Origin of the sequence: Kribbella sp. DT2 (genome assembly GCF_049844575.1) — a bacterium.
Classification (GTDB): Bacteria; Actinomycetota; Actinomycetes; order Propionibacteriales; family Kribbellaceae; genus Kribbella.
On record NZ_JBNCLH010000005.1, the window covers coordinates 162,189 to 217,948 of the forward strand.

At 69.3% G+C, this 55,760-nt stretch carries 54 protein-coding genes (1 of these 54 only partly in view); 12 read left to right on the forward strand and 42 right to left on the reverse strand.

Translation table 11 applies throughout. The features are described 5' to 3' along the window. A protein-coding gene (locus ACLQ2O_RS22235) for an NUDIX domain-containing protein (protein ID WP_425834365.1) crosses the window boundary here: on the reverse strand, positions 1-382 show its 5' portion. The gene continues 83 nt to the left of window position 1, outside the view; 382 of the gene's 465 nt are visible here — the first part of the coding sequence; its start codon is at positions 380-382; its stop codon lies off the left edge, out of view. 36 nt (positions 383-418) lie between these two features. Beyond that, the gene (locus tag ACLQ2O_RS22240; RefSeq protein WP_425834367.1) at positions 419-739 is read right to left on the reverse strand and encodes a hypothetical protein; all 321 of its coding nucleotides are present in this window, start codon (positions 737-739) and stop codon (positions 419-421) included. A 47-nt stretch (positions 740-786) separates the two neighbouring features. Between ACLQ2O_RS22240 and ACLQ2O_RS22245 the strand changes: the two genes are divergently transcribed. Further along, a complete protein-coding gene (locus ACLQ2O_RS22245) occupies positions 787-1,182 on the forward strand; it encodes a hypothetical protein (protein ID WP_425834369.1) in 396 nt (131 codons plus the stop codon). A 2-nt stretch (positions 1,183-1,184) separates the two neighbouring features. Here ACLQ2O_RS22245 and ACLQ2O_RS22250 read toward each other — a convergent pair whose 3' ends face one another. Together ACLQ2O_RS22250 and ACLQ2O_RS22255 are read right to left on the reverse strand one after the other, a co-directional pair. Beyond that, positions 1,185-1,793 (reverse strand): TetR/AcrR family transcriptional regulator, encoded by a 609-nt coding sequence (locus tag ACLQ2O_RS22250; protein WP_425834371.1) that lies wholly within the window; start codon positions 1,791-1,793, stop codon positions 1,185-1,187. 14 nt (positions 1,794-1,807) lie between these two features. Beyond that, on the reverse strand, positions 1,808-2,272 hold the full coding sequence (locus ACLQ2O_RS22255) for a nuclear transport factor 2 family protein (RefSeq protein WP_425834373.1): 465 nt from the start codon (positions 2,270-2,272) through the stop codon (positions 1,808-1,810). Positions 2,273-2,509: 237 nt separating this feature from the next. On the opposite strand from ACLQ2O_RS22255, the gene ACLQ2O_RS22260 reads away from it, so the two are divergent. Both ACLQ2O_RS22260 and ACLQ2O_RS22265 read left to right on the forward strand, forming a co-directional pair. Further along, positions 2,510-3,289 carry an ABC transporter ATP-binding protein gene (locus tag ACLQ2O_RS22260; protein ID WP_425834375.1) on the forward strand — a complete coding sequence of 260 codons (780 nt, stop codon included), beginning with the start codon at positions 2,510-2,512 and terminating at the stop codon, positions 3,287-3,289. 2 nt (positions 3,290-3,291) lie between these two features. Further along, positions 3,292-5,748, forward strand: coding sequence for an ABC transporter permease (locus tag ACLQ2O_RS22265; protein WP_425834377.1), 2,457 nt, complete (start codon positions 3,292-3,294; stop codon positions 5,746-5,748). Here ACLQ2O_RS22265 and ACLQ2O_RS22270 read toward each other — a convergent pair whose 3' ends face one another. Together ACLQ2O_RS22270 and ACLQ2O_RS22275 are read right to left on the reverse strand one after the other, a co-directional pair. Beyond that, the gene (locus ACLQ2O_RS22270) at positions 5,749-6,096 is read right to left on the reverse strand and encodes a VOC family protein (protein ID WP_425834379.1); all 348 of its coding nucleotides are present in this window, start codon (positions 6,094-6,096) and stop codon (positions 5,749-5,751) included. Further along, the gene (locus tag ACLQ2O_RS22275; RefSeq protein ID WP_425834381.1) at positions 6,096-6,980 is read right to left on the reverse strand and encodes a methyltransferase domain-containing protein; all 885 of its coding nucleotides are present in this window, start codon (positions 6,978-6,980) and stop codon (positions 6,096-6,098) included. The genes ACLQ2O_RS22270 and ACLQ2O_RS22275 overlap by 1 nt, the downstream gene beginning before the upstream one ends. A 122-nt stretch (positions 6,981-7,102) precedes the next feature. On the opposite strand from ACLQ2O_RS22275, the gene ACLQ2O_RS22280 reads away from it, so the two are divergent. After that, positions 7,103-7,600 carry a MarR family winged helix-turn-helix transcriptional regulator gene (locus tag ACLQ2O_RS22280; RefSeq protein ID WP_425834383.1) on the forward strand — a complete coding sequence of 166 codons (498 nt, stop codon included), beginning with the start codon at positions 7,103-7,105 and terminating at the stop codon, positions 7,598-7,600. A 440-nt stretch (positions 7,601-8,040) separates the two neighbouring features. Here ACLQ2O_RS22280 and ACLQ2O_RS22285 read toward each other — a convergent pair whose 3' ends face one another. Next, positions 8,041-9,849 carry an ABC-F family ATP-binding cassette domain-containing protein gene (locus tag ACLQ2O_RS22285; protein WP_425834385.1) on the reverse strand — a complete coding sequence of 603 codons (1,809 nt, stop codon included), beginning with the start codon at positions 9,847-9,849 and terminating at the stop codon, positions 8,041-8,043. A gap of 138 nt (positions 9,850-9,987) precedes the next feature. Further along, the gene (locus tag ACLQ2O_RS22290; protein WP_425835266.1) at positions 9,988-11,955 is read right to left on the reverse strand and encodes a GTP-binding protein; all 1,968 of its coding nucleotides are present in this window, start codon (positions 11,953-11,955) and stop codon (positions 9,988-9,990) included. A 276-nt stretch (positions 11,956-12,231) separates the two neighbouring features. Here ACLQ2O_RS22290 and ACLQ2O_RS22295 point away from each other — a divergent pair, with 276 nt between their 5' ends. The 3 genes from ACLQ2O_RS22295 to ACLQ2O_RS22305 all read left to right on the forward strand — a co-directional run bounded on the left by ACLQ2O_RS22295 (position 12,232) and on the right by ACLQ2O_RS22305 (position 15,463). Beyond that, positions 12,232-13,554, forward strand: a complete 1,323-nt coding sequence (locus tag ACLQ2O_RS22295) for a hypothetical protein (protein WP_425834386.1) — start codon at positions 12,232-12,234, stop codon at positions 13,552-13,554. 170 nt (positions 13,555-13,724) lie between these two features. Further along, positions 13,725-15,098, forward strand: a complete 1,374-nt coding sequence (locus tag ACLQ2O_RS22300; protein WP_425834388.1) for a class I tRNA ligase family protein — start codon at positions 13,725-13,727, stop codon at positions 15,096-15,098. Further along, a complete protein-coding gene (locus tag ACLQ2O_RS22305; protein WP_425834390.1) occupies positions 15,095-15,463 on the forward strand; it encodes a hypothetical protein in 369 nt (122 codons plus the stop codon). The genes ACLQ2O_RS22300 and ACLQ2O_RS22305 overlap by 4 nt, the downstream gene beginning before the upstream one ends. On the opposite strand, the gene ACLQ2O_RS22310 is transcribed toward ACLQ2O_RS22305, so the two are convergent. The 4 genes from ACLQ2O_RS22310 to ACLQ2O_RS22325 form a co-directional block, all read right to left on the reverse strand. Then, positions 15,451-16,881, reverse strand: coding sequence for an alkaline phosphatase PhoX (locus ACLQ2O_RS22310; protein ID WP_425834392.1), 1,431 nt, complete (start codon positions 16,879-16,881; stop codon positions 15,451-15,453). The genes ACLQ2O_RS22305 and ACLQ2O_RS22310 overlap by 13 nt on opposite strands. Positions 16,882-16,990: 109 nt before the next feature. Beyond that, positions 16,991-17,794 carry an EamA family transporter gene (locus ACLQ2O_RS22315; RefSeq protein WP_425834394.1) on the reverse strand — a complete coding sequence of 268 codons (804 nt, stop codon included), beginning with the start codon at positions 17,792-17,794 and terminating at the stop codon, positions 16,991-16,993. 226 nt (positions 17,795-18,020) lie between these two features. Continuing rightward, complete coding sequence (locus tag ACLQ2O_RS22320; protein ID WP_425834396.1) at positions 18,021-18,659, reverse strand: hypothetical protein; 639 nt, start codon at positions 18,657-18,659, stop codon at positions 18,021-18,023. 43 nt (positions 18,660-18,702) lie between these two features. Further along, a complete protein-coding gene (locus tag ACLQ2O_RS22325) occupies positions 18,703-19,296 on the reverse strand; it encodes a pentapeptide repeat-containing protein (protein WP_425834398.1) in 594 nt (197 codons plus the stop codon). 74 nt (positions 19,297-19,370) lie between these two features. Here ACLQ2O_RS22325 and ACLQ2O_RS22330 point away from each other — a divergent pair, with 74 nt between their 5' ends. Beyond that, positions 19,371-20,153, forward strand: a complete 783-nt coding sequence (locus ACLQ2O_RS22330; RefSeq protein WP_425834400.1) for an alpha/beta fold hydrolase — start codon at positions 19,371-19,373, stop codon at positions 20,151-20,153. 134 nt (positions 20,154-20,287) lie between these two features. Here ACLQ2O_RS22330 and ACLQ2O_RS22335 read toward each other — a convergent pair whose 3' ends face one another. From ACLQ2O_RS22335 to metG (ACLQ2O_RS22370), 8 genes are all read right to left on the reverse strand, one after another. Beyond that, positions 20,288-21,223 carry a 4-(cytidine 5'-diphospho)-2-C-methyl-D-erythritol kinase gene (locus tag ACLQ2O_RS22335; RefSeq protein ID WP_425834402.1) on the reverse strand — a complete coding sequence of 312 codons (936 nt, stop codon included), beginning with the start codon at positions 21,221-21,223 and terminating at the stop codon, positions 20,288-20,290. Between the two features lie 87 nt (positions 21,224-21,310). Beyond that, positions 21,311-22,198, reverse strand: coding sequence for a 16S rRNA (adenine(1518)-N(6)/adenine(1519)-N(6))-dimethyltransferase RsmA (gene rsmA / locus ACLQ2O_RS22340; protein ID WP_425834404.1), 888 nt, complete (start codon positions 22,196-22,198; stop codon positions 21,311-21,313). A gap of 34 nt (positions 22,199-22,232) precedes the next feature. Further along, positions 22,233-23,348, reverse strand: a complete 1,116-nt coding sequence (locus ACLQ2O_RS22345) for a transglycosylase family protein (protein ID WP_425834406.1) — start codon at positions 23,346-23,348, stop codon at positions 22,233-22,235. Positions 23,349-23,565: 217 nt separating this feature from the next. Next, positions 23,566-24,180: a nitroreductase family protein gene (locus ACLQ2O_RS22350; RefSeq protein WP_425834408.1), complete on the reverse strand. Its 615-nt coding sequence runs from the start codon at positions 24,178-24,180 to the stop codon at positions 23,566-23,568. Next, positions 24,180-25,091: a TatD family hydrolase gene (locus tag ACLQ2O_RS22355; RefSeq protein WP_425834410.1), complete on the reverse strand. Its 912-nt coding sequence runs from the start codon at positions 25,089-25,091 to the stop codon at positions 24,180-24,182. Before ACLQ2O_RS22355 ends, ACLQ2O_RS22350 begins: the two co-directional genes overlap by 1 nt. Before the next feature lie 14 nt (positions 25,092-25,105). Further along, positions 25,106-27,349, reverse strand: coding sequence for a hypothetical protein (locus ACLQ2O_RS22360; protein WP_425834412.1), 2,244 nt, complete (start codon positions 27,347-27,349; stop codon positions 25,106-25,108). A gap of 89 nt (positions 27,350-27,438) precedes the next feature. Continuing rightward, complete coding sequence (locus ACLQ2O_RS22365; protein WP_425834414.1) at positions 27,439-27,864, reverse strand: SRPBCC domain-containing protein; 426 nt, start codon at positions 27,862-27,864, stop codon at positions 27,439-27,441. A gap of 65 nt (positions 27,865-27,929) precedes the next feature. Further along, positions 27,930-29,675: a methionine--tRNA ligase gene (metG, locus tag ACLQ2O_RS22370; RefSeq protein WP_425834416.1), complete on the reverse strand. Its 1,746-nt coding sequence runs from the start codon at positions 29,673-29,675 to the stop codon at positions 27,930-27,932. 354 nt (positions 29,676-30,029) lie between these two features. On the opposite strand from metG (ACLQ2O_RS22370), the gene ACLQ2O_RS22375 reads away from it, so the two are divergent. After that, positions 30,030-31,253: a DUF222 domain-containing protein gene (locus ACLQ2O_RS22375; RefSeq protein ID WP_425834418.1), complete on the forward strand. Its 1,224-nt coding sequence runs from the start codon at positions 30,030-30,032 to the stop codon at positions 31,251-31,253. A 513-nt stretch (positions 31,254-31,766) separates the two neighbouring features. Here ACLQ2O_RS22375 and ACLQ2O_RS22380 read toward each other — a convergent pair. Beyond that, the gene (locus ACLQ2O_RS22380) at positions 31,767-32,678 is read right to left on the reverse strand and encodes an NADP-dependent oxidoreductase (RefSeq protein ID WP_425834420.1); all 912 of its coding nucleotides are present in this window, start codon (positions 32,676-32,678) and stop codon (positions 31,767-31,769) included. Positions 32,679-32,787: 109 nt separating this feature from the next. Beyond that, positions 32,788-33,735, reverse strand: a complete 948-nt coding sequence (locus ACLQ2O_RS22385) for an SDR family NAD(P)-dependent oxidoreductase (RefSeq protein ID WP_425834422.1) — start codon at positions 33,733-33,735, stop codon at positions 32,788-32,790. A gap of 101 nt (positions 33,736-33,836) precedes the next feature. On the opposite strand from ACLQ2O_RS22385, the gene ACLQ2O_RS22390 reads away from it, so the two are divergent. Next, positions 33,837-34,508, forward strand: coding sequence for a TetR/AcrR family transcriptional regulator (locus tag ACLQ2O_RS22390; protein ID WP_425834424.1), 672 nt, complete (start codon positions 33,837-33,839; stop codon positions 34,506-34,508). 33 nt (positions 34,509-34,541) lie between these two features. Here the strand turns inward: ACLQ2O_RS22390 and metG (ACLQ2O_RS22395) are convergent, their stop codons facing one another. From metG (ACLQ2O_RS22395) to ACLQ2O_RS22410, 4 genes are read right to left on the reverse strand one after another with little or no spacing between them, the layout of a single operon-like run. Beyond that, complete coding sequence (gene metG / locus ACLQ2O_RS22395; RefSeq protein WP_425834426.1) at positions 34,542-36,113, reverse strand: methionine--tRNA ligase; 1,572 nt, start codon at positions 36,111-36,113, stop codon at positions 34,542-34,544. 32 nt (positions 36,114-36,145) lie between these two features. Next, on the reverse strand, positions 36,146-36,988 hold the full coding sequence (gene rsmI, locus ACLQ2O_RS22400) for a 16S rRNA (cytidine(1402)-2'-O)-methyltransferase (protein WP_425834428.1): 843 nt from the start codon (positions 36,986-36,988) through the stop codon (positions 36,146-36,148). Further along, positions 36,985-37,404 (reverse strand): type II toxin-antitoxin system VapC family toxin, encoded by a 420-nt coding sequence (locus tag ACLQ2O_RS22405; protein WP_425834430.1) that lies wholly within the window; start codon positions 37,402-37,404, stop codon positions 36,985-36,987. The genes rsmI and ACLQ2O_RS22405 overlap by 4 nt, the downstream gene beginning before the upstream one ends. Then, positions 37,401-37,640: a hypothetical protein gene (locus tag ACLQ2O_RS22410; RefSeq protein ID WP_425834432.1), complete on the reverse strand. Its 240-nt coding sequence runs from the start codon at positions 37,638-37,640 to the stop codon at positions 37,401-37,403. Before ACLQ2O_RS22410 ends, ACLQ2O_RS22405 begins: the two co-directional genes overlap by 4 nt. A 96-nt stretch (positions 37,641-37,736) precedes the next feature. On the opposite strand from ACLQ2O_RS22410, the gene ACLQ2O_RS22415 reads away from it, so the two are divergent. After that, positions 37,737-39,425: a dolichyl-phosphate-mannose--protein mannosyltransferase gene (locus ACLQ2O_RS22415; RefSeq protein WP_425834434.1), complete on the forward strand. Its 1,689-nt coding sequence runs from the start codon at positions 37,737-37,739 to the stop codon at positions 39,423-39,425. Positions 39,426-39,427: 2 nt separating this feature from the next. On the opposite strand, the gene ACLQ2O_RS22420 is transcribed toward ACLQ2O_RS22415, so the two are convergent. The 10 genes from ACLQ2O_RS22420 to ACLQ2O_RS22465 form a co-directional block, all read right to left on the reverse strand. Then, positions 39,428-40,090: a DUF1707 SHOCT-like domain-containing protein gene (locus ACLQ2O_RS22420; protein WP_425834436.1), complete on the reverse strand. Its 663-nt coding sequence runs from the start codon at positions 40,088-40,090 to the stop codon at positions 39,428-39,430. 340 nt (positions 40,091-40,430) lie between these two features. Next, entirely contained in the window at positions 40,431-41,780 is a 1,350-nt protein-coding gene (locus ACLQ2O_RS22425) for an MFS transporter (protein WP_425834438.1), read from the reverse strand. Then, positions 41,777-42,598: a Rossmann-like domain-containing protein gene (locus ACLQ2O_RS22430; RefSeq protein ID WP_425834440.1), complete on the reverse strand. Its 822-nt coding sequence runs from the start codon at positions 42,596-42,598 to the stop codon at positions 41,777-41,779. Before ACLQ2O_RS22430 ends, ACLQ2O_RS22425 begins: the two co-directional genes overlap by 4 nt. A gap of 117 nt (positions 42,599-42,715) precedes the next feature. Then, entirely contained in the window at positions 42,716-43,471 is a 756-nt protein-coding gene (locus ACLQ2O_RS22435; protein WP_425834442.1) for a phytanoyl-CoA dioxygenase family protein, read from the reverse strand. Between the two features lie 10 nt (positions 43,472-43,481). Next, positions 43,482-44,543, reverse strand: a complete 1,062-nt coding sequence (locus ACLQ2O_RS22440) for a pyridoxal-phosphate dependent enzyme (protein WP_425834444.1) — start codon at positions 44,541-44,543, stop codon at positions 43,482-43,484. Then, positions 44,540-46,129 (reverse strand): ABC transporter ATP-binding protein, encoded by a 1,590-nt coding sequence (locus ACLQ2O_RS22445; RefSeq protein ID WP_425834446.1) that lies wholly within the window; start codon positions 46,127-46,129, stop codon positions 44,540-44,542. Before ACLQ2O_RS22445 ends, ACLQ2O_RS22440 begins: the two co-directional genes overlap by 4 nt. After that, positions 46,126-46,929, reverse strand: coding sequence for an ABC transporter permease (locus ACLQ2O_RS22450; RefSeq protein ID WP_425834448.1), 804 nt, complete (start codon positions 46,927-46,929; stop codon positions 46,126-46,128). The genes ACLQ2O_RS22445 and ACLQ2O_RS22450 overlap by 4 nt, the downstream gene beginning before the upstream one ends. Then, complete coding sequence (locus ACLQ2O_RS22455) at positions 46,926-47,864, reverse strand: ABC transporter permease (RefSeq protein WP_425834450.1); 939 nt, start codon at positions 47,862-47,864, stop codon at positions 46,926-46,928. Before ACLQ2O_RS22455 ends, ACLQ2O_RS22450 begins: the two co-directional genes overlap by 4 nt. Continuing rightward, positions 47,865-49,400 carry an ABC transporter substrate-binding protein gene (locus ACLQ2O_RS22460; protein ID WP_425834452.1) on the reverse strand — a complete coding sequence of 512 codons (1,536 nt, stop codon included), beginning with the start codon at positions 49,398-49,400 and terminating at the stop codon, positions 47,865-47,867. Between the two features lie 195 nt (positions 49,401-49,595). Further along, entirely contained in the window at positions 49,596-50,264 is a 669-nt protein-coding gene (locus ACLQ2O_RS22465) for a TetR/AcrR family transcriptional regulator (RefSeq protein ID WP_425834454.1), read from the reverse strand. Between the two features lie 37 nt (positions 50,265-50,301). Between ACLQ2O_RS22465 and ACLQ2O_RS22470 the strand changes: the two genes are divergently transcribed. Next, positions 50,302-51,756 (forward strand): serine hydrolase domain-containing protein, encoded by a 1,455-nt coding sequence (locus tag ACLQ2O_RS22470; protein WP_425834456.1) that lies wholly within the window; start codon positions 50,302-50,304, stop codon positions 51,754-51,756. On the opposite strand, the gene ACLQ2O_RS22475 is transcribed toward ACLQ2O_RS22470, so the two are convergent. The 6 genes from ACLQ2O_RS22475 to ACLQ2O_RS22500 all read right to left on the reverse strand — a co-directional run bounded on the left by ACLQ2O_RS22475 (position 51,683) and on the right by ACLQ2O_RS22500 (position 55,707). Beyond that, the gene (locus ACLQ2O_RS22475) at positions 51,683-52,252 is read right to left on the reverse strand and encodes an NADPH-dependent FMN reductase (protein WP_425834458.1); all 570 of its coding nucleotides are present in this window, start codon (positions 52,250-52,252) and stop codon (positions 51,683-51,685) included. The two genes, ACLQ2O_RS22470 and ACLQ2O_RS22475, sit on opposite strands and share 74 nt — an antisense overlap. Positions 52,253-52,362: 110 nt before the next feature. Then, positions 52,363-52,860, reverse strand: a complete 498-nt coding sequence (locus ACLQ2O_RS22480) for a MarR family winged helix-turn-helix transcriptional regulator (protein ID WP_425834460.1) — start codon at positions 52,858-52,860, stop codon at positions 52,363-52,365. A gap of 39 nt (positions 52,861-52,899) precedes the next feature. Continuing rightward, entirely contained in the window at positions 52,900-53,916 is a 1,017-nt protein-coding gene (locus ACLQ2O_RS22485) for a CopD family protein (RefSeq protein ID WP_425834462.1), read from the reverse strand. Next, positions 53,913-54,422: a copper resistance CopC family protein gene (locus ACLQ2O_RS22490; protein WP_425834464.1), complete on the reverse strand. Its 510-nt coding sequence runs from the start codon at positions 54,420-54,422 to the stop codon at positions 53,913-53,915. Before ACLQ2O_RS22490 ends, ACLQ2O_RS22485 begins: the two co-directional genes overlap by 4 nt. A 2-nt stretch (positions 54,423-54,424) precedes the next feature. Continuing rightward, on the reverse strand, positions 54,425-55,123 hold the full coding sequence (locus ACLQ2O_RS22495) for a YcnI family protein (protein ID WP_425834466.1): 699 nt from the start codon (positions 55,121-55,123) through the stop codon (positions 54,425-54,427). Between the two features lie 53 nt (positions 55,124-55,176). Continuing rightward, positions 55,177-55,707: a hypothetical protein gene (locus tag ACLQ2O_RS22500; protein WP_425834468.1), complete on the reverse strand. Its 531-nt coding sequence runs from the start codon at positions 55,705-55,707 to the stop codon at positions 55,177-55,179. Positions 55,708-55,760: the final 53 nt, after the last annotated feature.

The following is a 55,760-nucleotide window of genomic DNA, read 5'->3' on the forward strand; positions in this document are numbered from 1 at the left end:
CCCAGATCAGTTCGAAGTTGTTGTCCGGTCCCTGGGCCTCCGCCTCCGGGCCGGAGAGCAGCGGCGTGCCGGTGACGTCGGCCATCAGGAAGTACGACGCCGGCCGGCCGTTGTGCTTGCCGGTCCACAGCAGGCGGTCGATGCGGGCCGTCAGCGTGGTCTCCTCGGTCAGCTCACGGAGCGCGGTCACCTCGGCTGTCTCGCCTTCCTCGACGTGACCGCCAGGCAGTACGGCGTACTGATGGCCAGGACAATCGGGGCCGTCCCCGCCGGCGGCCTCGCACATGACGCAGGCGCTGCCGGGCTTGTGCCGCAGGTAGCGCTTGATCAGCAGTGCTCGACGACCGTTCACGACGACGGCCGCTGCCCGTGGAATCACCATGCGCAGAAGGCTGCCAGGCGCCACCGATAGAACTGGCTAGCGGCGATGCGTGAGGGCTGTCAGGAGGACGGCCAGCGCGACGCCTCCGGCGACGAAGGTCCGCGGCTTGTGGAGGACGGCTCGGTCGCCTTCGCTGCTCAGGACGGACCAGCGGGAGCGGGCCGAGAGGGCCGAGCCGACGGACAGGACCGACCCCGCGGAGAACGCGGACAGGGTGGAGCCGACGGAGCCGATCGACAGTGCGGAGCCGACCGAGCCGAGGCTGAGGACCGAGCCGGCTGATCCGATCGACAGGACCGAGTCGCGGCTCGCGATCGACAGGAACGAGTTTTCCGACCACAACGAGAGGGCCTTCACAGCGCGAGTGTGGCACAGGCCCGCGGGTGATACCTAGGCTCTGACGTATGACGGTCAAGGACTCAGCTGGGATGCCCACCGAGCGCGCCTGGTACAAGTTGAAGGACGTCCCCGAGGGCGCTGTCCTCTACGAGTCCGACCTGCGGATACAGGTCTGGGCCTACACCGTGACCCACAGCCAGCTGCTCCTCCGCGGCGACACCGGCAGCGGCCGGGTGGACCTGCTGTTCAAGAGCGTCGACGCGATGACCATCGGCACCTCGTACGACGGCCTGACGGTCCGCCGCTCCCCCACCGGCCTGCACCTCGAGACCCAGGGCCGCACCGACCACGTCGTCGCGCACGCGTTCGGGTGGCTCGTGGACGACGGGGACCTGCGAATGCCGAGCGCGTTGGCCGCGTACGCGTCGGCGACCGACCCGGACCGGGTGTTCGGCCTCTGACCTCACCCCCGCGGGGCGAGGGCACTGAGGATGAGCTCCCGTGCCGCCTGCACCGTGGCGTTGAACGTGGACGGGTCCCGCCCGATGCGTTCGGCGCCGGCTCGCATGGCGCCGGACAGGAGTTCCACCACGAGCCGCACGTCGCCGACGTCGCGGAACTCTCCGTTGGCGACGCCGTCGCGGACGACCTTCTCGACCCCGACCACGATCGCGTGGAACGGGCCGTCCGGGCCCTTCGGGACCTCGGCGACCGGTAGGCCGGAGCCTGGGCGGAACATCAGTTGCAGGGACTGGTCCGTGGACGACTCCAGGACCACGTCGATGATGTCGCGCAGCCGGTTCGTGGCTGGGTCCGCCGTCCGGGCGACGATCGCGGCGACCCGCTCGACGGTGGGACGGCTCGCTCGTTGGGTCAGCGCGAGGACGAGCGCGCCCTTGTCGGCGGCGTAGTTGTACAGCGTGTTGCGTGCGAGCCCGGCCCGGGCCGCGATGTGGCCCATGGTGATCGAGTCGTAGTCGCGTTCGAGCAGCAGCTGCCGCATCGCCTCGGCGAGGTCGGCCCACACCAGCTCGTGGTGCTGCTCGATGCTGGCTCCCCGGATCCGCGGCATGCAGGCATCCTTCCCTACCGGTTCCCGAGCGCAGCGCCCGACAGCTGCGGGTTCTCCTGGTACGCCGAGGTGAGCTTGACGCTGCTGAGGCGCCAGCCGTCCGCCGTACGGACTGCTTCGTTGTCGTAGAAGCCGACCACCAGCCAGTAGTTGGGTCCGCCGGCGGCGACGTCGGCGGGGAGCCAGTGCTCGGCCCGCACGTGCGCGTGGATCGTCGCGCGGTCGCCGTCGATCGTGACGACGGGACCGGTGATCGCGTGGTGGGTCGCCACGTACGGCGCGAAGGCCGCGCGCAGGGTCTCGACGTACTCGCCGAGCGGCACGGTCGTCGGCGGGATGTCGGCGACGGACCCGAAGTCGAGCGTCAGCGGGTCGGTGAAGACGAGACCGGGGAGGTCGGTGAACTCCTTCAGGTCCGCGATGTCGGCGTACCGGCCGAGCAGTTCGATCAGGTCGGCGCGATCGGTGAGCGTGTCCATGGTCGATCCCTTCATCCAGGTTTACGACTACCTGTCGTAAACAATACGACGAAACGTCGCAAAACCCAAGAGCATCGATCGATCCAGGAAAACTGTTGTGGAAGGCAAACACCACCGGCGTACGACCAGAGTCGTACGGCGACTCCATGCCGTGGTCCGACGAGATGCCGGCCGGGGATCACTAACTTCTGGAGGGTGGCGGGAACACCCCCGCCGACAAGCCCCCGGAGGACACCGATGACCATCCAGACCGGCGAGCTCCCGCTCGGCCGTTTGCCGCAGGACGCCGCCGCCAGGACCGCGATCCGGGCCCACGAGCTCCGGAAGATCTACGGGCAGGGCGACACCGCGGTGGCCGCGCTCGACGGGGTCTCGGTCGACTTCGGCGTCGGGCGGTTCACCGCGATCATGGGGCCGTCGGGTTCCGGCAAGTCGACGCTGATGCACTGCCTCGCGGGCCTCGACACCCCGACCAGCGGCCAGGTGCTGCTCGGCGAGACCGAGCTGACCACGCTCCCGGACGCCGAGCTGACCCGGATCCGCCGGGACCGGATCGGGTTCGTGTTCCAGTCGTTCAACCTGCTCCCGATGCTCTCGGCGAAGGACAACATCCTGCTGCCGCTCGAGCTCGGCAGCCGCAAGCCCGACCAGCAGTGGCTCAGCACGCTGGTCGACGTACTGGGTCTGCAGGACCGCCTCACGCACCGCCCGTCGGAGCTGTCCGGTGGTCAGCAGCAGCGCGTCGCCGTCGCCCGCGCTCTGGTCGGCCGCCCGGAGGTCGTCTTCGCCGACGAGCCGACAGGCAACCTGGACTCCCGCTCCGGCGCCGAGGTCCTCGGGTTCCTGCGCCGCAGCGTCCGCGAGTTCGGCCAGACCGTCGTGATGGTCACCCACGACCCGCTCGCTGCCTCGTACGCCGACCGCGTGGTCCTGCTCGCCGACGGCAAGCTGGCCGGCGAGCTGCTGGACCCGACGCCGGAGACCGTGCTCGGCGCCCTGCGGCAGCTGGGGGCCTGACCGTGCGACGCTCCATTCTCTCCTCGCTGCGCGCCCATCTGGGCCGCCTGGTCGCCGCCTGCCTGGCGATCGTGCTGGGGGTCGGTTTCGGCACCCTGGCCCTGACCGTGCACGCGTCGGCGTCGCACGGGATCGACGAGACGATCGGCAAGGCGAACGCCGGCGCGGACGCCGTCGTCGACAGCGGCGAGCGCTCGATCGAGGCCAAGGACGTTGCCGCGATCCAGAAGGTCCCGCAGGCGGCGTCGGTCGTGGTCGACACCGGCGCGTACCTGCAGATCCAGTGGGCCGGCCAGGTCCGTCCGGGCTACCTCAGCGTCAAGGCGCTCTACGACACCTCGAAGATCGCCGGCCCCACGGCCAGCCAGGGCCGCCTGCCGGACAGCGCACTCGAGATCGCACTGCCGGCCCGGACGGCCGAGAAGAACAAGGTGGCCGTCGGCAACAAGCTCCAGCTCAGCTCGTACGACGACAAGCGCTGGACCGTCACCGTGGTCGGCATCCTCGACGACTCCACCAGCTTCGGGACCGGTGACGCCGTCGCGACCGCGCAGTCGGTGAAGATCTTCGAGCCGCAGAGCTACGTCAACCGCGTCAAGGTCAGCGCCCAGCCCGGGACCGACCAGGCCGCGCTCGCCGCCGCGGTGTCCGCGGCCGTGCCCGGCCTGCAGGTCTACACCGGTACGGCGTGGATCGACCACGAGGTGAAGAGCTTCACCAACGGTATCGACGTCCTCGGCGGCGTGTTCGGCATGTTCGCCGTGATCGCCCTGTTCGTCGCCTGCCTGGTGATCGCGAACACCTTCACGATCGTGATCGCCCAGCGCACCCGCGAGATGGCGCTGCTGCGCTGCGTCGGCGCGTCCCGCCGGCAGGTGTTCTCCTCCGTTCTGGCCGAGGCGTCGGTGGTCGGCCTGGTCGCCTCCGCGATCGGTGTGGTGGTCGGGGTCGCGCTGTCCGCGCTCGGCCTGGCGCTGTCGCGGGAGTTCGACCTGGAACTGCCGCCGATCAGCCTGCACCTCGACCTGGTGTCGATCTTCGCGCCGCTGCTGCTCGGTACCGTCGCGACCGTCCTGGCCGCGATCGTCCCGGCCCGCCGGGCCACGAAGGTCTCCCCGCTGGCGGCGCTGCGTCCGGCCGATGCCCTGGGGGCGGCCTCGAAGCGTGGCGTCGTACGGATCGTGCTCGGTTTCCTGATGCTCGCCGGTGGCGGACTGTTGCTGGCGGCAAGCGCTTCGACCGCGCAGGTCGTCATCGGTGTGGCCGGCGGCGTGCTCTCCTTCATCGGTGTCCTGGCGCTCGGTTCGCTGCTGGTCCCGGCGCTGGTCCGGCTGCTCGGCGCGCTTCCGGCCCGCAAGGGCGGCGTACCGGCCCGGATCGCGGTCGCGAACGCGGTCCGCAACCCACGCCGTACGGCGGCCACGACGTCCGCGTTGCTGATCGGTGTCACGCTGATCAGCCTGACCTGCGTCGGGATCGCGTCGGTCCGCAAGACGTTCGACGTGACGATGGACGGCGAGTACCCGGTCGACCTGACCGTCCGGACGTACGAGGAGAAGCTGCCGGCCAGCGCCGAGCAGCAACTGCGAGACATCAAGGGCATCACCCAGGTCGTCCCGGTCCGGACCGTCGAGGTGAAGCAGGGTGAGCAGACGCTGACCATCACAGGCATCGACCAGGCACGGGCCGGCTCGGTCATCCACGACCCGCAGCTGGTCAGCCAGTTGCGGCCGGGTGTCGCGCTGCTCGACCGGCCGACGATGAACATGCTCGACCTCACCGACGGCGCGGACGTCACACTTGTTGCTGCCGGCCACAAGGTCACGCTGAAGGCCCACCAGGCAGGCGGTCTGGACCCGATCACGATCACGCAGACCGACCTGCAGAAGCTCGCACCGGCCGCCGCGGTGTCCGGGTTCTGGCTCGCCAGCGACCCCAAGGCGGACGGTCCCGAGGTGATCGACGCGGTGCAGCAGTCACTGCCGACGATCAAGGTGCTGAACGTCGACGGCGGTCTGGCCGAACGCAGCAGCTACACGCAGATCTTCGACGTACTGCTGATCGTTGCCGTCGGCCTGCTCGGGGTGTCGGTGCTGATCGCACTCGTTGGCGTCGGCAACACCCTCAGCCTGTCGGTGCTGGAACGCACCCGGGAGAACGCGTTGCTCAGGGCAATGGGTCTGACCCGGCGCCAGCTGCGCGGGATGCTCGCGGTCGAGTCGTTGCTGATGGCACTGGTCGCGGCCGGTCTCGGGATCTTCCTCGGCCTGGTCTACGGCTGGACCGGTACGGCGGCACTGATGAGCTCGCAGACCGACGGCAAGGTCCAGTACGCCGTACCGGTGACGCTGCTGGTCACGATCGCGCTGGTCGCGGCGATCGCCGGTCTGCTCGCCTCGGTCCTCCCTGCGCGCCGCGCGGCCAAGGTCGCTCCGGCAGGAGCCCTCGCCACCGAGTAGTCACACGATCTCCACCCGATTCCCGTGGCCGTCGGCGGTGTGGAACCGCCGGCGGCCCGGGATCGTTTCGTTGTCCCAGGTCACCGGAAACCCGAGCCCCTCGAGCTTCGCCGCGAGGGCGTCCAGGTCGTCGACCGCGAAGGCCGGGTGCGCCTTCCGGGCCGGGCGGAAGTCCTGCTCGACGCCGACGTGGAGCTCGGCCGGACCTTCCTTGAACCAGCACCCACCCCTTGCCGCGAGCAACGGTGGCTTGGCGATCTCGGTCAGGCCGAGCGCGTCGCGGTAGAACGCGCGGGCGACGTCCTCGCCGCCGGGCGGGCAGGAGACCTGGACGTGGTCGAGGCGCATCACGCCTCCTTCTGGGCGACGGCGAAGATCCGGCGGAACGGCAGCAGCGTGCCGAAGTCCCGTTGCGGGTAGGCCTCCGCCAGGCGCGCGCCGTACTCGGCCTCGAACTCCGTCCGCAGCTCGTCCGGCAGCGACTGCAGCACCGGCCGGGCGCCGGTCCCCTTCACCCATTCCAGGACGGCGTTGTCGCCGGCGAGGAGATGGTTGTACGTCGTCTCCCACGCGTCGACCCGGCAACCGAGGGCGCTCAGCGCCTCGATGTAGCCGGCCGGTCCGGGGACGTCGGGGCGCAGCGACCGGCCGGCGGCGTGCTCGGCGTACGGCGGGCGGTTGGCCAGTTCGCGCAGGATCGCGTGCGAAGGCGCGTCGCCGTTGCCCGGGATCTGGATCGCGAGCCAGCCGCCCGGCCGGAGCGCGCGGACGAACCCCGGCAGCAGGTCGAGCTGCTCGGGGATCCACTGCAGGGTCGCGTTCGTGACGATCACGTCGACGGAACCGGGCGGGATCGACCAGTCCAGGAGATCGGCGACCTCGAAGGTCAGCCGGTCGGCGACGGCCGGGTCGGACCGCAGCTTCTCGGCCGCGGCGATCATCTCGGGCGAGCTGTCGACCCCACGGACCGTTGCCGTGGGCCACCGATCGAGCAGGCTGATGGTGAGAGCGCCTGGACCACACCCGAGATCGAGTACGACGGGGCCGGGCTCGCTCGCACCCGCGCCGGCCGGATCGCCGGCACCCGCCCGATCGCCCGCCGTACCGGCCGGATCGCCGGCCTCTTCGCCGCGGACCGGGCCGATCCTGCGGACCAGGTCGGCGAAGGGACGGGCCCGCTCCTCCGGGTACTTGCCGTACTGCTGCGGGCTCCACACCGGCGAGTTGCGCATCCTGGCTCCTTCGTTCAGCGATCTTCCGACCGGATCTCTTGACGTCGAGATACTTTACGAGCAGACACATTACGCTTGGTACTTGTCTTGATGTCAAGAGTCTTGACGGATACTCTCGAACCATGAAGGACGAGGTCGACCGGCTGGTCGAGGCCTGGCGCCGCGAGCGACCCGATCTCGACGTGGCACCGATGGAGGTGCTGTCCCGGGTCACCCGCCTGGCGCGGCACCTGGATCGCGCCCGCAGTCACGCCTTCGCGACCCACGGGCTGGAGTCCTGGGAGTTCGACGTACTGGCAGCACTGCGGCGCGCGGGCGCGCCGTACCAGCTCTCCCCCGGCCGGCTGCTCAAGGAAACCCTTGTCACGTCAGGCACGATGACGAACCGGGTCGACCGCCTGACCGCGCGCGGTCTGGTCGAACGCCTCCCCGACCCCGCCGACCGCCGGGGCGTCCTGGTCCAGCTCACCACCGCCGGCCGCGACGCCGTCGACGCCGCGCTCGCCGACCTGCTCGCGCACGAGCGCACCCTGCTGTCCGCGGTCACCGACCGGGACCAGGCCAAACTCGCCCGGCTGCTGCGCGAACTGGTCGGCCCGTTCGACCAGGAAACACACTGACGCAGGCCCGCGGAAACCGCGCCGAATTGTGCCGGAATAATCCGAAAAGACGGCGCGTCACTTAATACCCGCACCGATCGTTGCTAGTTGCAACCGGATCGTGAAGGTGCTGTAGCAGACGACTGTCGACACTGAGTCACCATGCGCACTAAGGTCCTCACTGTCGGTACGTTCTCGGCTACGTATCGTTGCGAACAAGGTGTCTTTCGGCGGCAAGAGGTGGTTCGCCGAAGGAGGTCGATGGTGTCCGGGGCTCGGGGCCCGGACAACGTTGACCACAACGGGACCCGCTCACCCCAGTGATCGCGGCGTACCTCCCAATCACAGGGGATGGGAGATACGCCGCGATTCACGTGGCCGAAACATTTGATCATGTATACATTATTCGAATAGAACGTTAAACCGCTGGTTCTGACGAGTTGTCGGCAAACTCGGCGCTGTCAGCTCTCCGCGCGTTCGGCGGCTTCCAGCCAGGCCAGTTCGAGCTCTTCGCGTTCGTCCTTGAGCTTGCGGAGGTCGGTGTCGAGCTCGGCGAGGCGGCCGTAGTCGCAGGCGTGGGTGGCCAGCTGGTCGTGGAGCTTCTTCTCCGTGCCGGCGAGCTTCGACAGCTGGCGTTCGATGCGGTTGAGGTCCTTCTTGGCCGCACGGGCCACGGCCGCGTCGACGGGGGCGGCGGCCGGCGTACTGGCTTCCACCACCGGAGCGACAGCCGCGCCAGGAGTGGACCGGCGAGCAGGGCCGCCGGACTCGATCTCGTCCAGGTACTGCTCGACGCCACGCGGGAGGTGCCGGACCGTGCCGTCGCCCATGATCGTGTAGACCATGTCGCTGACGCGTTCGAGGAAGTACCGGTCGTGGGTGACGACCACGACGACGCCCGGCCAGCTGTCGAGGAAGTCCTCCAGCACGGTGAGGGTTTCGACGTCCAGGTCGTTGGTCGGTTCGTCGAGGATCAGCACGTTCGGCTCGTCCAGCAGGATGCGCAGGAGCTGCAGCCGGCGGCGCTCGCCACCCGACAGGTCGTTGATCCGCGTGGTCAGCTTGTCGCCGGTGAAGCCGAAGCGTTCCAGCAGCTGCGACGACGTCATCTCACCGCTGTGCCCGGCGAGTGCCGCCGTCCGGCGAATGTCCGTGATGTGCGCGAGCACGGTCGACTGACCGTCGACCTCGTGCAGCGTCTGCGAGAGGTTCGCGACCCGTACCGTCTTGCCCTGCTTGACCAGCCCCGAGTCCGGTACGAGCTGACCGGTCAGCACCTTCAGGAACGTCGTCTTGCCGGCACCGTTCGGCCCGAGCAGCCCGATCCGGTCGGCCGGGCCGAGCCGGAACGTGACGTGGTCGAGCATCACCCGGTCGCCGAACGCCAGGCTCACGTCCTCCGCGTCGAACACGTCCTTGCCCAGCCTCGACGTCGCCAGCAACGACAGCGCGAGCTTGTCCCGCGGGGCCGGCTCGTTCTCGATCAGCGCGTTCGCCGCGTCGATCCGGAACTTCGGCTTCGAGGTCCGCGCCGGCGCACCGCGCCGCAACCAGGCCAGCTCCTTCTTCAGCAGGTTCTGCCGCTTGCCTTCCATCACCTGCTCGGCGCGCGAACGCTCGGCCTTGGCCAGCACGTACGCCGCGTAACCACCCTCGTACGACGAGATGCGCCCGTTCTGCACCTCCCACGTCTCGGTGCAGACCGCGTCGAGGAACCACCGGTCGTGCGTCACCACGATCAGCGCGCCGGCCCGGTCCACCACGTGCGCGGCGAGCCAGTTGACCGCCTCGATGTCCAGGTGGTTGGTCGGCTCGTCCAAAACCAGCAGGTCGACGTCGGTCAGCAGCAGCCGCGCCAGCGAGGTCCGGCGGCGCTCACCACCGCTCAGCGTGCCGATCAGTGCTTCGTGGTCGATCTCGCCGAGCAGGTGCTCCATCACGGAACGCGCCCGCGGGTCGGCCGCCCAGGTGTAGGTCTCGACGTCACCGAGCACGGCCTTGCTGACCGTGAGCTCGGGGTCGAGGTCGTCGGTCTGGCCGAGGTACCCCAGCCGGAGGTCGCGGTTCTGGGTGACGCGGCCGTCGTCCGGCTCCAGCCGGCGGGCGAGGAGCTGCAGCAGCGTCGACTTGCCGTCCCCGTTCCGCCCGACCACTCCGACCCGGTCGCCGCGGCCGACGCCGAGGCTCACCTTGTCGAGCAGGATGCGGGTTCCGAAGCCTTTGGAGACGGCTTCGAGGTTGACCAAGTTCGGTGCAGGGGTGGCAGCCATAACCGGACCAGCCTACGGGATCGCCCCAGGGGTTCCGGTACCGAGCGACAGGACATCTCCCGGATTTGGCCGTCCACCGAGCGTGGACAACGCTCACCGGCCGACAGGACGCGGTACACCTCCTGTCGGCCGGTACCGCTACTGCTGGTTGAGGTGGAGCAGGTACTCCTTCAGGTTCAGCGGGTTGCCGTCTGTTCGGGCTCGGGTGGGCGGCGTGCCGGGGACCGGGCGGTAGGAGTCGAAGGTGGTGAGCAGGATGCCTTCGCCGTGGGTGAGGCCGGGGAGCTGCGACTCGAAGGTGTGTACCCGGCCGGCTGGGATCAGGCCGGTGAGTTGGGCGTGGTCGGCGTCGATCTGACTGGTCTCGAGGGTCGCGTGGGACTCGGCGAGGCGGCCGAGGACCGGTGCGACGGCGTCGGGCGGGAGGTCGAGCTCGAAGTGGTTCACCGGTTCGACGACCGTCGTACCGGCTCGGGCGAGCGCCTCCATCAGGACGACCGGGACGAGTCGCCGGAAGTCCGTGCCGGTCGACGTCGCCGCGTCGTACCCGCTCCGGACCAGGTCGACCCGTACGTCGTCAACCTCCCAGCCGTGCAGCCCCTGTCGCACCGTCTGCCGGACGGTCTCCTCGATCGCGGTGTGGTACGCCCGGATGAGTCCGCCCAGCTCGACCTCGAGCCGGTAGTCGAGGCCTGTCCCGGGCGGGGCGGGCGAGACGCGGAAGCCGACGGTCGCGACCCACGGGTTGCCGGGCGCACCCATCTCCCGTACGGCGGAACCGGCGCCGAGCGCGCGTTCCTGGTGGATCGGACGGGTCTGGTCGAACGTGACGTCCAGGCCGTACTCGTCGGCGAGCAGGCTGGCGATCACTTCCTTCTGCACCTCGCCGTACAGGCTGACCGAGATCTCCTCGTCCTTGCGGACCCGGATCAGCGGATCCTGCTCGGCGAGCTGCTGGAGCGCCTGGAACAGCTTGATCCGGTCGCCGGCGCGGACGACGGTCTCCAGTGTCGGCGGAGCGAACAGCTGCCCACCCCGATCGCTCGGCGCACCGAGCTGATCGCCGATCCGGACCTCCTTCAGTCCACGCAGGGCGACGATCCGCCCAGCCTCCACGGCCTCCACCCGCTCGGTCTCCCCCTGGGAGAAGAGAAGAAGAGAGGAGGGTTTGGTGGAGTACGTCGCCCCCGAAGGCGAGCCGCCTCCGGCGGCCGCCGAGGCGGGAGTCGTGGCGGGTGTCGCAGGCGGGCGCCCGCTGCGGTGGACCGTGATCTGCTCGCGCGAACGCAGCGTTCCCGCGAACACCCGGGCCGAGGCGATCTTCTCCCCCGCCGGCCCGCGTTCGACCTTGAACACCGAGGCTTGCAAAGGATCCCCGGGCGATCCAGTGGCTCGGGGCAACAGCGTGGCAATGCCTTCGATCACCTCCGGTACGCCGTCGCCGGTGATCGCCGAGCCGAAGAAGACCGGGTGCACCGCTGCCCGCCCGACCTGATCGGTCAGCTCGGCCAGCTGGTCCTCGGAAGTCAGCTCGTCGGCCAAGTACCGCGCGAGATACTTGTCATTGCGTTCGGCAAGTAGTTCGTCGACCTGCGGCGACCCCACCGGAAACCGCTCGAAGGCTGCACTTCGCGTGCCCAGGTCGGTGACCGCCCCGAGCGGGATCGCGGCCGGCGTCAGCAACCGCCGTACATCGCCCAGCAACGAGTCGTACCGGGCGCCCATCCGGTCGATCTTGTTCACGAACAGCAGCGTCGGGATCCGCAGCCGCTGCAGAGTCCGCATCAACAGTCGCGTCTGGACCTGAACGCCCTCGACGGCGGACAGCACCAGGACGGCGCCGTCCAGCACCGAAAGCGCGCGTTCGACCTCGGCGATGAAGTCGGAGTGGCCCGGGGTGTCGATCAGGTTGACCGTCACCCCGGCGAGCTCGAACGACACCACCGCGGAGCGGATGGTGATGCCGCGGCGGCGTTCGAGGTCCATCGTGTCGGTGCGGGTGCTGCCCGCGTCGACGCTGCCGACGCGGTCGATCACGCCGGCGGTGTGCAGCAGCCGTTCGGTCAGGCTGGTCTTGCCGGCGTCAACATGCGCCAAAATTCCCATCGTGAGTGTGCTCAAAGGTCCTCATGCTGGTCTCGATCCGTTGGGTGGAGACGGGGCGGATCGAAAGTCGGCGCATCAGGGAGCTCCTTCACGGGGGCAAGACAAACGTTTGACGAGCGTAACGCCGCGGCAACGTCGGCCGCAGGTGGTTTTCCGACCCCTTTCACAGTGCCTGTCGCGACAAGTACTCTGCGGCCCACACGGCCGCCCAGGTCTTGTTTGAAACACTTCGCGGAACAAGGGTTCTCGGGCGTCGTGGACACGAGGAGTTCCCCGATGTCTTTGACGGACGACTATCTCCGCGCGGCCGCCGATCGTGGCCCCAAAGCCAGCGCTGTACTCGCCGCCGCGGCCCCCGAGCTCGATGCCACCACCTACCTCGGCCGGTGCCTGAGCCGGCCGACCTTCCTGGAGGCCGCGCCGTACCGGCAGCTGGTCGCGGACCTCGACCTGCTGCACTCGGCCCTGACCCGGCTGCCCGAGCGCGTCTTCGGCGGCGATCTCGCCGAGTTCGCCCGGACCGTGGGGATGGCCGAGCCGCAGATCGAGGCGATCACGCGCGGCCGCGGTCCCGCGCCGAGCCGGATGGGCCGCGCGGACCTGTACCGCGACGCCGACGGCTTCCACCTGCTGGAGATCAACCTCGGCAGCACGGTCGGCGGCGTCGACAACCCGGTGCTGAACGCGGCGATGATCGAGCACCCGTTCATCGCCGAGTTCGTCGCCGAGAACGACCTGTCGTACGCCGAGACGATGACCGAGGTCGTCCGGACGATCGTCACCGAGGCGAAGGTGCCGACCGGCGTCCGCCCGGTGATGGCGATCGCGGACTTCCCCGACAGCTACCCCGACCTGGAACGCCAGCTGCACAAGAGCGCGGAGATGCTCGCACCGCTCGGTATCGACGCGATCCCCTGCCCGGTCGACGCTCTCGAGTACCGCGACGACCGGATCTGGCTGGGCGACCGCGCGATCGACGTGGTGTTCCGGCTGTTCATGATCGAGGACGTGCTCAAGCCGGGCGCGGTCGAGCTGCTCGAGCCCGTGCTGCAGGCGGCCGAGCGTGGGCACGTCTCGATCTTCACCCCGCTGGACGCCGAGCTGTACGGCAGCAAGGGCGCGCTCGCGCTGCTGTCCGACGAGGCCTACCGCGACCGCTATCCGGCCGACGAGCTCGCCGTGCTGGACCGGATCCTGCCGTGGACGCGGATGGTCCGCAGCGGCCCCGTCACCGTTGACGGCGTACAGACAGACCTCGAGGAGTACGCGCTCGCGAACCGCGAGGAGCTCGTCCTCAAGCCGACCGCGTTGCACGGCGGCGACGGCGTACTGCTCGGTTGGCTGACCGACGACGAGACCTGGACCACCAAGATTCGCGAGGCGATGGACAACCCGTGGGTCCTGCAGCGCCGGATCCGGCCGATCCCGGAGGTGTTCCCGACCGACGACGGCAGCGAGGAGTGGCTGCTGACCTGGGGAGCGTTCCTGGTCGCCGACGGTCTCGGCGGCTTCCTGATCCGCGGTTCGCAGGAGCTGGACGGCGGCGTTGTCAACATGGCGACCGGCGCGACGGCGACCTGCTGCTTCCACCAGCGCTGATCCGCAAACAAACGAACGTTTCAGAATTCGACCCCGGAAACCCTTGTTCTCAAGGGTTTTCCGTCTCGCCGTGGGTGCGAGCACGGGAGTAACGTCGCGGACTGCGACCGGCCCGGTGGCAACAGTCACCGGGCCGGCACAGCCCACCGGCCTCCCCTGGATGGAGTCGCATGAGCACCTCGACGAGAACCGGCGCCACCGTTGTCATCGTCCCGCCGGCGACCGCGAACGGACCGCTGCACGTCGGGCACCTGTCCGGCCCGTACCTGGCCGCCGACATCGCCGCCCGGGCCGCCCGCGCCCGCGGCGAACGCGTCGTCACGACCGCCGGCTTCGACGTGCACCAGAACTGGGTGCTGACCCGCGCCGAGAACGAAGGTGTCGACGTCGAGAAGCTCGCGGCGTCGTACCGGAACGAGATCGTCGCCGCACTCGACGCGGCCCGGATCCAGTACGACGTGTTCCTGAACCCGCAGAGCTCGTCGTACCAGCACGGCGTCACGACGCTCGCCGCCGACCTGACCGAGGCGGGGCGGTTTCCCCTGCGGGAGTTGACGTTGCTGGCCTGCGCGGACTGCGATCGCACGCTGCATCAGTCGTACGTCGTGGGTGAGTGCGCGTGGTGCGGCGCCGAGGCCGCGGGCGGTGGTTGCGAAGGCTGCGGCGGCTACACGTCGGCCGAGAACCTGGTCGACCCCAAGTGCAACCGGTGCGGTGGCGAACCCCGCCCGTTCCTCGCCACCGTACCGGTGCTGCCGATGGAGGACTACCGCGACGAGCTGGTCGAGATCTGGCTGCGCGCCGAACTGCCGGACCGCGCGCGCCGGATCGTCTCGCACTACCTGGAGTACCCGCTGCCCGACGTACCGATTGCCTACCCGACGAACTGGGGACTGCGCGGCACCGGGCCGCACGAGGGCCTGCGGCTCGAGGTGTACGCCGAGGTCGGGCTCAGCACCGTGTACGGCGTCGCGCAGTCGCTGCGACCCGGCGCGCTCGGGTTGGAGGCGACAGCGGAGGCGTGGTCCGAGGTCGCGTCGCTGTGGCACTTCAACGGGATCGACAACGGGTTCTACTTCGCGCTGTTCTGGCCGGCCGTGTACCTGGCCGCGGGAGTGCCTGCGGACGCGATCGGTGGGGCGCAGGTCAACGAGTTCTACACGTTGGACGGGGAGAAGTTCTCGACCAGCCGCAACCACGCGATCTGGGCGAACGACTTCCTCACCGACGAGGACGTCGACATCGTCCGGCTCTACCTGGCGTGGGACCGGCCGGACCGGTTCGCGAGCGACTTCACGCTGTCGGCGTACCGGGAGTTCGAGGCGTACGTGCGGCCGCTGCTGGACAAGGCGCGCGACTCGGGACCGGACGCCTCCGACGCGACGCTGCCGGCGACCTTGGCCGCCGCCGACGTCACGCGCGGGATGGCGGCACTGGGGCCGCGGCGGTTCGACCCGGCGCTCGCCGTACGGGCTGTGCTGACCGGCATGGCCGCGAGTGCGCCGGGCGTCGAGGCGCTGCTCTCGATCCTGACCGGCCGATGAGCATCGAGTACGACGGCCGCGTGTTCCGCCCGCTGCACAACCCGCCGGGCTCGCCGACCGGGCTCTACCGGCAGCGCGGGAACCTGATCTGGGCCGAGTTCGGCGGCGGGCGGCTGCACTTCGGGCGGCTGGTCGGGACCTGCGACGAGACCGGGACCATCACCGCGACGTACTGCCAGCTCGCGACCGACGGATCGGTCACCGCCGGCAGCCTGACGAGCGTGCCCGGCCGGACCGCCGAGGGAGTGCTCACGCTCACCGAGCACTGGCACCGCCTCGACGGCTCGACCGGGATCTCGGTGATCGAGGAGGTCGACGCCACGCTGGCGCCGCCCTCCCCCGACACCGTCGCTCAGCCCAGGTAGTCGCGCCAGGGGCCGGTGATCGCGAGCGTCAGCCCCGGCGTCTGGATGTTGACGAACAGCACCTTGCCGTCGTCGGAGAACGTCGGGCCGGTGAACTCCGAGTCGTTCAGCATGTTGCGAGCGATCGCGTACGTCGGACCGCCGGGCGTCGAGCTCAGCACGTGGCTGCTCGCGTTGCCGTCCTCGGCGAGCACCAGCGAACCCCACGGGGTGACGGTCACGTTGTCCGGGCTGTCGAAGTTGTAGTCGACGTAACGCGCCTCGGGGCCGAGGTCGGCGGCGTCGTTGCTCGGGAAGTACGTGACCAGCTGGATGGTCTTGGCCTCGTAGTTGTAGAACCAGACCATGCCGTCGTGCGGGACCGCGTCGGCCGGGAGGTCCGTCGTACCGGCTTCGGCGTAGGAGTTGACGACGTACACGCCGTCACGGGTGCCGTAGACGCCCTCGAACTTCTTGCCACGGGTGACCTGCGCGTCGGTCACCTGCTTGCGGACCGACACCGAGACCGCGTCCCGGTCGGGCACCTTCACCCAGGCGACGCGGAACGGACGCAGCAGCTGGGCCGAGGTCAGGTAGGCGACGTCCGGGATCGGCTTGCCGTCGTCCCCGAGGATGGCCATCGCCTCGAGCGTGCCGAAGCCGACGTCGGCCAGGTCCTTCCAGGACTTCGAGCTGAGCCGGTAGCCGCGCGGGGCGCTCCACCGGTAGAACAGCCCGTTCGGGCCGGAGGCGTCCTCGGACAGGTAGATGTGCTGCCGGTCCTGGTCGATCGCGAGCGCCTCGTGCGCGTACCGGCCGAGCGCCTTCAGCGGGACCGGGTGCGCGGTCCTGCCGTCGCCCCACACCTCGAAGACGTACCCGTGGTCCTTCAGGCGGGTCGTGCCGTTCGCCTTGTTCTCGGTCTCCTCGCACGTCATCCAGGTACCCCACGGCGTCGGGCCGCCCGCGCAGTTGGTGAGGGTGCCGGAGATGCCGACCCACTCGCCGCGGTTCTTGCCGGTGCGGTCGACCGAGATGACCGTGCAGCCGCCGGCCGAGCCGACGCCCGCGTCGTACACGGTGCCCTTGACGGGCGGTACGCCGAGCGGGTCGTTGGCGCCGACCTCGTGGTTCTGGATCAGCAGGTAGTCGCGCCCGTCGTCGAACACGGCGGTCCCGTCGTGCAGCCCCGGCGTCACCTGACCGGTCTTCAGCTTGGTCTCACCGGCGCGGGTGACGACCGTGTACCTGAACCCCGGCGGCAGCGCCAGCACACCCTTCGGGTCGTCCATCAACGGCGGGAACGGCTTGTGCTGGGGGAACGGCCCACGCCGCTCCCCCGGCGAGGCCTCGGCCAGCGAAGGCACAGCCCCCACCGCGGCAAACCCGACCCCACCGACAGCAGCTCCACGTAGTACAGCCCGACGATCCAACGACATGACGACCCTCCCTGAAAACCCGGCTGGCGCCCCCAACGCCCTGATGGGCCGATCCTCGCGACGTAGATCGGCCACCAGGCAAACTCCACCTGAACAACTCGGCGGTCTGTTACTCGCGGCGGGCTTGGAGAAGCACGGCCAGGAGAAGGGTTGCCGCGCCGATCAGGCTGAGCGTGGTCAGCCGCTCGTGGAACGCGAGTACGCCGATGGCGGTCGCCAGGAGCGGTTCGATCAGCGCGATGACGGCGGCGGTGGACGCGCGGATCGTTCGGAGGCCGGTGTAGAAGAGCGCGTAGGCGAGCGCGGTCGGCACGAGACCGAAGTACGCGAGCACGGGCCAACTGGCCGGCGCCGGGACGATGTCACCCGCGAACGGCAACAGGACTATCGCCCCGACGATGAAACCTAGCGAGGCGCTGACGACTGGATCCTGCTGGTCGCGATTGAGCAGCGTGGTCAGCGCGTAGCCGGCCCCTGACAGCAACGCGAAAACGACACCCGCCGTCGACGCGTCGCCACCCCCGCCGTCGGAGACAAGCAGAGCCAACCCCAGTACGGCGAGCAGCAAGGTGCCGGTAATGCGCTCACGAGCGCCCAGAGCGATGAAGAGCGGGCCAACCCCGAGCGAGATGACAGTCGAGACGCCGACGCCGAGACGCGGGATGGCCGCGAAGTAACCAAGCTGGCAAACAGCCAGGCCCACCCCACTGAGCAGATACCGCGCCGGCGCCGCGCTGAACTGCCGAACCAGCGGCCCGCGCCTCAACAACCGACAGGCCACCACCAACCAGACGGCGCCCCCGAACAGCCGCCAAAACGAAACCGCCGTCGACCCAAGCCCGCTGCTTCGAAACAGCAACGCCCCGGCAGCACCACCGGTACCCCAGGCGATCCCCGCCAGGGCGACGTACAAAAAACCACGCGCCGACGACGGCGCAAGACGATGAAACACCAGACACTCCAGAGTGCTCGCAGGAACAGACAGGCATCTGCGAACAGCCCGAAGAAGCCCAGGGGTCAGCCCCCTGAGCGCGTTGAACCGGCCGTCCGCTAAGCGGCGGCCGGCGGAGCAATAAGGTGTCTCACACCCGCGACCTTAACAACACCCCGCCTTGCCCATGAACCGGTTTTCCCCGGCTTCAGTCGGTCCTCGCCCGGCCGCCGTCGAGAAGCCGCCGAACCGACTCAGGAACCTTGAGAGCAGGCGCTTCCACCCGTCGGTCCGAGATCGCACGCCGCAGCAGCGTCCCGTTGACCGCTGCGCTGTCGAGATCGGCGATGGTCGCCTGAAGGCGTGCGTCCTGCTGCCGCGCGACCATGGTCGCGAGCTGCACCTCGATCGGCACCGTCGGGACACGCTGTCCTCGGCAATCCACAGCCTCTCGCTCGAGCCACACCAGCGGCGAGCGGGTCTCCAGCATCAAGCCGGCAACGTCAGGCGCATCAATATGTGCCAGCTCGACCTTGACCCCACCGATCATCCATTTACCAAAGGTCCACCGCTCCCCCGCATGCTCAAACCGAAGCACCGGCTCAACCGCCGTACTGACCCAGTCAGCCGGGTCGTCAACCTCACCCAGCGGCCCCTCCGGCGTCGGCAAAACCGCCGCAGCCCGTTCCACGTCGACCGCATCACGCACGGCAATGTCGATGTCCCCCGGCACAACCCCCACCCCATGAAGCGCCGTCGCCGCACTACCAACAAGCATCCACTCGATGCGTTCGCCATTCAGCCTCTCGGCAACCCACGCCAAGACTTCAACCCACGAGGCACTCATACCCGCTGACGCTAACGTCACCCACCGACAAGCCGTCGCCGAATCAGTACCGGCCGTCGACGGTGATCCCCAGATCTGCCACCAGGGCCGCCGCCAGCTGATCCACCTGCTCAGCAGCGACCGTCACACCCCGCAGCGACTCCACACCCCGTACGCCGCTCAGCAGATTCCCACGCAGGTCGGCTCCTCGGAGGTCACACCCATCGAACTCCATGCCCTCCAGCCGACACGACTCCACGGCCACCGTTCGCCACCGCCCACCGACGACACTCGCCTCGGTCAACGTGCAGTTCACGAACGTCACCGGCCCCACCACGTCGACCTGCCGAAAACTCGCATAATCCAACCGGCAGTCCTCGAAAAGAACATTCCCCAGACTGCCGTCACTCCACGCAAGCCCACTCAGCTTGCACCCCGTGAACCTCGTCCGCTCGACCTTGACCCCACTCCACCGAGCCGAGGAAAGATCCACCCGCTCGAACACCACGCCACCAACCGCACGGCGATCCCATTCCGCCCGCTGCCACTGCGCCCCGACAACCCGCACACCCCGAAGCTCGTCACCCTCACCGGCCGACTCATCCAACTCGTCCGAGGGCAACATGACCCGCACATCCCGAACAACCCGAAACTCCACAACGCTCCTTCTACCAGGCCTCGGATCTGATTCGACGCGGCGACGCAGGTTTACACAGCCGTACGATCGACCTCATGGCGGCTACCCATTTCGATGTTGGCGGTTACAAGCTGGCAGCAGAGATTACCGGTGACGGCTCGCCCACCGTGGTCTTCAGCTCCGGATCAGGGGATGCCGGTGAGGCATGGGACGCGACGATCGCGGCCCTTACGGTTCCGACCAGGCTGTTGACCTATGCGCGCGCCGGCATCGGCTTGAGTGAGGCGCGGCCGGATCCGAGGCCACGATCGTTTGGCGATGCCGCTGACGAACTTCGCCGACTGTTGGAAGCGACCGGGCTCCCGGGCCCTTACGTCCTTGTTGGGCACTCCATTGGAGCAATCGTCGCCCAACTGTTCGCGGCTCGCTGGCCGGACAAGCTCGCCGGGCTCGTGCTGGTCGATCCGGGCGACGTCCGGCTCTGGCTTGAGATCGAGACGCCAAAGCTTCTGGTGGCCGACGGTGATCGCGAAAGCCATATGTCGTTCGACGTGAAGCTCGGTGCCGAGGAGGCCGCAGAGAGCCGGCGACACCTTGAGATCCCGAGTGTTGTTGTCAGCAGCCGAATCGGCAGGTGGCTCGACTCGAAGACTCCGCATCTCTGGGAGCCCTTCACCCTCGAAGCGCTGGACGAACGCTGGCAGCGGTATCACGGTGAACTTGCCGCCGATCTCGGCGGCGAGCGGAGGATTGCGCAGGTCGGCGGACACTACGTGCAGAACGACGAACCGGAACTGGTTGCGGGTGCGATTGCGGAAGTCATCCGATCAGGGGAGCTACTTGCTCGACCGCTATCTGATGATCTAGTACGGCGTTAGCACCTGGCATCCCGGGTTCCTCAGTCGTCGCACTGAGCCCAGCCCGGGAGGCTCCAGCAATGTCTTCTCTTCTTCAACAGCACCTCATGCTGCGGCAACCTCACAGCCGGCCTCAGCCACTACTCTGTTCTTCTCTACCGGTTGACTGTTGCCGGGAGGATTCTTGCGCCGGGGACCGGGCCTTCGGCCTGGCGGACCATTCGGCAGAGGCCGGATTCGGCTAGTTCTACTGCCAGGTCCACGGCTCGGCGGCTGTCGGCGGCGAGGAAGAGGCACGTGGGGCCGGAGCCGGAGATCATCGCGGCCAGGGCGCCCTGGTCGAGGCCGAACTGGAGGGTGGCGGCGAGTTCGGGGCGTAGGGAGAGGGCGGCCTGCTGGAGATCGTTGCTTACGGCAACTGCCAGGGCGGCGGGGCGGCCGGAGAGCAAGGCCGAGAGGAGCTCAGGGCGGACCTCGGGCGGCTCGACTCGGCGGAGGGGGCGTAGGCGGTCGAGCTCGGCGTACACCTCGGGAGTGGACAGCCCGCCGTCCGCGATGGCGAAGACCCAGTGGAACGTCCCTCGGGACATCACCTCCGTGACCTGTTCGCCCCGGCCCTGGCCCAGGGCGGTGTGGCCGACCAGGCAGAACGGGACGTCGCTCCCCAGTTCGGCCGCGAGGTGCTGCAGTTCGGACTGGGTGGCCTGGAGGCCCCACAACCGGTTGCACGCGACCAGCGTCGCCGCGGCGTCGGTCGACCCGCCGGCCATCCCCCCGGCCACCGGGATCGTCTTCCGGATGCTCAGGTCGACCCCGCCGTCCACCCCGTACTCCGCCTGCAGCAGCCGCGCCGCGCGCACCGCGAGGTTCGAGTCGTCGATCGGTACGTCGACGGCGAAGTCGCCGACCACCTCGACGGTGATGTCGGCGTCGTCGCGCAGGGTCGCGGTCACGTCGTCGTACAGCGCGACGGCCTGGTAGACCGTCGCGAGCGGGTGGAACCCGTCCGGGCGCGGCGGACCGACCGAGAGACCGAGGTTGATCTTCGCGGGCGACCGCACCGTGACCTGGGCTGTTGGTGGCACGGCCACACCCTAGGACATGTGTTGCCCGCGTGCAGTCGCAAACAACACGTCGGCACGACACGGTCAGCGGTAGGTTTCGCCACCGCGGAACTGCTAAGGCGTGCGCTGCCGCTTCGCGTCGGCCAGTGCGGCGAACTCGGTGATGCCCAGCATCTCCCCGCGCAGCCCCGAGTCGACGCCCGCGGCGCCGAAGACCTCGTCCAGCAGCGCGCGGTCCGGGATCCAGCGGGCCAGCGCCGAGCGGATCGTCTTGCGGCGCTGGGAGAAGGCCGCCTCGATCACCGCGAAGACCTCTTGGCGGGTGGCGGTCGTTGCCGGTGGCTCCCGTCGGGTGAAGGCAACCAGCCCGGAGTCGACGTTCGGAGCCGGCCAGAACACGTTGCGCCCGATCGGACCGGCACGCCGTACGTCGGCGTACCAGGCGGCCTTCGCGGACGGTACGCCGTACGTGCGCGAGCCCGGCGGCGCGGCCAGGCGGTCCGCGACCTCGGACTGCACCATCACCAGCCCGTGCCGCAGCGACGGCGCGATGGCGAGCAGGTGCAGCAGCACCGGTACGGCGACGTTGTACGGCAGGTTCGCCACACACGCCGTCGGCGTTCCAAGAACATCGGACTGAACCTGCATCGCATCCGCCTCGACCACCGAGAGCAACGAGGCCTGCCCCGGCGCATAGGTCGCGATCGTCGACGGCAGGGCGGCGGCGAGCAGCGGGTCGATCTCGACCGCGATCACGCCGTGCCCGGCGGCCAGCAGCGCCAGGGTCAGCGATCCCAGCCCCGGCCCGACCTCGAGCACCGTCTCGCCGGCTTCGTCCAGGCCGGCGGCGCGCACGATCCGGCGCACGGTGTTCGGGTCGATGACGAAGTTCTGGCCACGCTGCTTGGTCGGGCGGATCCCGAGCGACGCGGCCAGCGAACGCACGTCCGCCGGACCGAGAAGCCTCGGTCCGGCGGAGGTGGACGAATCAGCGCTGGTCACACCGGTCAGTGTGTCAGGCCCTTGCTCGAGAACGTCACGCGCGCTTGCCGCAGACCGGCCAGTCGCCGTACCCGCCGCGCGCGGCGCGGACCTTCTCGGCGATCGCGATCTGCTGCGCCTTGCTGGCCTGGTACGCCTCGGGGGCGTACTTGTCGCCGCCGTAGGCGCCCCAGGTCTGCCGGCTGAACTGGAGGCCGCCGGAGTACCCGTTCCCGGTGTTGGTCTTCCAGTTGCCGCCGGACTCGCACTCGGCGATCCGGTCCCAGGCGCCGGTGTTACCGGTGGCCGGCTCCTCCTCGGACGTCTCCTCGTCGGCCTTCGGCTTGGTGCCGACGGTGACGAGCTCCTCGACCGGCTCGGAGACGGTCTTGGTGGTCAGCGTCTTGGTGGTGACCAGCTTGCCGTCGACGTAGGTGAGCAGGTAGTCGACCGTCTTGCTGCCGGCCTTGCCGGGCTTGATCGTCTTCTTCTCGCCCTCGGTCAGCTCGGCCGACTTGGTCTCCTTCTTGGTGAAGGCGACCGCCTCGGTCTTGCTGACCTTCTTGACGTCGATCTTGACGACGGTGATCCGGTTGACGCCCGGCTTCAGCGCGGTCGCGACGGCCGGGGTGATCCGGTCGTCCTTGTCGAAGCCGACCTTGGCACCGGTCAGCGCTTCACCGACCGTCATCGCCATCGACTTGACCGACACGACCTTGCCCTGCCGGACGAACTGCACGGTCTTGGGGGTCCGGACCTCCAGCGCCAGCCCTTCGCGCCCGATCGGGGCGCTGCGGCTGGTGGACAGGAACGCGCCGTCGTAGCGCAGTCCCAGGTCGGTCAGCGCCTCGTTCACGCTGTCGGCCGTGGTCCAGAAGTTCTTCTTGGAGCCGTCTTGGTTGACGGTCAGCTGGCGGCCGTACTGCACCGCGATCTCCTGACCGTCCTGCAGCTTGGCGTCCAGCGCGGGCGCGACGAGGTCACGCTCACCGACCTGGATGTCCTTGGCCTGCAGGGCATCGGCGACGGTCGAACCGAAGGTGTGCACCTTCTGCACCTGACCGTCGATCGACAGGCTCACCGTTTTGCTCTTGCTCGCATAGGCCACGCTGCCGCCCACGACGGCGATCGCAGCCGTCGCACCGACGACCGCAATGATGGACTTACGCACTCATGCTCCCAGGTAGGGCTACCCGGGCACGGGGTCCGACAGCACTGGCGAGGTCCGTGTACGCCGGGCCGATGGGCCCGGAGACCAGGGTCTCCGCCGAGGGGCGTGCTGTCCGGAACCTTCCCCGATCCCGGCCAACATCACGAGACAGTAACGAAGAAGTCCCGAGAGCGCCAATCCTCTCCCCCCGCGTACCGAAATGGGTGTAACGGGCCGACTACCCGGCGTGTCGACCCCACTGGCCACGATGGACCACCTCAGCCGTGCTCCGACGCCCCCGACGCAGCGAGGGCGACCGCCGATCCGGTGCCGGGTAACCGATCGAGATCACCCCGACGAACAGCTGATCCTCCGGTACGCCGAACTCGGCCTTCACCGCCGGCAGCAGAGCGCCCGGTACGCCGAAAAAACACGCTCCCAGCCCCTCGTCGACCACCGTCTGCAGCATCAGCAGCGACGCCATCCCGGTGTCCACGAACCAGTACGGCGCCGCCCAGCGCGACTCGTCGCGGTCGGCCCGGCCCTTGTCGGCCTCGGCGTACCGATCGAGGTACGCGGCCTTGTCGGCGAAGGCCAGGACCAGCAGCGGAGCGCGGCGCAGCCCTGTGACCCATCGCACATACTTCTCGTCGACATCGGCGGCCGTGATCGCCCAGTACCGGTCGCGATCGGCACCTTCCAGCACCAGAAACGCCCACCCCTGGCTGAACCCCGCCGACGGCCCACGCAGCCCGTTCTCCAGGATCCGTTCCCGCACCTCGGGCGGCACCGGCCGAGCAGGGTCGTAGTCGCGCACCATCCGGCGCCGCCGGACGACCTCGGAGAACTCCACTACCAGCGGCCACCGAACGCGCGGAACGCGTTGTCGGTCAGTGCGCCGCACAGCTCGGCCACCGAGATGTTCAGCACGCCGGCCATCTTCCGGACGGTGTGCGGGATCAGGTACGACGCGTTCGGCTGTCCCCGGTACGGCGAGGGCGTCAGGTACGGCGCGTCGGTCTCGACCAGCACCCGGTCCAAAGGCGTCACCGCGAGCGCGTCCCGTAACGACTGCGCGTTCTTGAACGTCACCACGCCGGCGAAGCTCAGGAACGCCCCGCGCTCGACGCACTTGCGCGCGAACTCGGTGTCGCCGGAGAAGCAGTGCATCACCAACCGGTCCGGAACGCCTTCCCTGTCGAGGATTGCGAGGATGTCGTCGTGCGCGTCCCGGTCGTGGATCATCAGCGTCTTGCCGAGCCGCTTGGCCAGCTCGATGTGCGCGGCGAACGACTCGTGCTGCGCCGCGCGCCCGTCCTCACCGGTCCGGAAGTAGTCCAGCCCGGTCTCGCCGATCACGCGGACCTTGGCCGAGCTCGACGCCAGCCGCTCGATCTCGGCCAGCGCGCTGTCCAGCTCGCCGGCCTGCTTCAGCTTCGGCGCTTCGTTCGGGTGCAGGGCGACGCCCGCGATCAGGTTCGGGTGTTTCTCCGCGGCCTCGACGGCCCACGCGGCGCCCGGCAGATCGCAGCCCACCTGGACGATCCGGGTCACGCCGACCGACGCGGCCAGCTTGATCGCCTCCGCCGCCGACAACCAGTTCCCGTTCTCTCCGTCGGCGATGTCCAGGTGGCAGTGCGCGTCCACCACGGCCATCGGCAACTGGTCCGGCAACGCCGGACGACTGCGGTCCCGCGACCGCCCGTCCTCCCCGATCGCCGCACGTTCCCTGGTCGGCCGCTCGACCTCCACACCCTCAGACATGCACCCCAGCCTACTTACCGCAGCCGATAAATCCGTACGTCGGAGTTGGCGTAGGCCCGTTCGGCCAGGCGGTCCAGGGCCGGGGAGACCGGGCCGGCGCGCAGGTCGGCGATGATCCAGTCGACGCCGATCTGCTGGTGCAGCTGGGTGAGCAGGGCCGGCGTCGGCCGGCGTACGGCGTCCAGGCTCTGCTGGAGGCGGTCCGGCCAGGGCGACGGCTGGGTCAGGAAGCTGGTCCGGTTCTGGGTCGCCTCGAGGTTCTTCGGGGCGTAGGCCCAGCCGCCCAGGTACTGCTGGACGCCGCTCAGGCCGGAGGTCCAGAACGCGTCGTCGTCGCAGTAGGTGTGGAAGCGCGGCGGCATGCAGAAGACGTTGCTGACGGCCACATCACCGGGCTCGGCGTTCTCCGCGAGCCAGAGCATCGCCTGCTGCTCGTTCTCGGTCAGGTAGGTGCGGTCGTTCTGGTCGGCGAGCACCGGACGGTCGGAGGTCCAGCGAACCACGTTGCTGGAGAAGACCGCGACCTGGTTCGGCAGACCGGCTGCGAGGACCAGTGCGATCACCTGCAGGAGCACCAGCGACCTGGACCGCCGTCTGGTCAGGAAGACTACGAGCAGGCCGACCACGGCGAGCACCTGGAACGGTACGACCAGCGCGACGATCGTCCGGCCGACCGTCGTCGGCGCCTCCGTGATGGGGAACCACAGCAGGCGAATCAACAGAGCCGTCAGGAAGCCGGCAACCGCAGCGACCAGCACCGGACGCCAGCGGGTCGTTTCGTCCACCAGCGTGGACGCCACAGCGACCGTGCCGACCACACCGAGCGCGGTGACGGTCCGGACGAAGTGGTACTCCGAGTAGCCCGTGTGGGAGAACACCAGTGTGATGCCGGTCCCAGCCGCGACACAGCCCGCCAGCCACCAGTACGCCGAATCGCGGCGCGACGGGCTGGTCGTCGTACCGAGCAGGGCGAGCAGGCGGGCTGCGTTGATGAGCAGGTAGTAGGCCAAGAGGGTTCCCGCGAACAGGAGGAGCCGTGGCTCGCCAGTAGCGATCGACGGGAGTACCCAGCCGCCTGTCGCCGGGAATGACTCGTCACCGGAGACCGCGGCGTAGTAGGGCTGGGACCGCAGCGCAGCGAGGAGCTGCACCCGGCTGCCACCGGTGCTGCCGGTCAGGGTGTAGGTGGCGGCCAGGAAGAACCCACTGGCCAGCACACCCAGTACGACGATCCTCCACGGCAGCCTGCGCTCCCTGACCCAGCTGTAGACGCCGACGACCACAGAGCCGACCAGCAGGATCGGCAGCAGGGTCGGCTTCGTACCGGTCGCCAGGCCGATCATCAGGATCATCGCCGGCCAGGTGCCGCGCGTGGTCTGCTTGCGCAGGATCTGTACGACCGGCCCGACCATGCCCAGCATCACCAGGGCAGCGAGCGCACCGGTAGGCCCCTGGACCACCTGAGCGGGTGAGGCCTCGACGATCGGCCGGGCGGCGAGCTGGAGCGTCGCCGGGAACACACCGGTCAGCAGGCCGGCCACAGCGCCCACCCAGGTCTTGCCGCTGAGCGCCTCGCCCGCGGCCCAGCCCGCCAGGACCAGACTGATCACGAAGGTGATCTGCCACTGGTGCATGAGCAGGTGCGACGGTTCGACGTTCGCCATCATCGACTGACCGGCGATCGAGGCATTGGCGAACCAGTGGTAGATCAGCGGCTCGCCCAGCACCGACGGGTCGGGCGGAGTGATGTCGTGCTTGAGCATCTGAACCAGACCGAGCTGGTACCAGACGTCCTGGTGCCGGTCGAAGGCCACAGGCGGCAGCGGCCAGGCCCTGAGCAGGCCGACGACAGTCCGCAGTACGGCGAACAGCAGCAGCACCGCCATCACCGGCTGCCACCACCCCGGCCCCGGCTGCCAGGTCACGCGTCGCCGCAGCGCAGGGATCGCGAAGAAGACGGCGTAGAACCCGAGCGCAGGCACCCACTGCAGGTTGGGCACTCCCAGCCCGGTGCAGGCGACCCAGATGACCAGCTGCCAGCTGATGCCGAGCACCGCACCGAACCCGAGGTCCTGCGGCACGGACCGCCCACCGGCCAGCGCCCGCCAGATCAGTACGCCGGGCACGAGCACGGTCAGCAGCCAGGTGATGAGGTACCTGATGGTCTCCGTGACCGGGTCCCCGACGCCTGCCATCGTCACGACCGTGACGACCGGCAGGGCGAACCACAGGGCGGGCCGAAGCACACGCAGGGACATCAGAGGTTCTGCTTCTCCCACCTGACAACAAGTCCCCGCAGCTTAGCCAACGGCGGCCCGTCCGCCGCTACGGCGCGACCGGAGGGAGATCAGCCTGACTCGGCAACCTTCTTCACGCCCTGGACGAGCATCTCCCACATGCCGCGCGAGTGCTCGGCCTCCTCCTCGGACGCGTTGTTGTCCTGGCTGAGCGACAACGACGTCGGGCTGTCACCGCTCAGCTCGTACGTGAGCGTGTGGTAGTTCTCCGGTACGTCGGGCTGCCCGCCGAGCGGGCTGTAGTGCGTCACCTTCAGCAGCCGGCGCGGCTCGACCTCCAGCACCTCACCCTTGTCCTGGTAGGCCTTGCCCTCGTACTCGCCGGCCCAGATGATCGGGCTCCCGACCTTCCAGTCGGTGTCCAGATCGGCGCCGAACATGAACTCCTTGGTCGCCACCGGGTCCAGCAGCACCTCCCAGACCCGCTCGGCCGACGCCTCGATCTCCACCCGTGCAGTGGCCACGTATCCGGCCATCAGTCTCAACTCCTCTGTTTCCCCGACCGTAGGCCGGTACCCATGCCGGGTCTTGGAGAAAAGCGTCACTCCAGCCGGGCCAGCTCCTCGTCGACCACGGACGGCGCCAGCTTCGCGAAGACCGGGCGCGGCGGCGGCACCGCGGTCCCCGGTACGACGGCCTGCGGCGCCCACGGCGTCGTACGGGAGTAGTCGCCAGTGATCACCGGGTACGCCGGGCCGCCGTCCAGGTCGGCGACCTCACGGATCTCCGGGCGGTCGGTGATCGCGCCGGTCCCGCCGAGCGTCTCGTGCACCTGCTGGGCGGCGTGCGGCAGGAACGGCGCGAGCAGCCGGTTGGTGTCGCTGACCACTTGCGCGGCGACGTGCAGGATCGTGCCCTTCCGCTCCGGGTCGGACTCCTTCCAGGGCGCCTGCTGGGACAGGTACTGATTCGCGTCCGCGGCGACCCGCATCGCGGCGCCGATGCCCTGGCGCAGCCGCTGGTGCTCCAGGTGATCGCCGACCACGCCGTACGCCGCCCGGCTGCGCGCGAGCAGCTCGTGATCGGCGGTGGTCAGCTCACCGGCCGCGGGGATCGCGCCGAAGTTCTTGGCGATCATCGACGCGGTCCGGTTCACCAGGTTGCCCCAGGTGCCGACCAGTTCGTCGTTGTTACGGCGAACGAACTCGGCCCAGGTGAAGTCGGTGTCCTGCGTCTCAGGCCCGGCCGCCGCGATGAAGTAGCGCAGCGCGTCGGCGCCGTACCGCTCCAGGACGTCGCGGACGTAGATCACCACTGACCGGGACGAAGAGAACTTGCGGCCCTCCATGGTGAGGAACTCGGAGCTGACCACCTCGGTCGGGAGGTTCAGTACGCCGTACGGGCCGGGGGCGCTGTTGCTGGCGAGCAGCTCGGCGGGCCAGATCTGGGCGTGGAAGGTGATGTTGTCCTTGCCCATGAAGTAGTACGAGCGGGCGTCCGGGTCGCACCACCAGGCCCGCCAGGCGTCGTCGTCGCCGGAGCGGCGGGCCCATTCGATGCTCGCCGAGAGGTAGCCGATGACGGCGTCGAACCAGACGTACAGGCGCTTGTTCTCCCAGCCGGGCAGCGGGACCGGGATGCCCCAGTCGATGTCGCGCGTCATCGCGCGCGGGCGGACGTCGTCGAGCAGGTTCGTGGCGAACTTGAGCACGTTCGGGCGCCAGTGCGAGCGGGTCTGCAGCCAGGAGCCGAGCTGGTCGGCCAGCGCCGGGAGGTCGAGGAAGAAGTGCTCGGTCTCGACGAACTCCGGGGTCTCGCCGTTGATCCGGCTGTGCGGGTTGCGCAGGTCGATCGCGTCGAGCTGGTTGCCGCAGTTGTCGCACTGGTCGCCGCGGGCGCCGTCGTACGCGCAGATCGGGCAGGTGCCCTCGATGTAGCGGTCCGGGAGGGTGCGGCCGGTGGACGGCGAGATCGCGCCCATCGCCGTCCGGGGGACGAGAAATCCGTTGCGGTGAACGGTTCTGAACAGTTCCTGGGCGACGGCGTAGTGGTTGCGGGTGGTGGTCCGGGTGAACAGGTCGTACGACAGGCCGAGGCCCTGCAGGTCCTCGACGATCACCCGGTTGTACCGGTCGGCGAGATCGCGCGGGCTGACCCCTTCGCGCTCGGCCTGCACCAGGATCGGCGTTCCGTGCTCGTCGGTCCCCGACACCATCAGCACGTCGTGACCCATCATCCGCTGGTACCGGCCGAACACGTCCGAAGGGACACCGAAACCGGAGACGTGCCCGATGTGCCGGGGCCCGTTCGCATAGGGCCACGCCACCGCGGCCAGGATGTGGGTCATGGCCCGACTGTAGATCCGGCCCACCGGCAGTGGCGACGGGGTTTGTCACCGGAGCGTGTACGAGGTCAGCAGCTCCGGCGATGTCGAGGTGGTCCTCGCGCCGGCTACCGGCCCGGGGATGATGCGGGCGGAGGCGGACGAGAGCCACCCGGAGTGGCGGACTTCCCGACCCTGGCCCGTGGTTGGACGACGTGCCGACGCCGTCGCGGTTCGTCCCGGGCTAGTGGTCGCGGGCTGACGAGTCACAGGACAGGATGCCCTGGTTTGCCGGGTCCTGCGATGTGACTTGTTCTCCTTGTGGATAAGGGGTTCCGGGGCCGGGAACTGTCGGTGGCGTGGTGCATCATGGTTGTCATGGAACAGGGCGAGGTGCGACCGAGCTGGTCGATGAGCGGCAGCGACATGCTGTGCGCCATGGACGAGTTCCAGGCCGGCATCAACCGTATCCAGACTCAGCGCCTGGAGATGCTGGCCGCCTTGGAGGCCAACGGGTATGCCGCCGAGATCGGTGCCCGCGACACCGTCGAGCTGATCGCTGTGCGGCACCGCCTCGACCCTGCCGCGGTACGGCGTGACCTGAAGCTGGCGACGGCGCTGTCGAAGTACCCCGACGTCCAAGCAGCCCTCGCTCCCACCGACCCGGCCTCCTCGGAGATCGCCGCGCTGCATCCGGCACAGGCCGAAGTGATCGTCTCGACCCTGGAAGGGGTCCCGTCGAGTGCGATGGTCCCCGTCGAGACGCTGCGTGTCGCTGAGCAGCAGTTGGTGAAGGCCGCCGCAGTCCTGCCGCCGGGTGATCTGCGCAAGCTCGGCAAGAAAGTCCGCGACACCCTGGACACCGACGGGCCCGAGCCCGCCGAAGACCGGGCCCTGGCCGCGGAAACCCTGGCCCTGATGCCCGACGATCACGGCGTCACGTTCAAGGGCTACCTCGCCGGCGCCCACGCAGAGTTGTTACAGACGCTGATCTTCGCCGGCGCGAAACCACATCTGACTTCTGACGGCGCGCGTGATCCGCGTACTAGTGGGAAGCGCCGGGCAGATGCGCTGACCGCAGTTCTGCAAGCGGCTGCCGCGACCGGCGCTGCGGCACCTGCGCACGGCGATATCAAGCCGCACGTCACGGTGACCATCGACCTCGCGGACCTGCAATCCGGCACCGGAACCGGAACTCTCGCCTCCGGCGCGACGCTGTCCGCGAGCGCTGTGCGGCTGCTGGCCTGCGACGCGGGCGTCATCCCGCTCGTTCTCGGGTCGAATTCTGAGCCGTTGGATGTTGGTAGCGAGCACCGGTTCGTGACCCGCCCGATCCGGCAGGCGCTGATTGCCCGCGACCGGGGTTGTGTGGTGTGTGCGGCGCCGGTCGGGATGTGCGAGGCCCACCACATCATCCACTGGGTCAACGGCGGACCCACCGAGATCACCAACCTGGCGTTGCTGTGCAAGGCCCACCACCACGGCGTCCACAACGGCCACCGGACGCTTACCGTCCAGGACGGCCGCCCTCAGGTCAGCACACCGGCCTGGGCCACCCCGACACCGAGATCCTCCAAGGACCCGCCCACCGCCGCCGCCTGACCACCACACCCACACCGACGAGCATCGTCGCGGCCCCAGGACGCCGGCTCTGCAGCCGTGCCCACGGCGAAGCACCAAGTTGCTCGCCGTACCGTCGAGGGCCTGGCAATCGAGTGGTCAGGCCTCGCAGGCGATGCCCGAGCCTCACCCCGATTGACGATGCGCCTGGACGGCCAGGCTGGACCAAGCCTGCTCGGACCCAACCGGGCATGCTCGCGCGAACGCTGCGGCCCGCCGCGCACGCTCGCCCGGTATCGATCTCTCCCGCCATCCAAACCACCACGGGAGAGATCAAAGCTACGGCCAGGCCAAAGCGGACCGAGCACCACGGTCCTCACCCTCACCCACTCCCAGGTGCCCGAGAAGTCAGCGACCGGTCGAGTCGCTCGGTCCTGACCAGCCCGGCCCAGCCCAGCCCTGACGGACCCGGTCCGCCTCAACTCTGACCAGCCCGGCCCTGACCAGCCCAGGCCTCACCAACCCACGCCCCGGCTGGCCGGGCCAGCTTGCCGATCAGGGAACGAGGACGAGCTTGCCTTTGGCGTGGCCGGATTCCGAGATCTCCTGCGCCTTGGCGGCATCGGCGTCGGTCAACGGGAAAGTCTCGGCGATCCGCAGCTTCAGCTTGCCGTCGGCCGCGAGCTGGAGTTGGTCGGCGAGCCAGCCCTTGACGATCTCCGGCGCGGTTCCACCGGGCGACACCTCGATCCCGAGTTCACCAGCACTCATGTCGGCGATGGTGACGATCCGCTCCGGGCCACCGCGCAGCTCGATCGACTCCTTCAGCCCGCCCTGGCCGGCAGCATCGAACACCGCGTCGATCACCGGCGCCACCGCGCGGACCCGGTCGACCAGGCCGTCGCCGTACGCGACCGGCGTGGCACCGAGCGAGCGCAGGTATTCATGGTTCGCCTCGGACGCCGTACCGACAACTGTCACGCCCGCCACGACCGCCAGCTGCACCGCGACAGCACCAACGGCGCCGGCCGCACCGTGGAGCAGCAGCGTCTCTCCCGACTTCACCTTCAGCAGGTCGAGCACCCGCTGCGCCGTCTCACCAGCAACCGGTACGGCGACAGCCTGCTCCCACGACACCCCAGCCGGCTTCCGTACGGCGTTCCCGAGCAGCGCGTGCTCGGCGTACCCACCGCTGACCGTCCACCCAACGACCTCGTCACCGACCGCGAACTCGGCACCCTCGCCGACCTCGTCCACGATCCCCACGACCTCGACCCCCGGAACCGCCGGGAACGTGGTCGGCATCATCGCCTCGAACCACCCACGCCGCACCTTGTAGTCCATCGGGTTCACCCCGGCCGCCTTGACCGCGATCCGCACCTGCCCCGCTCCGGCCTGCGGCGCGTCGATCTCCCGCACCCCCAAAACCTCAGGACCACCGAACTCTTCGAACACGACCGCCCGCATACATCCTCCATGAGTTGATACATCAACTGACTCCGTTGACATTCCAACGCCCCCCGCCACTGAATATTCCACCTCCGCTCGTTACGGCTCCATCACCGCTGGGCCGGCGTCAGGCGTGACCTCCATGATCCGGAGGAAACGAGCTCTGCTCAGCCTGAACGACGGGAAACTTCACCCCGGTGAGGTCTTCGGAGACGGCCCACAGTCGCTGCTGGACGGCGAGCTCGTACGACTCCGGACTGGAGGTGACCAACCGGGGGTGGCCTTTGGCTTCGTTGCGGCCGCCAGGACCGTAGTACTGGCCGCCGAGCACTGCGGGATCGGTGGCGGCGCGCAGGGTCGGCAGCGCGCCCATTGCCGGCGTCTGGGCGAGCAGCGGCGCGAGCCGGCTGAGCGGAAGCCGGAGGGCCGCGGGGGAGTTGCGGGAGAGTTCGGTACTGGAAATGCCGGGGTGCGCGGCCACCGCGATCGTGGTGCCGTGCGTCGCGAGCCGACGCTGCAGCTCGTACGTGAACATCAGGTTCGCCAGCTTGGACTGACCGTAGGCGGCGGCCCGGCCGTACGACCGCTCCCCTTGCAGGTCGTCGAAATGGATCGCGGCCCGGATGCGGTGGCCGACGCTGCTGACCGTCACTACGCGCGAGCCGAGCACCGGCAGCATCAGGTCCAGCAGCAGCCCGGTGAGCGCGAAGTGGCCGAGGTGGTTGGTGCCGAACTGCATCTCGAAGCCGTCGTGGGTGCTCTGCTTCGGGGTGTACATCACCCCGGCGTTGTTGATCAGCAGGTCGATCCGGTCGAGCCGGGATCGCAGCGCCGCCGCCGCGGTCCGGACGGAGTCGAGCGAGGTCAGGTCCAGCGCCTGCACGGTCACGTCGCCGGTCATCCGGGCCGCGGCCTGCTCGCCCTTCTCAACGTTGCGGACGGCCAGCACCACGGAGGCCCCACGTTCGGCGAGCGCCTTGGCGGTCTCGTACCCGAGCCCGGTGTTGGCCCCGGTCACCACAGCCACCCGCCCGCGCTGGTCCCGAATGTTCGCCGTCGTCCACTTCTCACTCATATCAGGCTCCCAACAGCTAACGTACCGAAGGTATCTTGCACTAGGACCTTAAAGTTCTTGCGGTACTTTGTCAACGTACCGCAGGTACCTAAGCTAGGCTGGTGATCGTGACTTTCCAGCGGGCGCGCACCGAAGAACAGCGGGAGATTCGCCGACGGGCGATCCTCGACATGGCATCGGCGATGCTCGAGGAGATGCCGGTGGCCGCAGTCACCCTGAACGAGCTCAGCCGCCGGGTAGGCCTGGCGAAGCCGAACGTGCTGCGCTACTTCGAGTCCCGCGAGGCGGTCCTGCTGGAACTACTGGACCACTTCCTGCAGGAGTGGCTGACGGAACTGGCAGGCGAGTTGGCCGCCGGCGTCGACCAGAATCTCCCTATGACCGAGCGAGCGGCAGCGGTGGCCGAAATCCTCGGCCGCTCACTGTCCGGCCGAGTGGTGCTGTGCGACCTCTTCGGCGCACAGGGCAGCGTCCTGGAACACAACGTCTCCGCCGAGGTCGTAGCACGCTACAAGCGCACCTCCCTGGACCGCCTGACAACCATGGCCGCCCTGATCCAGAAGTACCTGCCGGAGCTGGGCGAGAGCGCAACACTGTTCAGCCTGCACACCGTGGTCATGGCCGGCGCGCTGTCGGCGTACAGCACACCCCCTCCCAGCCTGCAGGCGGCCTACCAGTCCGAGCCCGACCTGGCCCGCTTCCACCTGGAGTTGAAGGACTCCTTGAAACTGGCCCTGACCGCAAACCTCCTGGGCGTGCTACCCCGCCGCTGACCTGCGGTGCACTGGACAGCGATCCCAGGAGATCTAAGAGTCGGGCTCGGTCAGCCGCGGGAAGAGCGCGTCGCCCTTGACCAGCGTGGAGCCGGCCGGGAGCTGGCCCCACGTACCGGCGTCCTGCACGCGCTGGTCGCCCAGGGCCCCGAGCTTGGCCTCGGCACCGAGCAGGGTCCACAGCTTCGCGGCGGTCTTCGGCATCGTCGGGTGGTGCAGTACGGCGACAGCCCGCAAAACCTCGGCGGACGTGTAGAGAATGGTCGCCAGCCGCTCCCGCTGGGACTCGTCCTTGGCGACCTTCCACGGCTCCTGCTCCGACACGTAGCCGTTGACCGCGCCGACCAGGTCGTTGATCGCGGCCAGCGCGTCCTGGAACGCGAGCGTGTCGATCGCGTTATCCGCGGTCGCGACCGTCTCGGCCAGCTTGTCGGCCAGCACCTGCTCGGCCGGACCGTGGTCGGTCGGCTCGGGCAGGACGCCGTCGAAGTACTTGCCGACCATCGCCGCGATCCGGGACGCCAGGTTGCCCAGGCCGTTGGCCAGTTCCGAGGTGTAGACCGCGTTCAGGTGCTCCCAGGAGAACGAGCCGTCCGAGCCGAACTGGATCGTGCGCAGGAAGTAGTACCGGAAGGCGTCGGAGCCGAAGTGGTCGGTGATCTCCTTCGGCGCGATCGCGGTCAGCTTCGACTTGCTCATCTTCTCGCCGCCGACCAGCAGCCAGCCGTGCGCGAAGACCTGTTTCGGAACCGGGATCCCGGCGGCGATCAGCATCGCCGGCCAGATCACCGCGTGGAACCGGAGGATGTCCTTGCCGACCAGGTGCACGTCGGCCGGCCACAGCTCCGCGAACCGCTCCGGGTCCGCGCCGTACCCGGCGGCGGTCGCGTAGTTGAGCAGCGCGTCGACCCAGACGTACAGGACGTGCTTCTCGTCCCACGGGACCGGGATGCCCCAGTCGAACGTCGACCGGGTGATCGACAGGTCCTGCAGGCCCTGCTTGACGAACGAGACGACCTCGTTGCGGGCACTCGCGGGCGCGACGAAGTCGGGCTGCGACTCGTACAGCGCCAGCAGCCGGTCGGCGTACGCCGAGAGCCGGAAGAAGTAGTTGGTCTCCGAGACCGTCTCCAGCTCGGTGCCGTGAATCATGCACCGCTGGGTGCCGTCCTCGTCGGTCCTGATGTCGGCCGGGAGCTTGAACTCCTCGCAACCCACGCAGTACAGGCCCTCGTACTCGCCCTTGTAGACGTCGCCCTGGTCGTACAGCGCCTGGACGAACTCGCGGACCCGCTCGGTGTGCCGCGGCTCGGTGGTCCGGATGAAGTCGTCGTAGTCGATGTCGACGTCGACCCAGGCCGGCTTCCAGGCCTCCTCGACCAGCTTGTCGGTCCACTCCTGGGGCGACATGCCCTGGGCCTGGGCGCTGCGCAGCACCTTCTCGCCGTGCTCGTCGGTACCGGTCAGGTACCACTTGCGCTCGCCGCGCTGGGCGTGCCAGCGGGTCAGGACGTCACCGGCGACCGTCGTGTACGCGCTGCCGATGTGCGGTGCAGCGGTCACGTAGTAGATCGGCGTTGTGACGTAGTAGGGCTTCTCCGACATGTCTCAAGCGTAGTGCGCCGGGCCAGCGTGTTTTACCGGGGCTGGCGGGCAGCCAGTACGGCGTCGTACACGGTCCGCTTCGGTACGCCGTACCGCTTGGCGACGTCGGAGATCGCCTGCTTGCGCGGCGTACCGGCCTCTTCGTCGACGGCCACCTCCGCGGCCAGCTCCTCCGGCCCCAGCTTGCGCGCCGACGGGTCGACCCCGGCGACCACCACGGTGATCTCCCCGCGCACGCCGTCCGCCGCCCAGGCCGCCAGCTCACCGACGGGCCCGCGCTTCACCTCTTCGTACGTCTTCGTCAGCTCCCGGCACACCGCCGTACGCCGGTCGGCCCCGAACGCCTCGGCCATCGCCACCAACGACACGGCCAGCCGGTGCGGCGCCTCGAAGAACACCATCGTCCGCCGCTCGTCCGCCAGCTCCTGGAGAACCTTGCCCCGCTCCCCCGCCTTCCGCGGCAGGAACCCCTCGAAGCTGAACCGGTCCACCGGCAACCCACTCAACGCCAACGCCGTCAACACGGCCGACGGCCCCGGCACCGCGGTGACGTCCACCCCAGCCTCGATCGCCGCCGCCACCAGCCGGTACCCCGGATCCGACACGCTCGGCATCCCCGCGTCGGTCACCACGACCACGGTCTGTCCTTCGACCAGCGCCGCCACCAGCTCAGGCGTCCGCTCCCGCTCGTTCCCCTCGAAAAAACTCGTCACCCGCCCACCGACGACGATCCCCAACTCACTGGTCAACCGCCGCAACCGCCGCGTGTCCTCCGCGGCGACAATGTCCGCCGTCGACAGCACCCGAGCCAGCCGAGGCGTCGCGTCCCCCAGATCCCCGATCGGAGTCCCCGCCAAGATCAGTCGCCCAGTCATGGGAGAAGGGTGAACGCGTTGACGTGGCTGGGCCTGACCACAGTGAAGTGCCGGCGGTCGAGCGTCGCGATCTCATCCACTCCCAGCTGCTCGGCCAGAGTGATCACAGCAGCGTCCACCATCCCGAGCGGCAGGTCGGCATACTGACCGATCAGGTCGGCGATGCGTTCCAGTCCGTCGAGCGTCGACGGAACGACGGTGAAATCGCCCGCCACCAACGAGCGCACAAACGCCCCTTCCGGTTTCGCGCCGCCCTGGCGCGCCAGTAGATAGCACACCTCGGTCACCACGAAAGGCGTGATGACGAGCCGTTCCCTGTTCATCCGCAGGGACGCGAACAGCTCGACGCATTGGTGGTGGTTCTTGTCCGACGTGATCGCCGCGGCGACCAACGGGCCGGTATCGACAACGATCACTGCCGGCCGCGGCCCATCTCCGCGCGGAGGATCTCGTCAGCGCGCTCGGAGATATCGGTAGCACTGCCCTCGATCGACCCGAACCAGGCCGGCGGCCAGGTGCCCGAACCCCGCGGCTGCTCGGTGCGTGCCTCGGCCTGCAACTTGAGCAGCCGAAGCTCTGGCAACAGCTCCGCCGCGGCCCCGTCCGAGAGCGAGTCGATCAGGGCGTGCAGCTCTTCGCGTGGCGTGCTCATGTGTCGAGTCTAGAAGGTCTCACCGGCGCCGTGGGGATATCCACAGGCCGGCTCCCCCGGCGGTGTGGGGAGACGGTTGACCGAGGGCTCCGTACGATGGCGGGCGTGACTGCCGTGATCGATGACCAGGGTGCGGGTGCCGTACCGGCGCGGGAGACGCTCGGACGGGACGCGTTCGGGCGTGAGCTGCCGCCGGTGAAGCAGCGGCTGTACCCGCCGATGCCGCGGGACTTCGAGGGTGGCTGGATCGCGACGCTGGCGATCACGGCGTTCGCGGCGATCCTGCGGTTCTGGAACCTGGGCAACCCGGTGAAGTTCGTCTTCGACGAGACCTACTACGCCAAGGACGCGTACTCGCTGCTCAAGTTCGGGTACGCCCGGCAGTTCATCGACAAGCCCGAGGGGATCGCCGACAAGCAGATCCTGGCCGGCAACCTGGACGTCTTCAAGGACACCCCGAGCCTGACCGTGCACCCCGAGGTCGGCAAGTGGATGATCGCCGCCGGTGAGCACCTGTTCGGGATGAACACGTTCGGCTGGCGGTTCATGCCGGCCCTGTTCGGCACGCTGACCGTGCTGCTGGTGATCCGGACCGTACGGCGGATGACGCGCTCGACGCTGGTCGGCGCGATCGCCGGCCTGCTGCTCGCCGTCGACGGCCTGCACTTCGTGATGTCGCGGGTCGCGCTGCTCGACATCTTCCTGGCGTTCTGGCTGATCGCGGCGATCTCCTGCCTGGTCGCCGACCGCGACTGGACCCGCCGCCGGCACGCCGAGTCCCTCGACGACGGCACCGGTCCCGCCAAAGTACGAGCGTCTGGCCGACGTGCCGTCGGCCGGCTGCTGCTGCTCCGCCCGTGGCGGATCGCGGCCGGCGTCTGCTTCGGACTCGCGCTCGGCACCAAGTGGTCGGCGGTCTGGGTGATCGCCGGCTTCGGCATCCTCGTCTTCGCCTGGGACCTCGGCGCGCGGCGCGCGATCGGCGTACGGCACGCGTTCTGGCGGTCCGCGCTGGTCGACGGCATCCCGGCGTTCCTCAGCATCGTGCTGGTCGCGGTCGTCACCTACACCGCGACCTGGACCGGCTGGCTGCTGCACGACAACGCCTACGACCACGACTACGCCTCGAAGAACCCGGCGACCGGCGTGATGAAGGTCGTGCCCGACGACTTCCGCTCACTGATCCACTACCACCAGGAAGTACTCGCCTTCCACACCGGCGACTACATCAAGAACGCCACCCACCCGTACTCGTCGCACCCGGCCGGCTGGCCGATCATCGCCCGTCCGATCGGCTTCGACGCGGTCAACGACATCAAGCCCGGCACCGAGGGCTGCGAGGCCAAGGAAGGCACGAACTGCCTGTCGGTGATCTCCGCCGTCGGTACGCCGCTGCTGTGGTGGGGCGGCGCCCTGGCTCTGCTCGCGGCCGTGGTCCTGTGGGTCGCCCAGCGGGACTGGCGCTTCGGTGTCCCGATCGTCGGCTACGTGACCTGCTGGGTGCCCTGGTTCTTCTTCGACACCAGACCGATCTTCTTCTTCTACGCCGTGACGATGATCCCGTTCACGGTGATGGCGGTCGCCCTGGTCCTCGGCAAGATCCTCGGCCCGGCCAAGACCGCCTTCCAGGCCTCGACGCCCCGGCGCCTGATCGGCAGCGCGGTCGTCGGCGCCTTCGTCGTCCTGGTCGTGCTCAACTTCGCCTACATCTGGCCGATCCTGACCGACCAGGTCCTGCCCCACCCCGACTGGCTCAACCGCATGTGGTTCAAGTCCTGGATCTGAGCCTAGTCCTCGAGCTGGTCCTTGCGCTTGCTCTTCTTCGGCTTGAAGACCTTCGCGCCGACCCCGCCGAACAAGGCCAGACCCTTCAGTACGACGACCGGCGCGGTCGGGTCGATCTCGCCCTGCCCGCCGGACACCCCGTAGCCGCCCATGATGCCGATCCCCTGGTTCCGGATCTCGACGCCCGGCGGCACGACGATGTCGATCCCGCCGAAGATCGCGAACGCGTAGACCGTCACCTCACGGCCCTCGAACACCGCGTTGGTCATGTCCAGATCGGTCCCCCCGAACAGCGCCAGCGCGTTGGTCCGCCGCTTCACCCGCCAGCGGCCCTTGCGCTCACTGCCGCCGAAGATCGCGACCACGAACTCGAAGCTGTCCTGCCCGTTGGCCGGTTCCTCGATCGGCACCCGCCCGGTCGCCGGCGCCGGAACCGCCGTGGCCGGCCGGAACGGCTGCCCCGGGATCGCGAGGTCGACGGTGATCGGCTCGAGCTCCCCCAGCGTCCGCGCGTTCAGCGTCTGCTCCAGCCGCTCGGAGTGCTCCTCCTGCGACAGCCGCCCACTCATCAGCGCGTCCCGCAGCACCTCGACGACCTGGTCACGATCGGTGTCGGACGCGCGCAGGTGCGCGTGCGGGTTCTGGCGCTCGGGCAGGTTCTCCATAACCCGACGATATCCCTCACTCCGTCCACCGCGGAACGCGATTCCCCCCGATCCAGGGTCCGCACCGAAGACCCCAGGGTCCCCCTCCGGGTTCCCCCCGACCGCTCGCTCACATCCGGTCCCCACCACCCCACTTTGTGCACCCACCAGCCGCCCCGACGCCGGCTTTCCGGCTGACCCGTGCACAAAGTCGAACCGTGGTCGGCGGCCCGCGCCACCTTGTGCACCCACCAGCCGCACCACCGCGGAATTTCTGGCTGACCGGTGCTCAAAGTCGGTGGTGCGAGGGGAGGTGGGGTGGAGCCGGGGCGGGGGGCCGCGGGGACCAAGGGGCAGCGGCTCAGACGTCGGTGGCGCGGACTCGGAGGGCGAAGACCAGCGCGAGCAGAGTGATCACGGCGAAGGCTGCGGCCGTGCCGGGGTAGCCGGCGAGGCCCAGGCCCAAGCCTCCGATGGCGGCGCCGAGGAAGACGCCGAGGGACATGCCGGCGGCGTTGACGCTGAGGGCGGAGCCGCGGAGGTCGCCGCTGCGGCGTACGAGGAGGGTGGTGACGCAGGCTGCGACCGTCGCGTGGCTTGCGCCCATCAGGGCGGTGAGGACGAGCGTGGTCGGCAGTGTCGGGGAGAAGTAGAACGCGGTGACGCTGACAAGGGCGACGACGACCCCGGCGACCAGCAGCCTGTCGGGGCTGAGCCAGGTGCGGTCGAGTGCGAGGAAGCGGCCGGCGAAGAGGTTGCCGAGGAAGAACGACGCCCCGGACAGCGACCAGACCAGCGCGAACCAGCCGGGCTCGAGCGAGAACTTCTCGTCGTAGAAGGCCGCGAGGTACGCCAGGTACCCCATGAACGCGGCGGTCCGCAGCATCGCGACGGCCAGCAGCGGGACAGCACCAGGGATCCGTGCGAGCGCCCGGTACGTCGCCAGGTAGCTCGTCCTCGCCGCGCCGTCGGCCCGCAGAGGCGCCTTGCGCCCCCAGCCCCGCCAGAAGAACGCGGCGGACAGCACGAGCGAGATCACCGCGGCGGCGATCAGGTTGCCGCGCCAGCCCCACACGATGCCCGGTACGGCGAGCACCGGCGCCGCGAGCATCGCCATCATCGACGTGGTCGCCGAGACGAGCGTCGCCGCGCGTCCAGCGGCAGCCGGCGACGTGAACCGGTCCGCCGCGGCAGCGCCGATCGACGGCCCGAGGATCGAGGTCGACGCCCCGATCAGCAGGCAGAACGCGGCCAGCGCGAACACGTTGCCCACGGCACCGAGCAGCGCGGACAGCCCGAGCAGCGCCAACCCACCCGCGGCGACCAGCTCACGCGCCAGCCGGTCGATCAGCGGCGCCAGCGCGAAGCCGACCACCAGCGCGGCCAGACCACCGAGCCCCCGCAGCCCGCCGATCTCCGCCACGCTGCCGCCCGCGGTGTCCGCGATCGGTACCAGGTACATCCCGAACACCGTGAACGGGATCAGGCTCACCGTCGAGGCCAGCAGAAACGGCCACAACCGCCGCGCCATCTGGAGATCTCCCGGCACCGCCTCGGCGGGACCCTGCGGACTCGCACCACTCACCAACCCCCGCTCCGCCTCTTGCGCCGAGCGCGGGTCCCGCTCGCCACCATCGGTTGGTGAGTGGTGCACGTCCGGCGAGTCGAGGGTGGATGAGGGCGCAGCTGGGTTGCGGCTGTCGGTGCTCACGTGCGGGACGCTCCGTCCTGGAGGTGGTAGCGGTACAAGCTCGTCGGGCGGGAGCTGAACTGGGAAAAGGGAAACGGCTCCGCGGAGACCGCGGTGACCCCGGAACCGAGGAAGGCGCGCACCACCGCACTTCCGGTCTGAGCATAGACGGCCAGCGGCTTGCGTTGCTCACGGCAACGGTCGAGCAGGACGTCGAAACTCCCGTTGCTCAAGGTCATTCCGGTCGCGACGACCGCGTCGGCGGCGTCCACAACCTCCGTCATGTCGCGGGAAACCGGCAGTCCGGAGGCGGTCTCGCGCAGGTTGAAGTCACACGGCAAACAGAGACCGCCTCGTGATGTGATCGCGTCGACCAGCGGGTTCACGACCCCGATCAGCGCGACCTTCGAACCACGCGCGACATCGAGCAACCCGGCGACGGCCGCGTCGCGAGAACGGGCGCGCACCTCCGGCGTACCGGCCGGCAGGACGATCTCTTCAGCACCAAGAGCTGCGTGATGCGGCTCGACCGACGCCAGGTAGGCATCCAACGCAGCGATCCGCACCGGCAGCGGCGCATCGGTCAGCAACTCTTCCAGCGAACGCCCGGAGGTGTCCGCGCAGCACGACGGATCGAGCTCGCCCTCCTCGAAGGCGCACGCCCCGAAGACCTCACCGACGCGCAGCAGCACGTAGTAGTTCTTGTACGTGACGTCCGCCCCCGGCAGCCGCGTCGTGTTGTGCAACCAGAACGCGCTGATCACCGGCACCGTCGACGGCGCGGGCCCGCGCTCTCCGGCGAGAACCGCGGAAATCAGGGTGGTGACGGAGAAGGTCATGGGGCCTCCCGGCCTGGACTGAGGAGTGGAGGGAGCGAAGCGACCGGAGCGACGAGGGAAGGCCGGGAACCAAGGCCCCATGACCCGCCGAGCCGGAGGCGAGGCCAAAAGCACAGATCACGGGAGATCAGTGAGCCTTTCGGGGTCGTACGTCAGGGCGGACAACTCGGGACGACCAGCAGGCTGGAAGCAGAACAGCAGCGACCGGCGGTCGCTCGCCGTCCGGTTCGGTGCCGACCGGTGGACCATCAGGCTGGGGAACATCAGCACCGACCCGGCCGGCGCCTCGACCGTCACTGTCGCCGAGGACACAGCGCGTGGGTCCACCAGCAACCCGGTCGGATCAAGAGGATCCCGCGGCGCCGGCCCGTCCAGCTGACTGCCCGGGACCAGCGTCATCGCGCCGTTGGCGACGGTGTTGTCGTCGAGCATCACGATCGCCGTCGCGATCTCGTACGCCGGATCACCCGCGCACCCGTACCAGTACGGAAAGTCCTGGTGCCACGCGAACTCCGACCCGACCCCGGCCCGCTTGAAGTTGAGCTTGGCCACGAACGGCCCGACCGACGATGCTCCCAGCAACGAGCCCATCGGCCGCGTCAACCGCGGATCGGTCCACAGCGCGTCGATCGCGGCAGACATCCCGGACACCGGCGACAACGAGCGCACCGCCTTGCCCGGCGCGTCCGGCTCCCAGTGGATCGTCGTGCCGTCGATCTCCTCCAGCCGGTGCCCGTCGGGCCAGACCGTCACAGCCGTCCGTCCCGCCTCGGCCGCGGCGACGACGGCAGCGTGTACCTGCTCGACCGCGTCCCGCAGGCGGCCGACCTCCGTTGCCGTGAACAACTGCGGCAGCAGCACATACCCCGACATACCTCTCAGGTTAGTGCGACGGAGTCGCAGATGGAAGTTGTTCGTGCTGCGCCCAGGCCGAGGCGCGCCGGTCCCAGGACATCGCCGACCACGGCACGGCGAGCTGCTCGAGCGAGTCGATCTCCCGCGGCCGCATGGTGTCCATCGGCCGCGCCTCGGCATGCCGGGAAAAAGCCGAGTCGACGTACCGGGTCCCGGTGTCCGCGGCCAGGAAGACGTGCTGGCGGCTGCTGTCACAGTTGTGCTCCCACAGTGCGGACAGGTACGCCGCGCCCGCGGACAGCCCGGCGAACACGCCGGAGGTCCGCAGCAGGTCGACCGCCGCCGACATCGCGTAGTCGAACGAGACCCAGTGCAACCGGTCGTACAGCTCGTGCCGGACGTTGCGGAACTCGATCGAGCTGCCGATCCCGGCGATGATCATCTCCGGGTCCTGGGTGTGCCCGGCACCGAACGTGATGCTGCCGAACGGCTGCACGCCGACCAGGTTCACGTCCCGGCCGCGATCGCGCAGGAACGCCGCGATCGCGCCGGTCGACGCGCCGGTCCCGACGCCGCCGACCAGGCACAGCGGCCCGGCCGGGGCGACCTGGTCGACCAGGTCCGCGACCGCGCCGTACCCGAGGTAGTGGATGTCGTCGTGGTACTGCTGCATCCAGTGGTACGACGGGTTGTCGCGCAGGATCTCGGCGATCCGGCGGACCCGCAGGTTCTGGTCGAGCTGCAGGTTGTTCGACGACGGCACCTGCTCGACGGTCGCGCCGAGGATCTCCAGCTGGATCTTCAGCGTCCGGTCGACGGTGGTCGAGCCGACGATGTGGCACTTCATCCCGTACCGGTGGCAGGCCAGCGCGAGCGCGTGCGCGTAGATCCCGCTGGAGCTGTCGATCAGCGTGTCACCGGTCCGGACCGCGCCGGTCTCCAGCAGGTGCCGGACGGCGCCGAGCGCGGAGTACACCTTCATCGTCTCGAACCGCAGGCAGATCAGGTCGTCGCCGACGCGGATCGGATCCGGGTCCTTGATCGCCTCCGCGAGGTGGTCGTGCAGCCGGGCTGTACCAGGGATCGTCACTGCGGGGTGCTCCTCGTGTCATAACTCAGGGTCGGCACGGGCGGAGGCGGAGGGTCTTGTCCGACCCGGGCGGCCCTCACCAGCCGCCGGGTCACCTCAGTGGACGGGTACGTCATGACGGTCGCCGGCGGTCCCTGCTCGGCGATCCGGCCGCCGTCGATCACCAGGACGTCGTCGGCCACGGCCGCGACCAGGCCGAGGTCGTGGCTGATCCAGACCAGCGCCGTACCGTCGGCCTTCAGCTCCTGCAGCAGCTCGACGACCAGCCCGGTGCCGTGCTCGTCGAGCGCGGTGGTGATCTCGTCGCAGATCAGCACGTCAGGCTCGGCCAGCAACGCCCGAGCCAGCGCGGCCCGCTGCAGCTCGCCCCCGGACAGCCTGCTCGGCGGCCGCGCGGCAACCATCGCCGACACCCCGAGCCGAGCCAGTACGGCGACCGCCGCGTCCCTGGCCTCCAGAGGCCGGAAGCTCCTGAGCCTCTGCGCGGTCCGTGCGACCTGGTCGACCACGGGGCGCCGTTCGTCGAACGACCCGCGGACCTCCTGCCACACGTACTGGACCCGCCGATTCTGCTCGGCCGTTCGCTTCCGCAGCACCGGGAGCACCTCGCCGTCGAGGGTGATCTCCCCGGAGTACCGCTCGTGCAGCCCGGCCAGGCACCGCGCGAGCGTCGTCTTCCCGCTCCCGGACCGCCCGACCACGCCGAGACACGCTCCGGGCAGCACGCTGAGCTCGACCTCTCGCAGGATCGGTTCCCGTCCCCGCACCCGCGCGGACAGTTTGGTTGCCTGGAGCAACGGCTGGGCCGAGCGATCGGTTCCTCGCGACACCGGCAGCTCGAGCGCGGCCGGAAGCACCTCGCTGCCTCCGGACGCCACCACCTGCCCCGCGTTCAGTACGACGACGTGCTGTGCCAGCGCCCGCACCAGCTCGAGATCGTGACTGAGCAACAAGATCCCCAGTCCCTCCCCCGCCAGCTCACGCAACTCCCCCACCAGCTGCAGCCGCGTGATCGAGTCCAGCCCCGTGCTCGGCTCGTCCAGCACGAGCACCCGCGGCCGGCACGTCAACGCCTGAGCCAACGCGATCCGCTGCCGCTGCCCACCCGAGAACTGGTGCGGGAACCGCCGCAGCGTCTTCCGGTCCTGCGGCAACTGCGCGGCCCGCAGAGCCTCCGGTACGACGTGCTGCCCCGGATGGTGCAGCTTCTCCAGCTCGTGCAGCCCCACCCCGATCCGTCGCGCGGGATTCAGCGCGCTCCCGGGATGCTGCGGCATGTAGGCCACTACTCGTCCACGCACGTCCGCCGTGGCCGGGCCGTTGCCGTCAACAACGATCTCTCCCCCGACCTCGACGTACCCGCTCAGTTCGACGCGATCCCCGTGCTCGCCCAGGAGCGCCAACGCCGAGGTCGTCTTACCAGACCCAGAGGCACCGACCAGAGCAGTCACCTGCCCGGCCCACACCTCGAAGCTCACCTGGTCGACGAGGATGGACCGGCCCGCGACCGCGGCCAGATCCCTCACCCGCACCAGCGGCTTTGCAGGAGCCGGCTGCCCGGCGCCGACGGCTTCTCTCTTCTTCATCGCGAAACCTCAGCCATCCGCCGCGTGCGGTGGACCAGGCGATCGGCCAGCAGGTTGAACCCCAGCGTGAACGCCACCAGCAGCAACGCCGGCGCCAGCACCGCCCACGGCTGCAACAGCAAACCCTCGCGGTTGCGGCTCACACTCACCGCCCAGTCCGGCGCGGTAGGACTCAGCCCCAGCCCCAGGAAGTTGACCGAGGCGACCAGGAACACCGCCAGCGTGATCCGGGTCCCGATGTCCGCGGCCACCGGCCCCAGAACTGCCCGCCCGACGTACCCGAGGTGAATGCCGACCCAGCTCTCCCGCTGCATCCGCAGAGCCTCGACCACCGGGCTGCTGGCGGCATCCAGCGCCGCAGCCCGCACCAACCGTGCGACCGTAGGAACGTTGACCGCTGCAACAGCCAACGTGATCGCGACAGCAGAGGCCCGCCAGCCGACGGCGACCACACTGATCACCAGCAGCGACGGCAGAGGCATGAGTACGTCGAGCGGCCGAATCAGCAGCTCGTCGAGCCACCGGCGCCGGGTGGACGCGGCCACCAGCCCGATCAGCCCACCGACCAGGTACGCGACGGCGACGGCGCCCAGCGCCATCCCCAGAGCAGTCCGTCCACCGTTCAGCAGCAGCTCGAGCACGTCCCGCCCGAGCCCGTCGGTCCCGAGGACGTGTCCGGCTTCGCGCTCGTAGGGCAACCCAGGCGCAGCATCCACCGGGATCAAAGGCCCGAAAGCCGCCACCAGCAAGGGGATCAGCACGAGCAGCAGCGAGACGGCGAGCGGCGTACGGGCTCTCATCGCAGCAGCTCCGTCCGCGGCACCAACCGGTTGCAGACCAGGTCCGCCCCGAGGTTGATCAGCAATGCCGCCACGGCAAGCACCAGCGTCAGCCCCTGCACCACCGGCAGGTCACGCGTCTCGACCCCGTCCACCAGCGCCGTCGCAAATCCGGGGATCGCGAAGATCGCCTCGACCACCAGCACTCCACCGAGCAACGTGTCGCCGGTCCGCGCCAGCTCCTGCACGCCTGGTACGGCGGCGTTCGGCAGCACGTGCCGCAGCAGCAACCGCCGTCGTGGAACCCCGAGCCGCCGAGCCTGTACGACGTAGTCCGCGTGCAACGCGTTGATCGTCCCCGCGCGCACCTGCCGCGACAGCAGGCACACCGTCCGCCCGAGCAGCACGCCGACCGGCAGCACCAGCAGCACCGGGCTCGCCAGCAGATCTCCGCCGACCCAGGTCGCCGGCAACCAGCCCAGCTTCAGCGAGAACACCGCCACCAGCACCACCGCGATCACGAAGTCCGGGATCGCACTCAGCGCCAAGGTGATCGACGTGATCGTCCGGTCCAGCCGGCCGTTCTCCCGCGTTCCCATCAAGATGCCCAGGGCAACAGCCACCGGTACGACGACCGCCAGCGTCGCCACCGTGAGCACCAGCGACGCGCCGACCGAGGCCTTCACGATGTCGAGCACCGGTCCACCACTGATCAGCGATGTCCCGAGATCACCACTCAGCACGTTCCCCAGCCAGTGGCCGAAGCGTTCGACCGCCGGCTGGTCGAGCCCCAGCTGCGCCCGCAGCGACGCCACCTGCTCCGGCGTCAGCGTCTCGGTGAACCGCAGGTCCGCCGCGTCGCCCGGCAGCAACGAGGTCAGCACGAAGACCAGCACCGACAAGACGGCGAGCTGGAGCACCGCGAGGGCAGCCCGTTGGGCCGCGTAGACCCGCATTCAGGCCAGCCACACCTTGTCGAACCGGCCCGAGTCCACGGTGTTCGGCGGCACCGCCTCGACCCCCTGCACCTTGGGCGACACCGCGACCAGGAAGTCCGGGTGGCCCCAGGCCAGGATCCCGCCCTCGTCCCGCAACGTCTTCTGCAGCTCGCCGTACTTGGCCGCGCGCGCCTTCTCGTCGGTCAGCACCTGCGCCGCGGCGAACGCCGCGTCGAAGGCCGGCCGCCGCCAGTGCGTCGCGTTGAACGGCGACTTCGACAGCAGCCGGTCGGTGACGTACTGCGGGATCGGCATCGCGCCCGACCGGTGGCTGCCGATCGCGCCCTTGGTCAGCAGATCCTTCTGGTACGTCTGCGCGCTGCCCGTCGTGACCTTCAGCTTCACCCCGGCCTCACCGGCCTGCTCGGCCAGCAGCGTCGCCGCCTCGACGAACCCGGCCGACGCGTCGGCGGTGAAGATCTCGATCTGCTGGTTCACCAGGCCGGCCTTCTTCAGCAGCGCCTTGGCCTCGTCGAGATTGCGCTCACGCTGCGGCAGACCGTCCGGGTAGTACTGGTACCCCTTGCCGAACAGGTCGTTCCCGACCGCACCGCGCCCAGCCAGTACGACGTCCACGAGCCGCTGCCGGTCGACGAGCAGCTTGAACGCCATCCGTACGTCGGGGTTGTCGAACGGCGCCTGGTCGGTCTTCATCACGAAGGACTGCATCGTGCTGCCCTTGGCCGCCACGATCTTCGCCGTCTTGCCGGCCTCCGCGGTTCGCGCGAAGGTCGCGGTCATGTCGTTCGCGTACTCGGCCTGGCCGCCCTGCAGCGCATTGGCGCGCGCCTCCGCGTCGGCCGAGAGCACCTGCAGCTCCTCGATCCGGGCCGCGCCGTCCCAGTAGTCGGCGTACCGCTTGGCGACCATCGTCCGGCCGGCCTCGAAGGAGACGAAGGTGAAGGCGCCCGTCCCGATCGGTGTGGTCGGGTCCTTGAAACCGTCCGGCACGATCTGCGTGCCGATCCCGGCCAGCAGCGCGGGGAACTCGGCGTTCGGCGCGGTCAGCGTCAGCTCGACCGTGCGCTTGCCGACAGCGCGGCACCGCTTGAGGTCCAGCGACGCGAGCGACGACTGCGCGACCCGCTCCGGTACGGACGGATCCGCCATCCGGGCGAGGCTGTAGAGCACGTCGTCGGTGGTCAGCGACTTGCCGTTGTGCCAGGTGACGTCCCGCACCGTGAACCGCCAGGTCGCGGCCTGCGCGTCCGGCTCCCACTTCTCCGCGAGCCGCGGCACCGGCTTGAGATCCGGGCCGAGCTCGACGAGCTTCTCGTACAGGGCTTTGTGCCGCGCGATGTCCACGAACAGGCTCTGCACGTGCGGGTCGAGAACCTCCTTGGCGCCGCCCCCGGCGAACACCGCCCGCAGCCGTCCACCCTGCTGCGGCTGCGCCGCGGCCTGGTCGCCGCCGCTTCCGCAGCCGGCGATCGCGGCCAGTCCCAGTCCCCCGGCCAGCCCCAGGAACCCACGTCTGTTCAGCGCTTCGGACATCAGGTTTTCCCTCACGGTGCGATGGGTCCGGCGAGTTCCCCCCGCCGGCGTCGATCCTGCCGTTAATGAAAATCGTTGTCAAATTCAGCGCGCACTCTGAACGAGACTCATTCTCGACGGCCGATCGGCCCCTCGCTGCCCGTGACGGCGTGTCACTGCCCAACTACCTCCGAGTACTGGCAGTGACTCCCGGACTCAGCGGTCGAAGTGCCGGCAGCGCCCGGTGAACACCAGGTCCAGAACAGGCCGCAGTACGGCGTCCGCCCGCAGGTCTGCCCGCGCCGACACCTCGGACTGCGCCGATACCTGGGGAAGGGCCGGCGACTCGGGAAGCGCCAGCGCCGCGGCGAGGCCGTCGGCGGTCGCGAGGATCATCATGGCGTTCCGGTCGGCGTCGACGGCCGCCTCGACCTCGCCGCACTCCTTGCCGTTCCCGATCGCGGTCGCGACCCGCGCGTGCAGCGCGGCCGCGGCCTGCCGGACCACCTGCGCCAGGGCGTCGTCGCTGAGCGCCTCGGTCCGCAGGCTCTGCTGGACCCTGTACTCGACGGATCGCTGCTCGTCGAGCGGGAGCAACTCCTCGAGCCCGCTCAGCAGGATCGCGGAGATCGGGCGGCCGGCCGACTCCCCCGCCTGGATCCGCGCCTCGACCCGCGCGGCGATCGACCGCAGCCCTTCCTCGTACGCGAACAGCAGCAGCTCGTCCCGGTTCGCGAAGTAGTGCTGGATCAGCCCGACCGAGACCCCGGCCTCAGCGGCCACGCGAACGAACGACGTACGCCGTAATCCCTCGTCGGCGACCAGCTTCTGGAACGCGGCAGCGATGGTCAGACGGCGTTCGGCATGGTCGGCGACACGAGGCACAGCGCACACAATACAGTCATATGGTTACGATAAAAGTATGCGCATACTGCTATCGCTGGCCTCCCTGCTCACGGTCCTGACACCCGCCGAGCCCGCACCGGTCGACCGGCTCGACGAGCACGTGCGAGGACGGATGGCCACCGCCCACGTCCCCGGCGTCGCGTACGCCGTGGTCAGCGCGCGGGAGGTCGTGCACACCGGCACGTTCGGCACCGACGGCGACGGGAACCCGGTGAGCGCGACGACGCCGTTCCTGTGGGGCTCGGTCTCGAAACCGGTGACCGCGACGCTGACGATGCAGCTGGTCGAGTCCGGCGAGCTCCGGCTCGACGCGCCGGTCGTGAGCTATCTGCCGGCGTTCCGGCTGAAGGAGCCCGGCGCCGAGCGGATCACCGTACGGCAGTTGCTCAACCAGACCAGCGGGATCCCTGCCTCACTGGAACTGACCGACCAGTTCGACGCCGGGCGCCGGCCGATCGACACGATCCCTGCCTTCACTGAGGTCAGCGCAGCCGGCGTACCGGGGGCCGAGCATCGCTACTCGAGCCTCAACTACCTGGTGCTCGCCGCGGTGATCGAGCAGGTGACCGGCAAGCCGTTCACCGACGTACTGCGGACGCGGCTGCTTGAACCGCTGGGCGCCAAGGATGCGATCACCGCGCCGAACGATCGACTGCCGCCCGGGCACCGGTACGTGTTCGGGCAGCCGGTCGGCATGGAATCACCCTACGACCCGGCCGGTGTGAGCTACGGCCACCTCGGCGGGACCTTGCGGGACGGGATCGCGTTCGCCCAGGCCCAGCTCGGGGGCGCCCCGAAGGTTCTGGGACCCGAACTGCTGAGCGCGACGCATCGCGGCGAGGTCGCGACCGGTGAAGGCCTTCAGTACGGGCTCGGCTGGCGACGGTGGCCACTGAAGGACTTCGGCGTCGACTCGGACCAGCCGGTGATCTGGCACGGCGGCGCGGTCGCCGGTTACCAGGCGGCGATCATGCTGCTGCCCTCGCAGGACCGGGCGGTCGTCGTACTGCAGAACGCGTACGGCACGTTCCAGGAGTCGCAGCTGCTGGACACGGCATTCGGACTCACGGCTCTGCTCGCGGGCGGTGAACCGAAGACCAGCGAGGCAGGGATCGGGTATCCCGCCGTGCTCGCGGGGATGACGGCGCTGTTGCTGCTGCTCGTCGTACTGGTTGCTCTAGGCATCAAACAGGCCGTTCGACGACGGGGCCGGGCACACCTCGGGCTCACCTTGGTGATCCTCGGTGGACTGGCCTACCTCTTCGCCGTCCACCTTCCGCACAGCCAGGGCCTGGAACGAGACCAAGTCGTCCTCTGGGCACCCGATCTGGCCTGGCTGATCAACGGCACCCTCGCCGCGATCGTGGCCCTGGCTGTGACCCGGATGGTGGTCGCTGTCAGACAGCGGCAGGCCGGCGCAGGTGCGCCAGGGCACCGCTCCACTCGACGACCTGGTCGAGCATCGTCGTGACCTCGGCGACGTGGTACTCGGCCGGGGCGAACTCGCTGTAGTTCTTGAAGTCCGTGGCCAGCGACAGCGCGACCTGGGCACGGACGTCGGCGACCTTGAGCTCGCCCATCACCAGACGCAGGTGCTCGACCGCGCGGGCACCGCCGACCGAGCCGTAGCTGACGAAGCCGGCCGCCTTGTTGTTCCACTCGGCGAACAGGAAGTCGATCGCGTTCTTCAGCGCGCCGGAGGTGGAGTGGTTGTACTCCGGGGTGACGAAGACGAAGCCGTCGAACGACGCGATCTTCTCCGCCCAGGCCAGGGTGTGCGGCTGGCTGTACTGCCCCATGGCCGGCGGCATCGCCTCGTCCAGGTGCGGCAGCTTGTACTCGGCGATGTCGACCAGTTCGTACTCGGCGTCATCGCGCTGCTTGGCGATGTCGAGCACCCACTCGGCGACGGCGGCGCCGTTGCGGCCCGGGCGGGTGCTGCCGAGGATGATCGCGATCTTGGGCATGTCAGTCCTTCGAGAAGAGGGATTTTGGTGATGCATCACCAAAGTAGCAAATAGAGATGACATGTCAACCCAGAGGGTGCGGTGGTCAGCTGGTGGGACTCGGCGCGGGGTCAGCAGCCGGCGTCGTCGGAGGCGCCGGTGCGGCACAGGTCCCGCGTCGGCAGGCCGCTCAGGACGCGGTCGAGCAGGCCGGCCAGCAGGTCCTGCTCCTCCCGCGAGAGCTTGTCGAACAGGTACGTCCGGACGGCGTCGACATGGTCCGGCGCGGCGGCCTCGATCGCTTCCCGCCCGGTCGGCGTGATGCGGACCATCGAGCCACGGGCGTCGGAGGGGCACTCCTCGCGGACGACCAGGCCGCGCTTCTCCATCCGGCTGACCTGGTGCGACAGGCGGCTGCGTTCCCAGCCCACGGACTTGCCGAGGTCGCGGGTCCGCAGGACGCCGTCCTCCGCCGAGGACAGCGGGTGCAGGAGCGCGTAGTCGGCCACGGACAAACCGCCGTTCGCGATCATCCGGGCTTCGAGAGCGGCCGTCAGCTCCCGGTAGGAGTCACGGTACGACTGCCACAGCCGCGCCTCACGCGCATCGAGCCACTGCACCTCCGTCATTGACCAAGCATACGGGCTCGTTGACGGATCACCGATCGTTCACGGCGTCCGGGAGAGTGCGACCGCCAGACCGACCGTGCCCGCCATCACCAGCAGCTCCACCGCGGCGAGCCGGTAGAAGAGCGCCGGGCGATCCGCGAGCGCGGGCAGCGTGGCCCGACGGTGCCACCACCCGATCGTCACCAGTACGGCGAACGCCGCGGCCTTCGCGAACACGAGCGCGCCGTACCCGGTGGTGACCCACTGGGTGATCAGGCCCCAGCCGCCCTCGCGGCCGTCGAGGTGGATCTCGGCGGTGAGCAGGCCGGTCGCGCCGATCGTCACGGCGCAGCCGAGGGCCAGCCGGCTGAACCTGTCGACGGCGCCGCGGTAGCGAACGACGGCCCAGAGGCCACCGACCCAAGTCGTCGCGGCGAAGACATGGACGACCAGCGACGCGGTCGCGAGGACGGTCCAGAAGGCGGTCCGCTCGATCGCGCCGTGCCCGGTGAGCAACGGGCCGACCAAGGCTGCTGCAGTGAGGACGAGTGCGACCCGAGCTGATGCGACCGTCCGAGTGCCGCTGAGCACGACAGCCAGCACGGCTGTCAGCGCGACCGCGACCGCCAAGGCCCGTACTTGGTCGAGCTGGCCCGCCACCGCGGCCTGCTCCGGCAGGTGGGACAACGGCAGGCCGAGGATGACCGAGGCCGTCGCGATCAGACCACCGATGCTCGCCACCGCCCACACACTCGCCGCGACAGCACCATCCTGCATCGCCTTCAGCCCTTGCGCACCGAGCTTTCCGCCTTCTTCCGGCTTCAGCAGCAAGACGGCAGCCAGTACAGCACCACCGCAGACGATAGCCGCGGCGTCGGCGAGCAACCGTAGTACTGGCACCGCCCAGGAAACCGGCAGGCCGGCGCCGTGAAGTCCCGCCGGCAACGGCTTCGGCGCACCACCGGCCGCCAGCAACGCGACGACGCAGACGACGATGCCTGAGGCAACGACTCCCGCAACGACCACGCCCCGGTGCAGCTGCCGGGCCGGGACGGGTGTGGTGGACGAACTGGTCATGCGGCCGGGCGGCGGCGGACGATGACGATGGCCAGGGCGACCACCACCAGCATCACCAGCGACATCGCGACGATGGTCGCCACGTTCGAGTTGCCCTCGGCGGGCGCCGCCGCCGGGGTGACCGGGCTGTTCGGGTCGTGGCCCGCGTGGCTGACGGTGAACGCGCCGGTGACCGTGATCGGGTGCCCGTCGGCCGAGACGACCCGGGCGTCGACCTGGTACCGGCCGGTCTCGATCATCGCGCCGACCGGCTGGGTGACGGTGTTGTCGATCACCTGGATGTCGCCCAGGGCAACGTTCACGCCGGTCGGCGACTTCACCTGCACCTCGGCGCCGGTACTGCCGACCGGCTCGCTGAAGGTCAGCACCACCTGGGTCGGCGGCACCGCCATCGTCGTACCGTCACCCGGCGTCATCGAGTCGAGCTTGGCGTGCGCCGCCGCCGTCCCGGTGGAACCCACCAGGACGAGCAGCGACGCGGCCAGGACAGCGAGGACTTTGCGCACGACTACTTGGCCTCACCCGAGGACGCGCCAGGCCGCCGTACGGCGAGGCCCAGAGCGACCAGCCCCAGCAGCAGGCCCGCGCCACCCAGCGAACGGGCGAGCACGTCCGAGCCAGACTCGTCGTCATCGTCGTCGTCCGTGGTGGCGGCGACCTGGGTGATCGTGTCGGTCAGCTTCAGCGACGGCGCCGGATGCTCGGGCTTGTCGGCGTCGCTCTTGGCGACGTCCGCCCACTTCACCACCTCGCCGTCGCTGTAGGTCTGCTCGGTCGGGAAGCTCAACGTGTCGACGCCTTCGGGGATCCGGCCGACCGACAGCGCGAACTCGTCGAAGTCGTTCGCCGGTACGCCGGTACCGGTCGGCGTCCAGGTGACCGTGGTGATCGCCTTGGTCAGCGTGACGTCACCGACCTTCACCGGCGACGGCAGGTTCTCGGTGGTCTTGACCACCTTCCAGCCCTCCTTCACCTGCGCCCCGACCGACGCGAACGGGTGGTCCTTCGGCAGCGAGACCACCAGCTTCGTCGTACTGGCGGTGTCGGACTCGGTCGGGACGCGGAACACGAGCTTGGCGTAACCGCCCGGCTTGGCGTCCGGGGAGGAGACGGTGACGTGGGCCGAGGCGGAGTTCGCCGCGCCGACCAGGACGAGTGCGGACGCCGCGGAGATCGCGGTAGCGCGCAGGGCGAGCTTCTTGAGCATGGGTGAGCCTTTCGCGGACACGCGGGAGCCGGTCCCGCGGGAGCGCGACCGGTTCAGGACGGAACGGGGAGAACCCGTCCCGGTGGCGGGCCGCGGCGCGACATGCTCGAGGTGCGGCGGTGCTGCTCGTACGAGGGTGTGGACTCGACGGCGCGCGGCGCGCTGTGGCTCGTCGGGATCGCCACGATCGGCGCCGGCAGGGCCGGGACCAGGCGCGCGACGATTCGCCGTACGCGGGAAAGCCACTGGTGGGTCCGGTCGATCAGGCCGACGCCGACGAGCAGGACGACCAGGTGGGCCGTCGCCATCGTCAGCGAACCGGCGGCACCGCCGTGCATCGAGGCCATGTGGTGGGCCGAGTCCAGCGAGAAGTGCACGACCAGCTGGATCGCGGCCAGTACGACGACCGCGAGCTCCTGCCGGCCCGCGAGGTGGTCACCGAGCAGCCAGCAAGCCGCGGCGAGCGCGAGCAGCTGCGGCAGGACGGCGGCCGCGACGACTCCGCCGGCGAGAGCATGGCCGATCACCGCGACCCCGACGCTGAGCGTCAGGACCGCGGACGTGGCGGTGCTCTCGGCGTGCAAAAGCTGTCACTTCCTTGCCTGGGCGGTGGGCGGCCGTGAAACCGCCGTCTCCC

Excerpts from the sequence above, each read along its gene's own strand:
- ACLQ2O_RS22245 (WP_425834369.1), top strand. The coding sequence starts at position 787 with ATGACGGTCAAGGACTCAGCTGGGATGCCCACCGAGCGCGCCTGGTAC.
- ACLQ2O_RS22250 (WP_425834371.1), bottom strand. The coding sequence starts at position 1,793 with ATGCCGCGGATCCGGGGAGCCAGCATCGAGCAGCACCACGAGCTGGTG.
- ACLQ2O_RS22255 (WP_425834373.1), bottom strand. The coding sequence starts at position 2,272 with ATGGACACGCTCACCGATCGCGCCGACCTGATCGAACTGCTCGGCCGG.
- ACLQ2O_RS22260 (WP_425834375.1), top strand. The coding sequence starts at position 2,510 with ATGACCATCCAGACCGGCGAGCTCCCGCTCGGCCGTTTGCCGCAGGAC.
- ACLQ2O_RS22270 (WP_425834379.1), bottom strand. The coding sequence starts at position 6,096 with ATGCGCCTCGACCACGTCCAGGTCTCCTGCCCGCCCGGCGGCGAGGAC.
- ACLQ2O_RS22275 (WP_425834381.1), bottom strand. The coding sequence starts at position 6,980 with ATGCGCAACTCGCCGGTGTGGAGCCCGCAGCAGTACGGCAAGTACCCG.
- ACLQ2O_RS22280 (WP_425834383.1), top strand. The coding sequence starts at position 7,103 with ATGAAGGACGAGGTCGACCGGCTGGTCGAGGCCTGGCGCCGCGAGCGA.
- ACLQ2O_RS22285 (WP_425834385.1), bottom strand. The coding sequence starts at position 9,849 with ATGGCTGCCACCCCTGCACCGAACTTGGTCAACCTCGAAGCCGTCTCC.
- ACLQ2O_RS22290 (WP_425835266.1), bottom strand. The coding sequence starts at position 11,955 with ATGGGAATTTTGGCGCATGTTGACGCCGGCAAGACCAGCCTGACCGAA.
- ACLQ2O_RS22295 (WP_425834386.1), top strand. The coding sequence starts at position 12,232 with ATGTCTTTGACGGACGACTATCTCCGCGCGGCCGCCGATCGTGGCCCC.
- ACLQ2O_RS22300 (WP_425834388.1), top strand. The coding sequence starts at position 13,725 with ATGAGCACCTCGACGAGAACCGGCGCCACCGTTGTCATCGTCCCGCCG.
- ACLQ2O_RS22305 (WP_425834390.1), top strand. The coding sequence starts at position 15,095 with ATGAGCATCGAGTACGACGGCCGCGTGTTCCGCCCGCTGCACAACCCG.
- ACLQ2O_RS22310 (WP_425834392.1), bottom strand. The coding sequence starts at position 16,881 with ATGTCGTTGGATCGTCGGGCTGTACTACGTGGAGCTGCTGTCGGTGGG.
- ACLQ2O_RS22320 (WP_425834396.1), bottom strand. The coding sequence starts at position 18,659 with ATGAGTGCCTCGTGGGTTGAAGTCTTGGCGTGGGTTGCCGAGAGGCTG.
- ACLQ2O_RS22330 (WP_425834400.1), top strand. The coding sequence starts at position 19,371 with ATGGCGGCTACCCATTTCGATGTTGGCGGTTACAAGCTGGCAGCAGAG.
- ACLQ2O_RS22355 (WP_425834410.1), bottom strand. The coding sequence starts at position 25,091 with ATGTCTGAGGGTGTGGAGGTCGAGCGGCCGACCAGGGAACGTGCGGCG.
- ACLQ2O_RS22360 (WP_425834412.1), bottom strand. The coding sequence starts at position 27,349 with ATGTCCCTGCGTGTGCTTCGGCCCGCCCTGTGGTTCGCCCTGCCGGTC.
- ACLQ2O_RS22365 (WP_425834414.1), bottom strand. The coding sequence starts at position 27,864 with ATGGCCGGATACGTGGCCACTGCACGGGTGGAGATCGAGGCGTCGGCC.
- metG (WP_425834416.1), bottom strand. The coding sequence starts at position 29,675 with ATGACCCACATCCTGGCCGCGGTGGCGTGGCCCTATGCGAACGGGCCC.
- ACLQ2O_RS22375 (WP_425834418.1), top strand. The coding sequence starts at position 30,030 with ATGGAACAGGGCGAGGTGCGACCGAGCTGGTCGATGAGCGGCAGCGAC.
- ACLQ2O_RS22380 (WP_425834420.1), bottom strand. The coding sequence starts at position 32,678 with ATGCGGGCGGTCGTGTTCGAAGAGTTCGGTGGTCCTGAGGTTTTGGGG.
- ACLQ2O_RS22385 (WP_425834422.1), bottom strand. The coding sequence starts at position 33,735 with ATGAGTGAGAAGTGGACGACGGCGAACATTCGGGACCAGCGCGGGCGG.
- metG (WP_425834426.1), bottom strand. The coding sequence starts at position 36,113 with ATGTCGGAGAAGCCCTACTACGTCACAACGCCGATCTACTACGTGACC.
- rsmI (WP_425834428.1), bottom strand. The coding sequence starts at position 36,988 with ATGACTGGGCGACTGATCTTGGCGGGGACTCCGATCGGGGATCTGGGG.
- ACLQ2O_RS22410 (WP_425834432.1), bottom strand. The coding sequence starts at position 37,640 with ATGAGCACGCCACGCGAAGAGCTGCACGCCCTGATCGACTCGCTCTCG.
- ACLQ2O_RS22415 (WP_425834434.1), top strand. The coding sequence starts at position 37,737 with ATGGCGGGCGTGACTGCCGTGATCGATGACCAGGGTGCGGGTGCCGTA.
- ACLQ2O_RS22420 (WP_425834436.1), bottom strand. The coding sequence starts at position 40,090 with ATGGAGAACCTGCCCGAGCGCCAGAACCCGCACGCGCACCTGCGCGCG.
- ACLQ2O_RS22430 (WP_425834440.1), bottom strand. The coding sequence starts at position 42,598 with ATGACCTTCTCCGTCACCACCCTGATTTCCGCGGTTCTCGCCGGAGAG.
- ACLQ2O_RS22435 (WP_425834442.1), bottom strand. The coding sequence starts at position 43,471 with ATGTCGGGGTATGTGCTGCTGCCGCAGTTGTTCACGGCAACGGAGGTC.
- ACLQ2O_RS22445 (WP_425834446.1), bottom strand. The coding sequence starts at position 46,129 with ATGAAGAAGAGAGAAGCCGTCGGCGCCGGGCAGCCGGCTCCTGCAAAG.
- ACLQ2O_RS22450 (WP_425834448.1), bottom strand. The coding sequence starts at position 46,929 with ATGAGAGCCCGTACGCCGCTCGCCGTCTCGCTGCTGCTCGTGCTGATC.
- ACLQ2O_RS22455 (WP_425834450.1), bottom strand. The coding sequence starts at position 47,864 with ATGCGGGTCTACGCGGCCCAACGGGCTGCCCTCGCGGTGCTCCAGCTC.
- ACLQ2O_RS22460 (WP_425834452.1), bottom strand. The coding sequence starts at position 49,400 with ATGTCCGAAGCGCTGAACAGACGTGGGTTCCTGGGGCTGGCCGGGGGA.
- ACLQ2O_RS22470 (WP_425834456.1), top strand. The coding sequence starts at position 50,302 with ATGCGCATACTGCTATCGCTGGCCTCCCTGCTCACGGTCCTGACACCC.
- ACLQ2O_RS22475 (WP_425834458.1), bottom strand. The coding sequence starts at position 52,252 with ATGCCCAAGATCGCGATCATCCTCGGCAGCACCCGCCCGGGCCGCAAC.
- ACLQ2O_RS22480 (WP_425834460.1), bottom strand. The coding sequence starts at position 52,860 with ATGACGGAGGTGCAGTGGCTCGATGCGCGTGAGGCGCGGCTGTGGCAG.
- ACLQ2O_RS22485 (WP_425834462.1), bottom strand. The coding sequence starts at position 53,916 with ATGACCAGTTCGTCCACCACACCCGTCCCGGCCCGGCAGCTGCACCGG.
- ACLQ2O_RS22495 (WP_425834466.1), bottom strand. The coding sequence starts at position 55,123 with ATGCTCAAGAAGCTCGCCCTGCGCGCTACCGCGATCTCCGCGGCGTCC.